57 protein-coding genes, 4 tRNA genes and 7 pseudogenes (1 of these 68 only partly in view) are annotated in these 56,607 nt (G+C 69.1%); 35 read left to right on the forward strand and 33 right to left on the reverse strand.

Annotation, left to right across the window (positions count from 1 at the left end):
* The first annotated feature begins 230 nt into the window (after positions 1-230).
* From AB0G01_RS32155 to AB0G01_RS32175, 5 genes and pseudogenes are all read left to right on the forward strand, one after another.
* Positions 231-398 (forward strand): hypothetical protein, encoded by a 168-nt coding sequence (locus tag AB0G01_RS32155; RefSeq protein WP_360953567.1) that lies wholly within the window; start codon positions 231-233, stop codon positions 396-398.
* Positions 399-781: 383 nt separating this feature from the next.
* Positions 782-1,152 (forward strand): annotated as a pseudogene (locus AB0G01_RS32160) (hypothetical protein).
* A 211-nt stretch (positions 1,153-1,363) separates the two neighbouring features.
* Positions 1,364-2,068, forward strand: a pseudogene (locus AB0G01_RS32165) (hypothetical protein).
* A 99-nt stretch (positions 2,069-2,167) separates the two neighbouring features.
* The gene (locus AB0G01_RS32170; protein ID WP_360953570.1) at positions 2,168-2,398 is read left to right on the forward strand and encodes a hypothetical protein; all 231 of its coding nucleotides are present in this window, start codon (positions 2,168-2,170) and stop codon (positions 2,396-2,398) included.
* 1,020 nt (positions 2,399-3,418) lie between these two features.
* A complete protein-coding gene (locus tag AB0G01_RS32175; protein WP_360953573.1) occupies positions 3,419-3,745 on the forward strand; it encodes a hypothetical protein in 327 nt (108 codons plus the stop codon).
* A 561-nt stretch (positions 3,746-4,306) separates the two neighbouring features.
* Here AB0G01_RS32175 and AB0G01_RS32180 read toward each other — a convergent pair.
* From AB0G01_RS32180 to AB0G01_RS32195, 4 genes are all read right to left on the reverse strand, one after another.
* Positions 4,307-4,381 (reverse strand) — tRNA-Val (locus AB0G01_RS32180).
* Position 4,382: 1 nt separating this feature from the next.
* Positions 4,383-4,454: transfer RNA gene (locus AB0G01_RS32185), tRNA-Cys, on the reverse strand.
* 58 nt (positions 4,455-4,512) lie between these two features.
* A tRNA-Gly gene (locus tag AB0G01_RS32190) sits at positions 4,513-4,585 on the reverse strand.
* A gap of 143 nt (positions 4,586-4,728) precedes the next feature.
* Complete coding sequence (locus AB0G01_RS32195) at positions 4,729-5,154, reverse strand: SsgA family sporulation/cell division regulator (protein WP_360953576.1); 426 nt, start codon at positions 5,152-5,154, stop codon at positions 4,729-4,731.
* Between the two features lie 244 nt (positions 5,155-5,398).
* Between AB0G01_RS32195 and AB0G01_RS32200 the strand changes: the two genes are divergently transcribed.
* The 4 genes from AB0G01_RS32200 (at position 5,399) to AB0G01_RS32215 (ending at position 7,412) form a co-directional block, all read left to right on the forward strand.
* The gene (locus tag AB0G01_RS32200; RefSeq protein ID WP_360953579.1) at positions 5,399-6,037 is read left to right on the forward strand and encodes a sigma-70 family RNA polymerase sigma factor; all 639 of its coding nucleotides are present in this window, start codon (positions 5,399-5,401) and stop codon (positions 6,035-6,037) included.
* A complete protein-coding gene (locus AB0G01_RS32205; RefSeq protein WP_360953582.1) occupies positions 6,034-6,852 on the forward strand; it encodes an anti-sigma factor in 819 nt (272 codons plus the stop codon). Before AB0G01_RS32200 ends, AB0G01_RS32205 begins: the two co-directional genes overlap by 4 nt.
* Positions 6,849-7,295, forward strand: coding sequence for a TIGR02611 family protein (locus AB0G01_RS32210; RefSeq protein ID WP_360953585.1), 447 nt, complete (start codon positions 6,849-6,851; stop codon positions 7,293-7,295). Before AB0G01_RS32205 ends, AB0G01_RS32210 begins: the two co-directional genes overlap by 4 nt.
* 45 nt (positions 7,296-7,340) lie before the next feature.
* A tRNA-Val gene (locus AB0G01_RS32215) sits at positions 7,341-7,412 on the forward strand.
* Between the two features lie 117 nt (positions 7,413-7,529).
* On the opposite strand, the gene AB0G01_RS32220 is transcribed toward AB0G01_RS32215, so the two are convergent.
* Both AB0G01_RS32220 and AB0G01_RS32225 read right to left on the reverse strand, forming a co-directional pair.
* Positions 7,530-8,645: a tyrosine-type recombinase/integrase gene (locus AB0G01_RS32220; RefSeq protein ID WP_360953588.1), complete on the reverse strand. Its 1,116-nt coding sequence runs from the start codon at positions 8,643-8,645 to the stop codon at positions 7,530-7,532.
* 97 nt (positions 8,646-8,742) lie between these two features.
* On the reverse strand, positions 8,743-8,967 hold the full coding sequence (locus tag AB0G01_RS32225) for a helix-turn-helix domain-containing protein (protein ID WP_360953591.1): 225 nt from the start codon (positions 8,965-8,967) through the stop codon (positions 8,743-8,745).
* 122 nt (positions 8,968-9,089) lie between these two features.
* Here AB0G01_RS32225 and AB0G01_RS32230 point away from each other — a divergent pair, with 122 nt between their 5' ends.
* From AB0G01_RS32230 to AB0G01_RS32255, 6 genes are all read left to right on the forward strand, one after another.
* Positions 9,090-10,184, forward strand: a complete 1,095-nt coding sequence (locus AB0G01_RS32230; protein WP_360953594.1) for a helix-turn-helix domain-containing protein — start codon at positions 9,090-9,092, stop codon at positions 10,182-10,184.
* An 89-nt stretch (positions 10,185-10,273) separates the two neighbouring features.
* Positions 10,274-10,579: a LuxR C-terminal-related transcriptional regulator gene (locus tag AB0G01_RS32235; RefSeq protein WP_360953597.1), complete on the forward strand. Its 306-nt coding sequence runs from the start codon at positions 10,274-10,276 to the stop codon at positions 10,577-10,579.
* A gap of 179 nt (positions 10,580-10,758) precedes the next feature.
* Complete coding sequence (locus AB0G01_RS32240) at positions 10,759-11,511, forward strand: ABC transporter ATP-binding protein (protein ID WP_360953600.1); 753 nt, start codon at positions 10,759-10,761, stop codon at positions 11,509-11,511.
* Positions 11,508-13,988, forward strand: a complete 2,481-nt coding sequence (locus AB0G01_RS32245) for an ABC transporter permease (RefSeq protein WP_360953603.1) — start codon at positions 11,508-11,510, stop codon at positions 13,986-13,988. Before AB0G01_RS32240 ends, AB0G01_RS32245 begins: the two co-directional genes overlap by 4 nt.
* A 4-nt stretch (positions 13,989-13,992) precedes the next feature.
* The gene (locus AB0G01_RS32250; protein WP_360953606.1) at positions 13,993-15,228 is read left to right on the forward strand and encodes a sensor domain-containing protein; all 1,236 of its coding nucleotides are present in this window, start codon (positions 13,993-13,995) and stop codon (positions 15,226-15,228) included.
* Positions 15,216-15,860 carry a response regulator transcription factor gene (locus AB0G01_RS32255; protein ID WP_360953609.1) on the forward strand — a complete coding sequence of 215 codons (645 nt, stop codon included), beginning with the start codon at positions 15,216-15,218 and terminating at the stop codon, positions 15,858-15,860. Before AB0G01_RS32250 ends, AB0G01_RS32255 begins: the two co-directional genes overlap by 13 nt.
* Here the strand turns inward: AB0G01_RS32255 and AB0G01_RS32260 are convergent, their stop codons facing one another.
* Positions 15,861-16,034, reverse strand: coding sequence for a hypothetical protein (locus AB0G01_RS32260; RefSeq protein WP_360953612.1), 174 nt, complete (start codon positions 16,032-16,034; stop codon positions 15,861-15,863). It abuts the gene before it with no gap.
* 150 nt (positions 16,035-16,184) lie between these two features.
* Between AB0G01_RS32260 and AB0G01_RS32265 the strand changes: the two genes are divergently transcribed.
* From AB0G01_RS32265 to AB0G01_RS32295, 7 genes are all read left to right on the forward strand, one after another.
* Positions 16,185-16,982: an AAA family ATPase gene (locus tag AB0G01_RS32265; RefSeq protein WP_360953615.1), complete on the forward strand. Its 798-nt coding sequence runs from the start codon at positions 16,185-16,187 to the stop codon at positions 16,980-16,982.
* Positions 16,983-17,033: 51 nt separating this feature from the next.
* Entirely contained in the window at positions 17,034-18,821 is a 1,788-nt protein-coding gene (locus tag AB0G01_RS32270; protein WP_360953618.1) for a VWA domain-containing protein, read from the forward strand.
* A gap of 77 nt (positions 18,822-18,898) precedes the next feature.
* On the forward strand, positions 18,899-19,156 hold the full coding sequence (locus AB0G01_RS32275; protein ID WP_360953621.1) for a hypothetical protein: 258 nt from the start codon (positions 18,899-18,901) through the stop codon (positions 19,154-19,156).
* Positions 19,153-19,650: a hypothetical protein gene (locus AB0G01_RS32280; RefSeq protein ID WP_360953624.1), complete on the forward strand. Its 498-nt coding sequence runs from the start codon at positions 19,153-19,155 to the stop codon at positions 19,648-19,650. Before AB0G01_RS32275 ends, AB0G01_RS32280 begins: the two co-directional genes overlap by 4 nt.
* Before the next feature lie 205 nt (positions 19,651-19,855).
* Positions 19,856-20,542 carry a DddA-like double-stranded DNA deaminase toxin gene (locus tag AB0G01_RS32285; protein WP_360953628.1) on the forward strand — a complete coding sequence of 229 codons (687 nt, stop codon included), beginning with the start codon at positions 19,856-19,858 and terminating at the stop codon, positions 20,540-20,542.
* A 59-nt stretch (positions 20,543-20,601) separates the two neighbouring features.
* Complete coding sequence (locus AB0G01_RS32290) at positions 20,602-21,018, forward strand: Imm1 family immunity protein (RefSeq protein ID WP_360953631.1); 417 nt, start codon at positions 20,602-20,604, stop codon at positions 21,016-21,018.
* 307 nt (positions 21,019-21,325) lie between these two features.
* Positions 21,326-21,748: an Imm1 family immunity protein gene (locus tag AB0G01_RS32295; RefSeq protein ID WP_360953634.1), complete on the forward strand. Its 423-nt coding sequence runs from the start codon at positions 21,326-21,328 to the stop codon at positions 21,746-21,748.
* A gap of 113 nt (positions 21,749-21,861) precedes the next feature.
* Here the strand turns inward: AB0G01_RS32295 and uppS are convergent, their stop codons facing one another.
* From uppS to AB0G01_RS32320, 5 genes are all read right to left on the reverse strand, one after another.
* A complete protein-coding gene (gene uppS, locus AB0G01_RS32300; RefSeq protein ID WP_360953637.1) occupies positions 21,862-23,784 on the reverse strand; it encodes a polyprenyl diphosphate synthase in 1,923 nt (640 codons plus the stop codon).
* 15 nt (positions 23,785-23,799) lie between these two features.
* Positions 23,800-24,672 (reverse strand): ABC transporter permease, encoded by an 873-nt coding sequence (locus AB0G01_RS32305; RefSeq protein WP_360953640.1) that lies wholly within the window; start codon positions 24,670-24,672, stop codon positions 23,800-23,802.
* On the reverse strand, positions 24,669-25,259 hold the full coding sequence (locus tag AB0G01_RS32310; RefSeq protein ID WP_360953642.1) for an ABC transporter ATP-binding protein: 591 nt from the start codon (positions 25,257-25,259) through the stop codon (positions 24,669-24,671). Before AB0G01_RS32310 ends, AB0G01_RS32305 begins: the two co-directional genes overlap by 4 nt.
* 783 nt (positions 25,260-26,042) lie before the next feature.
* Positions 26,043-26,294: a hypothetical protein gene (locus tag AB0G01_RS32315; RefSeq protein WP_360953645.1), complete on the reverse strand. Its 252-nt coding sequence runs from the start codon at positions 26,292-26,294 to the stop codon at positions 26,043-26,045.
* A 470-nt stretch (positions 26,295-26,764) separates the two neighbouring features.
* Positions 26,765-27,298, reverse strand: a complete 534-nt coding sequence (locus AB0G01_RS32320; protein WP_360953648.1) for a DUF4192 domain-containing protein — start codon at positions 27,296-27,298, stop codon at positions 26,765-26,767.
* 79 nt (positions 27,299-27,377) lie between these two features.
* Between AB0G01_RS32320 and AB0G01_RS32325 the strand changes: the two genes are divergently transcribed.
* The 6 genes from AB0G01_RS32325 to AB0G01_RS32350 all read left to right on the forward strand — a co-directional run bounded on the left by AB0G01_RS32325 (position 27,378) and on the right by AB0G01_RS32350 (position 30,885).
* Positions 27,378-27,626: a hypothetical protein gene (locus AB0G01_RS32325; RefSeq protein WP_360953651.1), complete on the forward strand. Its 249-nt coding sequence runs from the start codon at positions 27,378-27,380 to the stop codon at positions 27,624-27,626.
* Positions 27,623-28,180 carry an RHS repeat-associated core domain-containing protein gene (locus AB0G01_RS32330; protein ID WP_360953654.1) on the forward strand — a complete coding sequence of 186 codons (558 nt, stop codon included), beginning with the start codon at positions 27,623-27,625 and terminating at the stop codon, positions 28,178-28,180. The genes AB0G01_RS32325 and AB0G01_RS32330 overlap by 4 nt, the downstream gene beginning before the upstream one ends.
* Before the next feature lie 28 nt (positions 28,181-28,208).
* Complete coding sequence (locus AB0G01_RS32335; protein ID WP_360953657.1) at positions 28,209-28,394, forward strand: hypothetical protein; 186 nt, start codon at positions 28,209-28,211, stop codon at positions 28,392-28,394.
* Positions 28,395-28,848: 454 nt separating this feature from the next.
* Positions 28,849-29,475: a maleylpyruvate isomerase family mycothiol-dependent enzyme gene (locus tag AB0G01_RS32340; protein ID WP_360953660.1), complete on the forward strand. Its 627-nt coding sequence runs from the start codon at positions 28,849-28,851 to the stop codon at positions 29,473-29,475.
* Between the two features lie 88 nt (positions 29,476-29,563).
* On the forward strand, positions 29,564-30,532 hold the full coding sequence (locus tag AB0G01_RS32345) for an IS30 family transposase (protein ID WP_360953792.1): 969 nt from the start codon (positions 29,564-29,566) through the stop codon (positions 30,530-30,532).
* A gap of 101 nt (positions 30,533-30,633) precedes the next feature.
* The gene (locus AB0G01_RS32350; RefSeq protein ID WP_360953663.1) at positions 30,634-30,885 is read left to right on the forward strand and encodes a hypothetical protein; all 252 of its coding nucleotides are present in this window, start codon (positions 30,634-30,636) and stop codon (positions 30,883-30,885) included.
* Positions 30,886-31,227: 342 nt separating this feature from the next.
* Here AB0G01_RS32350 and AB0G01_RS32355 read toward each other — a convergent pair whose 3' ends face one another.
* On the reverse strand, positions 31,228-32,007 hold the full coding sequence (locus AB0G01_RS32355) for an NAD(P)H-dependent oxidoreductase (RefSeq protein ID WP_360953666.1): 780 nt from the start codon (positions 32,005-32,007) through the stop codon (positions 31,228-31,230).
* 138 nt (positions 32,008-32,145) lie between these two features.
* On the opposite strand from AB0G01_RS32355, the gene AB0G01_RS32360 reads away from it, so the two are divergent.
* Positions 32,146-32,994, forward strand: coding sequence for a helix-turn-helix transcriptional regulator (locus tag AB0G01_RS32360; RefSeq protein ID WP_360953669.1), 849 nt, complete (start codon positions 32,146-32,148; stop codon positions 32,992-32,994).
* 271 nt (positions 32,995-33,265) lie between these two features.
* A pseudogene (locus tag AB0G01_RS32365) lies at positions 33,266-34,772 on the forward strand (ISL3 family transposase).
* A 208-nt stretch (positions 34,773-34,980) separates the two neighbouring features.
* On the opposite strand, the pseudogene AB0G01_RS32370 reads toward AB0G01_RS32365, so the two are convergent.
* The 4 genes and pseudogenes from AB0G01_RS32370 to AB0G01_RS32385 form a co-directional block, all read right to left on the reverse strand.
* A pseudogene (locus AB0G01_RS32370) lies at positions 34,981-35,778 on the reverse strand (GNAT family N-acetyltransferase); the annotation flags it as partial.
* A 302-nt stretch (positions 35,779-36,080) separates the two neighbouring features.
* Complete coding sequence (locus tag AB0G01_RS32375) at positions 36,081-37,895, reverse strand: FG-GAP-like repeat-containing protein (RefSeq protein ID WP_360953672.1); 1,815 nt, start codon at positions 37,893-37,895, stop codon at positions 36,081-36,083.
* A 17-nt stretch (positions 37,896-37,912) separates the two neighbouring features.
* On the reverse strand, positions 37,913-38,941 hold the full coding sequence (locus tag AB0G01_RS32380) for a hypothetical protein (protein ID WP_360953675.1): 1,029 nt from the start codon (positions 38,939-38,941) through the stop codon (positions 37,913-37,915).
* 13 nt (positions 38,942-38,954) lie between these two features.
* On the reverse strand, positions 38,955-39,503 hold the full coding sequence (locus AB0G01_RS32385; RefSeq protein ID WP_360953678.1) for a WxL domain-containing protein: 549 nt from the start codon (positions 39,501-39,503) through the stop codon (positions 38,955-38,957).
* 413 nt (positions 39,504-39,916) lie between these two features.
* Here AB0G01_RS32385 and AB0G01_RS32390 point away from each other — a divergent pair, with 413 nt between their 5' ends.
* A complete protein-coding gene (locus AB0G01_RS32390; protein ID WP_360953681.1) occupies positions 39,917-40,705 on the forward strand; it encodes a hypothetical protein in 789 nt (262 codons plus the stop codon).
* On the opposite strand, the gene AB0G01_RS32395 is transcribed toward AB0G01_RS32390, so the two are convergent.
* The 9 genes from AB0G01_RS32395 to AB0G01_RS32435 form a co-directional block, all read right to left on the reverse strand.
* Positions 40,595-41,341, reverse strand: coding sequence for an integrase core domain-containing protein (locus tag AB0G01_RS32395; RefSeq protein WP_360953684.1), 747 nt, complete (start codon positions 41,339-41,341; stop codon positions 40,595-40,597). The genes AB0G01_RS32390 and AB0G01_RS32395 overlap by 111 nt on opposite strands.
* On the reverse strand, positions 41,329-41,691 hold the full coding sequence (locus AB0G01_RS32400; protein WP_360953687.1) for a hypothetical protein: 363 nt from the start codon (positions 41,689-41,691) through the stop codon (positions 41,329-41,331). Before AB0G01_RS32400 ends, AB0G01_RS32395 begins: the two co-directional genes overlap by 13 nt.
* A gap of 149 nt (positions 41,692-41,840) precedes the next feature.
* Entirely contained in the window at positions 41,841-42,866 is a 1,026-nt protein-coding gene (locus tag AB0G01_RS32405) for a GNAT family N-acetyltransferase (protein WP_360953690.1), read from the reverse strand.
* Entirely contained in the window at positions 42,863-44,017 is a 1,155-nt protein-coding gene (locus tag AB0G01_RS32410) for an integrase core domain-containing protein (RefSeq protein ID WP_360953693.1), read from the reverse strand. The genes AB0G01_RS32405 and AB0G01_RS32410 overlap by 4 nt, the downstream gene beginning before the upstream one ends.
* 287 nt (positions 44,018-44,304) lie before the next feature.
* Entirely contained in the window at positions 44,305-45,486 is a 1,182-nt protein-coding gene (locus tag AB0G01_RS32415; RefSeq protein WP_360953696.1) for a crosslink repair DNA glycosylase YcaQ family protein, read from the reverse strand.
* Between the two features lie 18 nt (positions 45,487-45,504).
* Complete coding sequence (locus AB0G01_RS32420) at positions 45,505-46,749, reverse strand: MFS transporter (RefSeq protein WP_360953699.1); 1,245 nt, start codon at positions 46,747-46,749, stop codon at positions 45,505-45,507.
* A gap of 144 nt (positions 46,750-46,893) precedes the next feature.
* Positions 46,894-47,556, reverse strand: coding sequence for a hypothetical protein (locus tag AB0G01_RS32425; protein WP_360953702.1), 663 nt, complete (start codon positions 47,554-47,556; stop codon positions 46,894-46,896).
* A 140-nt stretch (positions 47,557-47,696) separates the two neighbouring features.
* Positions 47,697-48,737, reverse strand: coding sequence for a beta-propeller fold lactonase family protein (locus AB0G01_RS32430; RefSeq protein ID WP_360953705.1), 1,041 nt, complete (start codon positions 48,735-48,737; stop codon positions 47,697-47,699).
* Positions 48,738-49,050: 313 nt separating this feature from the next.
* Positions 49,051-49,773, reverse strand: coding sequence for a putative 2OG-Fe(II) oxygenase (locus AB0G01_RS32435; protein ID WP_360953708.1), 723 nt, complete (start codon positions 49,771-49,773; stop codon positions 49,051-49,053).
* A gap of 434 nt (positions 49,774-50,207) precedes the next feature.
* Between AB0G01_RS32435 and AB0G01_RS32440 the strand changes: the two are divergent.
* A pseudogene (locus AB0G01_RS32440) lies at positions 50,208-51,504 on the forward strand (IS256 family transposase).
* Positions 51,505-51,601: 97 nt separating this feature from the next.
* On the opposite strand, the gene AB0G01_RS32445 reads toward AB0G01_RS32440, so the two are convergent.
* From AB0G01_RS32445 to AB0G01_RS32455, 3 genes are all read right to left on the reverse strand, one after another.
* Positions 51,602-52,129 (reverse strand): integrase core domain-containing protein, encoded by a 528-nt coding sequence (locus AB0G01_RS32445; RefSeq protein WP_360953711.1) that lies wholly within the window; start codon positions 52,127-52,129, stop codon positions 51,602-51,604.
* Entirely contained in the window at positions 52,126-52,698 is a 573-nt protein-coding gene (locus tag AB0G01_RS32450; protein ID WP_360953714.1) for a helix-turn-helix domain-containing protein, read from the reverse strand. Before AB0G01_RS32450 ends, AB0G01_RS32445 begins: the two co-directional genes overlap by 4 nt.
* Before the next feature lie 78 nt (positions 52,699-52,776).
* A complete protein-coding gene (locus tag AB0G01_RS32455; RefSeq protein ID WP_360953717.1) occupies positions 52,777-53,115 on the reverse strand; it encodes a hypothetical protein in 339 nt (112 codons plus the stop codon).
* A gap of 375 nt (positions 53,116-53,490) precedes the next feature.
* Here AB0G01_RS32455 and AB0G01_RS32460 point away from each other — a divergent pair, with 375 nt between their 5' ends.
* The gene (locus tag AB0G01_RS32460; RefSeq protein ID WP_360953720.1) at positions 53,491-53,802 is read left to right on the forward strand and encodes a hypothetical protein; all 312 of its coding nucleotides are present in this window, start codon (positions 53,491-53,493) and stop codon (positions 53,800-53,802) included.
* Between the two features lie 61 nt (positions 53,803-53,863).
* Positions 53,864-54,649 carry a hypothetical protein gene (locus AB0G01_RS32465; protein ID WP_360953723.1) on the forward strand — a complete coding sequence of 262 codons (786 nt, stop codon included), beginning with the start codon at positions 53,864-53,866 and terminating at the stop codon, positions 54,647-54,649.
* A 156-nt stretch (positions 54,650-54,805) separates the two neighbouring features.
* Here AB0G01_RS32465 and AB0G01_RS32470 read toward each other — a convergent pair whose 3' ends face one another.
* The 3 genes and pseudogenes from AB0G01_RS32470 to AB0G01_RS32480 form a co-directional block, all read right to left on the reverse strand.
* Positions 54,806-55,576, reverse strand: coding sequence for a hypothetical protein (locus AB0G01_RS32470; protein ID WP_360953726.1), 771 nt, complete (start codon positions 55,574-55,576; stop codon positions 54,806-54,808).
* 231 nt (positions 55,577-55,807) lie between these two features.
* Positions 55,808-55,963: pseudogene (locus tag AB0G01_RS32475) on the reverse strand (IS3 family transposase); the annotation flags it as partial.
* A 6-nt stretch (positions 55,964-55,969) separates the two neighbouring features.
* Positions 55,970-56,089 (reverse strand): annotated as a pseudogene (locus AB0G01_RS32480) (IS3 family transposase); the annotation flags it as partial.
* A 27-nt stretch (positions 56,090-56,116) separates the two neighbouring features.
* On the opposite strand from AB0G01_RS32480, the gene AB0G01_RS32485 reads away from it, so the two are divergent.
* Complete coding sequence (locus AB0G01_RS32485; protein ID WP_360953729.1) at positions 56,117-56,332, forward strand: hypothetical protein; 216 nt, start codon at positions 56,117-56,119, stop codon at positions 56,330-56,332.
* Between the two features lie 206 nt (positions 56,333-56,538).
* On the opposite strand, the gene AB0G01_RS32490 is transcribed toward AB0G01_RS32485, so the two are convergent.
* Positions 56,539-56,607: the 3' end of an LLM class flavin-dependent oxidoreductase gene (locus tag AB0G01_RS32490; RefSeq protein ID WP_360953732.1), read on the reverse strand. It continues 1,095 nt past the right edge of the window; 69 of the gene's 1,164 nt are visible here — the last part of the coding sequence; its start codon lies beyond the right edge, outside the window; the stop codon is at positions 56,539-56,541.

Genomic DNA, 56,607 nt, shown 5'->3' on the forward strand with positions numbered 1-56,607 from the left:
TCATCCACCCGGGGCTGCACCCGCACCCGGGGGGCGCGGGGTCGGGGCCCCCCCGCCGGGGCCCCCGCGGGGGGGGGGCCCCCCGGGGGGGGGGGGGGGGGGGCGGGCCCCCCCCCCGCCCCACCACCGTCGCAGGCTCCCCGCCGACCCCGGTGCCGGGGAGTGCCCCGCCGCCGCCGGTCGAGGACGCGCCCGCGTTGCGCGGCCAGGCAGGCGGGTACCGGACCGGCATGGACGACATCACCGGAGCCGGTCCCGAGGAAGAAGCGGTGCGTGCCGGAGAGGCGAAGCCCGCCACCGAGCGGGAGGAAGGTCTCAGCGAACCGGACTCGTCATCGCCCGGCGACCAGCGGGACGACGCCCCAGGGACACCCGAGAACGACAGCGGCGACGCCTGACCGCGACGGCGTCGCGCGCCGGTCGGAGTTCTTCCCCGGTTCGCACCGGATCGTCCGGCATTTGACCATCCCCTGATCCGGCGCGGTGGTGAGCTGGTGGAGACCGACTGGGACACCGCGACGGAACTCGTCGTGATGAAGGAGAGTTCCGGCTCCGACGGGCAGCCCGGCAGCGACATCAGCTCCCGCGACGCGATCTCCCCTCGGCGCACGGGAACAACTCTGGCGCTGTTCCAGGCGGTTGCCGGTGTGCGGAGTCGAGTAGCCGGTGTCCGCGTGGTCAACCGGGTCGGCGAGGGGAACCGACGTCCCGGCTGGGCGGGCACCATCGTGCCGGCCGTCCGACCGGGTGGAAGTGGCACGGCCGATGCCCCACCGTCGAGGTGCCGGCGGCGGCCTCGATCCTGTGCGACCGCGCGCTCGACCTGGCCGTCCGCGTGGTCAACGCGGTCGACCTCCTGTCTCTGACCCCCGCCGATCGCCACCCGCACGGTCTGTCCGATCAGGACTTCACCGCGTGCTTCCCCGACTGCGTGCCGGTGGTGCTCGGTTTCACGGCTACCCCTCGGCAGTGCACGAGACCCTGCACGGCAGGTCCGACACGCGGCGGTTCCACGTGCACGGCTATCGGGAGGAGGGCACCACGACCACGCCCTACGGCCTGCTGGCCAGCAACAGCATGAGCCGCCACGACCTCGCCGCCGACGCGCTGCGCCGCACCGGTCGTGACGACGACTCGGCCGAACCGTCCTGACCGTCAACGCCGGTTCGAACAGCCTCAAAGCGCACTTGGCCGACACCGGGAACGAGGAAGTCCTGGACTCTGTCGACGTGGACGGCGCGGACGACATCGCCGCCGTCGGGCATCGGCTCGTGCACGGTGGACCCGGCCTGCGCGCGTCGACCCCGGTGACGACGACGCCATCGCGGCGGCCCGCCGTGCCGAGGCGTTGGCACCGCTGCACGTGCCGCCCGCGTTGCGGCTGCTGGACGTGCTGCGCGAGCGACTGCCCGACGTGCCGCACGTGCTGTGCCCGGACACCGCATTCCCCGCCGATCTGCCCGAGGTCGCCGCCACCTATCCGCTGCCGGCCCAGTGGCGGGAGCGGCACGGCTTGCGCCGCTACGGCTTCCACGGTCTCTCGTACCGGTAGGCGCTGGACCGGACGGCGGCGGTGCTCGACCGACCCGTCGAAGGGCTCAGCGTGCTGATCACCCACCTGGGCGGTGGCTGCTCGGTGTGCGCGGTGCGCAACGGTCTCGACCTCGACGCCCTCGACCACGGCCTCAACCACGAATCCTGCCTGCTCGGGCTGTCCGGCGGCAGGTCGGGCGACACCCGAGACCTGGTCGCCGAGGCGGGACAGGACCCGGCGGCGGCACTGGCGCTGCGCGTGTTCGCCCACCGCGTGCGCCGCGAACTCGCCGCCGCGGCTACCTCGCTGGACCGGCTCGACGCGCTGGTGTTCACCGGCGAGATCGGTTGGGACCAACCCGAGGTCCGCGCCGGCGTCGTCGCCGGCCTGTCGCTGCTCGGCACCCCTCGCGACCTGACCGCCGAACCGGACGGCGACGGACCGGTCAGCCCGCCCGCCGCCACCGTCGCGGTGCCGGTCGTGCGGCCACGTGAAGAGCTCCAGCTCTGCCGCGACACCCCCGCCGCGCTGTGACCAGCCATCGGCCTTCGTCCGACACGACCGTGGCCGGAGGTGTCGACTGGTCCGGGACGGGTACCACGCCGGCAGGAACCCGGCAACGAGGAGGAGCGGATGTCCAGCAGCGAGACCGGCCAAGTCACGGGCACGCAGGACAAGGACTACAACATCATCTGGTTCGTCGAGGCGTGCCTGAGCAACGTGCTGCGGTTGGAGACCTACATCGCGGACGCGGAGCGCGCGGGAGACAGCGAGTTGACGGACTTCTTCCGCCGCGCCAAGGAAGCGAGCCGCAAGGGTGCCGATGAGGGCAAGGAACTGCTGGCCCGGCGGTTGAACCGCTGACGCCGGCACAAGCGGGTGCCCGCGATCCGGTCCACCGGATCGCGGGCACCGCCCGGAGAAGTCACATCATCGGCAGGACCAGCCGGTAACTCTCGCTGTAGTAGTCGCCGGCTCGTTGGTGGTAGCCCATTCCGGTCCATGTCATCCGGGTCATACCCGGGTGGCGTCCTTGATCTGCTCCTCGGCCGGCACCGGTGTCACCGCCGGGCAACCACGTCGAGTACGGACTATCTCCGATCACAGCACAGGACACGGGTTCGCGCAGCAGCACGATCACCTGGGCTGTGCGACGCGACCTCCCCTCGGCGCACGGCAACCACCCTGGCGCTGTTCCGCCACGTCGGCCTGGCCGATGTCCCCACCGGACGTACCGAGCACCACCACCCACCACTCGGAAATCACGGCGCGGCAGGATCGACAGCCGGATCGGGCACGGTTGCCGCAGAGCCCCTGGTCCTCAACCGAGCGGGTAGACATGGTCGGGACGGTCCTCGGAGCAAGAGCCTCCGAGTTCCCGCGAGCACAACGTTCATAGCGCTATTGCCGTGGCAGCCATCGGTGGTAGTGGTGTTGCCTCGGTCCGAGACGACTCGTGGCGGCGGGTGCTCGACGAGGTCACCGGTGCCCTGGAGTTCCTCACTGCCGCGCTGGGCACCGAAGACGACTCCGAGGCCCGTTGCACCGGGTGTGCGAGCAGGTCACCGCAGTCGTGCCCGGCGGGACGAAGCCACCATTGCGACCAAGGTGACGGACCATGCTTGGAAGTGGCCCGCATCGGGGAACTGGTGCGCGTGTCGATCGGCGATGTGGCCGAGCGGTGGTCGGAGTTCGCCCGCGACGCCGGTTCGGCAGCCTCCTGCCCGCGCCCTTGGCGATCAACGACGACCACGGCGGCGTCAACTGCCCTTCGATGGCGGCCGGGACGCCGTCACGCTGAAGGTCACCACCTCCGCCGGCATCCAGGCCGCCCGCCGCTTCGCCACCGAACACGCGAGTCGCCTCGGCCTGTCCCACGGCTGCATGGAGATCGAGAAGTGGCTGTCCACGTCGCACGACGAGTACGCCGAGCTGTCGATGGCGGCGCACTTCGCGACGTTGTGCACGATCATGAACGCGGCAGTCAGGGCGAAGGTGGCCCCGGCGAACCCGTGCTACGGGATTCGCGTCACGGCGGGGGAGTTCGAAAACGAACTCCTGGTCGCCTCGCCGGTGCAGGCGTTGCGGGCGGCGATGCACCTGTACGAGTCCGAGATGGGCTCGCAGGGTTCACGCTGTGCCTGGTCGGCTGCTACACCGATGGGCGGTAGAGCGAGCTACAGCAGGCGCTCGACACCCAACATCCCTTGAAAGAGGTCAACAAGGGAAGCGCGAGCGTACGAAGACGCCTGCTGGAACCCGGTCGCTACGGCTGCCGCCGAGCGTCGCTGTGATCTACGAGCCGCTGCTCGACGATCGCCATGAGTCGTGTGTGTCCACTTCCCCCGAGGGTGGGCCGCTGCATCGGGGAACTTCCGGCATCGGTTCTGGCGGCCGGCCCGACATGGGCGCAAGCCTGATCGTCCAAGCGCTGTGGATCACACGTCGCCAATCCCTCTCTGGCTCACCTTCGTGAAGCACGCCACACCCATGCGACGTGGACAGCCGAGGACGACATCCCTACCTACGGCCATGTGACAGAGGTCATACCGACGCAGATCGATGCGACACTCGAACGACGGTGGTCGGCCTCGCTGCCGGCCCTGCACACCGATGAACGGGCCGGATCATCGGACGGTTCACCCACCTGGCAGCCATAGTGGAGAAGACGCGATCGCTACCGCTTCGGGAGTCCATTGCCTTCGATCTTGTACCGCATGCAAAAACCCGGCCTCAGGATCGAGGGCCGGGCTTCTGAACTGCGTACTTCGTTGGTGGACGATACAGGGATTGAACCTGTGACCCCTACCGTGTCAAGGTAGTGCTCTCCCGCTGAGCTAATCGTCCGAGGCGGAGACGGGAATCGAACCCGTGTACAGGGCTTTGCAGGCCCTTGCCTAAGCCACTCGGCCACTCCGCCAAGACTCCCGAAGCCTAGCACCAGGAAGTCTGGCCTGAGCCCAAGGGGCCCTCTGCCGAGCGGATGACGAGACTCGAACTCGCGACCCTCACCTTGGCAAGGTGATGCGCTACCAACTGCGCTACATCCGCATACTCCGTGGTTTCGGGACTTCCGGCCCTTTTGAGGCTTTCCGTTCCGTGTTCCCCGGTGCGAGAGGAACTTTATTACATCCCCCTCGGTTGGATCAAATCGGGGGTCCCGCCGACCGTCGGCAGGGCTGTCACCAGCACTTTCAGGTCAGGTCGTTGGAGATGAGGTGGGTCAGGGCCTCGTCCACGTCGACCCACAGGTGCTCGTTGCCGGGCACCACGACGTCGTACGTGCGGTCCAGGAAGTCGGCCAGCTCCTGTGCCGACGCCTCGAACATGGCGTGGCCGGAGGGCGAGCTGAGTTCGATCACGACGACCTCGGGGTCGTCGGTGGCCGGGCGGATCCGGACGTCGCCGTCTCCCGCGTCGGCGATCAGGCCGTCGGCCAGGAGATCGCGGGCGTACACCCATTCGACCCAGCCGGCACGTCCTGTGCGGAACGCGGCCACCACTGCGTAGGGGTCTTTCGTGTCATAACGAAGCTCCACCTGAACCGGAACCGCAGGGGTCCTCGGTGCCAGCAGGTCGAAGACTGCTGTTGAGCGGAGCGTCACGTGGTCATTGCGCATCGTCGTTACCCTTTTCTCCCTTCCCGGTCCAGGAAACGACCGAGTGCTCCACTTGTGACGTGTATGTGGCGAGGAACGCTCGACATCGAGGTGGTTATCACCCGTTCGGGGTCATTGAACTCCTCTGGGCTACCATCCGGCTGCGCTCCGTGTCCAGCCAACCCGTGCCGCTCCACATCTTGCTGGGTTTAACCTGAACCCGGTACCGGCTGTTGCGCGAATGTTGGACGTGAGGACAACTCTGGTGGCTGACTCACCCGCTCCGGCGTCCAGACCCGAGCCCGACGGGCGCACTTCCGACGCGTCGCTGGTCGAACGGGTTTCCGCTGGTGAACGCGGTGCGTTCGAAGAACTGTACGACCGCTACGCCCGACCGGCCTACTCGCTCGCACGGAGGATCTGCGTCGATCCGGGCCTGTCGGAGGACGTGGTCCAGGAGGCGTTCCTGGCGCTGTGGCGCAACCCCGCCGGGTACGACCGGTCACGGGGTGGCTTCGGCACGTGGTTGATGACCGTCGTGCACCACCGGGCGGTCGACGCGGTGCGGCGGGAGAACACCCAGCGCCGGCGGAACGTGCCGTTGACCGACGAGGTGTCCGAGCGCAACCTCACGCCTGCGGACGGTGCCGACCACGCCGCCCTCAACGGCGTCGTGGGTGCCGAGGTCCGGGAAGCGCTCAAACGGCTGCCCGAGGACCAGCGGCAGGTGATCGCCTTGGCCTACCTCGACGGTTACACGCAGATAGAAGTCGCGGCCTTGACCGGGATACCCCTGGGGACGGTCAAGTCGCGCACGTTCGCCGCGATCCGCAGGCTGCGGATCTCGCTGCGATCGGCTTGGGCCGGGGAGACCGGCGGCGAGACGACGGGAGCACATCGGTGACCGGGGAGCGGAGGGGCGAGCGGTGCCCTCAGGAGGAGCTCGCGGTCGGTTGGGCGATGCACTCGCTCGAACCGGACGAGGAGGCGCGCGTGCGCGACCACCTGCCGGGCTGTGCGCAGTGCCGAGAAACGGTTCGGGCCACCGAAGAGGTGACCGCGGCGCTCGGCGGTTCGGTGCGGCAGTACGACCCGCCGACCGGCCTGAAGTCACGACTGATGGCAGAGGTCGAGCGCACGCCCCAAGAGCGCGTCGCTCCGACTCGCCCGGCGGCACCGATCCCGTCGGAGTCCGTGCCTGAGCCCGCGCCCGTCAGGCTCGACGAGCGGCGCAAGAACGGCATCGGTCGCCGTCTGCTCGCCGCTGCGGCCGTCGTGGTCGCGTTGGCCGCAGTCGGTGTCGCAGGGGTGCGGTTCAACCAGCTAGACGACCGGATCTCGGCGGAAGAGCAGCGGAACAGCAGGCTGAACAAGGCTCTGGAACTGGCCGCGAACCCGGAGACCAACCGGGCCGTGCTGCGCTCGCCGTCCGGTGACCCGGTCGCGATCATGCTGTCCAGCGACGCCGAAGCAGCCGTCATGGAGATGAAGCTCGCGCCCAACGCGGCCGACCAGACGTACGTGGTGTGGGGCAAGAGCACCCCGGAAGCAGTGCCGTTGACGATGTTCACGGTGCAGCCGGACTCCACGGTCCAGTTCGTGAACTGGTCGAACGCGGCGCACCAGCACCAGGTGTTCGCGATCTCCCTGGAGCCGGGCACGACCATGCCGGCCACGCCGTCCGACGTGGTGGCCTTCGGTCAGGTGGGCAACGCGTGAGCGATGATGTGGACATGACCGCCGAACAGCGCGACAAGAAGGGCGAGCAGAGCGGCGACCGCCCGTGGTTCCGCCGCAACGCCGCGATGAACCTGACCTATCGCATCGGTGTCGGCGTGGTCGGCGGTCTCGTGCTGGTGGGCGGGATCCTGATGATCCCGTATCCCGGTCCGGGCTGGCTGGTGGTGTTCGCCGGGTTGGCGATCCTGGCGACGGAGTTCGAGTGGGCGGGCCGCGTGCTGCGCTTCGCGAAGCGGTACTACGACGCGTGGGTCGCGTGGCTCAAGCGCCAGAACCTCCTCGTGAAGACCCTCGTCCTCGCCGCCACCGCCCTGGTGGTCGCCGTGACCTGCTGGCTACTCGGCGCGTTCGCGCTGGTCGGAGGCTGGTTCGGGCTCGACTGGCCGTGGTTGGACAGCCCGATTTTTGGATCCAAGGGATGATGTTGTAAGGTATCCACACACCGCGAGAGCGGGGGAACGGAATAAGGGCGATTAGCTCAGCGGGAGAGCGCTTCGTTCACACCGAAGAGGTCACAGGTTCGATCCCTGTATCGCCCACAGTGTGTTTTTGCAGGTCAACGGCTCGTAGACGATCTTCGTCTGCGGGCCGTTGATCGTTGCGGGGAGCAATGTGGGAGCGGATGATCTTGACCACCTCCGTATTTGCGAAGGTGGTCATGGGTTTGTGCTCCCCGTTTGCTCCCGTGTTTGCTCCCAGCGGTATTGGAGTCCGGCGAGCATGGCATCGATCATGGGTTGGGTGACGTGGGAGTAGACGCCCATGACGCCGTGGAACTTGTGACCGATTCTTTTGTGCTGGAGGACTTCGGGGACGCCGTCCTCGATGAGCCAGGTCTTGTGGGTGTGGCGCAGGTCGTGGAAGTGCATGTCGGGGTTGATCCGCGGTCGGCCGGTGGCGGTGTCGCCGCGGAGCGCGGGTAGCCAGACGCGGCGGCGGAAGTTGGAACGTCGGTGTAGTGCCCCGTCGCCTCCGGTGAAGACGAAGCGGGCGGTGGGGTGGCGGTCGTGGTGGTCGTCGAGCAGGTCGGCCAGGAACTGGGGTAGATGGACGGTGCGGACGCTGGCGGGGGTCTTGGGCGGTCCGAGGGTGAGTTTGCCGCCGACCTCGTGCAGGGCACCGTCTTTGCCGTCGATGCGGATCTCCCGGTTGGCCGTGTCGACCCGTGTCCATTGCAGGCCGGTCAGTTCACCCCAGCGCATGCCGGTGTAGGCGGCTGTGACGATCAGGGCGGCGTTGTCGGGGGACACGCGGGCGGCCAGGCCGGTGATCTGGGCGGTGGTGGCGTGGGGCCGTTCGGGTTGGTCACCGGTGGCGAGGCGGAGTTTGCGGCAGGGGTTGGCGCCGATCAGCTCCTCGTCGACGGCCTCGCCCATGATCCGCGACAGCAGGTTGACCACGTCGGAGACACTGCGTTCGCTGAGCTTGCGTCGTAGCTGCTTGGCCCAGACCTTGATCGTCATCCGGGTGATGTCGCCCAGTTCGGTGTCGGCGAAGCGGGGCAGGATGTGGTTGCGCAGGTGCGAGTCGTAGGTGGCCCAGGTGACGGCGCTGACGTCGTGGGCCTGGACCCATTCGCGCACCCAGTCGCCGAACCGGGTCTGCGCCAGCCGGGGGTCGACGAACTTTCCGCGTCGCTGGTCGGACTCCACGTCCCGGATCCGGTTCTCCGCTTCTTCGCGTGTGTCGAAGCCGTTCTCGGTGAACAGGGATCCGTCCGGCAACCGGTAGCGCACCCGGAACCCGTCACCGCGTTTCTCCACCCAGCCCATCACGTACTCCTCTTCCTCGGTGTGTCCGTCCGCCGTCGTGGACGACGGCGGACGGACAGTGACGCTCCATATCCGTTGGAGAGCAACCGAAATGTGTTCAGGCCACCCTGCGCCGTGGATGCGGGCCGCGGTTCTCGTGCCCGGTCGCGCGGTCCCCTCGGGCGGGTCGGGATCCCCGTTGGACGATGGAACGCAGGTCCGCGTCGGAGAACCGCAGGTGCTTGCCCACGAACGTGCACGCGATCTCGCGCCGTCCCGCCATCCGACGCAGCCACGACTCCCGCACCGCCAACAGCCGGGCGGCCTCGGCGGGGGTGTGCAACAGCCTGGCCGGGGCCGCGACGATGGCTCCGTGCGCTCGGTGTCGCCGCCGACGACCTGCCAGGCGAGGCGGCTGAACTGGTCGCGCTCTACCGGACGGTCACCTCGGACAAGGCGGTGGCCGTGCTGGTCGACAACGCCCGCTCCGCCGAGCAGGTGCAGCCCCTGGTACCCGCCACAGCGCGCGGCACGATCCTGGTCACCAGCCGTCACCAGCCGTCACCAGCCGTCACCAGCCGTCACCGCCTCGCCGGGCTGGCCGTCGTGGGATTCCGCCACCTCGACCTCGGCTGCTTCCCCGTGGCCACCGGCGCCGCGCTCCTGGCCGGCCTGCTCGACGAGGACCGGCAACCTCTGGGCGAGGACCTGCTCCACGCCCTGGCCGCCCGCTGCCACGGGCACCCACTGGCCCTGACCATCGCCGGAGCCCACCTCGCCGCGCATCCCCGGTGCGACCCGGCTCGCCTGATCACCCGCCTGACCCACCTCGCCGAGGCGTCCGCCGCCTCGGACCCGCACGAGCTGTCCGTCGAAGGAGTGCTGCAGATGAGCTACGAGGACCTTGACCCCACCACCGCCCGGCTCTACCGCGGCCTAGCCGAGCACCCCGACGCCGAGTTCACCGCTGAGCCGCTCGCCGCCGGGCTCGACGTGGCGGTCAGTGCGGTCGACCGCGGACTCGGGCGGCTGGTGGAGGCCAACCTCGTCACCGAGACCGGCGACGAGCGCTACCGGCTGCACGACGTCCTGCGCGAGCACCTGCAAGCCCTCGCTGACCAGGACGACCAGGGCGAGCGACTGGCGGTCCGTCGCCGGATGATCGAGTGGTACCTGCGGCGCACAGCAGCAGCCGACAAGGTCATCAACCCTTTCCCCCGCCGGTTCAGCGACGCCTACGCCGACCTCGACACCGGCATGTTCGACGACGCCAAGGCCGCCTTGGACTGGGCCGACACCGAACGTGCCAACCTCCTCGCCGCGCAGCAGGTCGCCGCCGACCAGGGCTGGACGGAGCCGGTGTACCAGTTCGGCGAGGTCCTGTGGAACCCGCTGCGCCCCAACTACACCGCCGGTGAGCTGGTGAGCTCGCAGTTCCTCGGGGCCAACGCCGCCGCCGACGCCGGGTACATCCTGGAGGTCGTCTGCCGCACCCGGCAGGGCTTCGGCGAGACCAACCTCGGCCATCACGAAGCCGCCGTCGCCATCTCCTCGCGCTGACCACGTTCGACCTGGACGACTATTTCTTCGGCGCGCTGGCCGCCGGTTTCCTGCTCAAGGAAAGCGATCCCGCCCTTGTCCTGGACGCGGTGCACAGCCTGCACGAGGGCCGGGGGCTGATCGACCCGAAGGTCACCGGACGGCTCATCGTCCGCTTCGCGCGGTTGTCACCACGGCCCGTGCCCAGCCACGTCGACCAGCTCACCCCGCGCGCGCACGAAGTGCTGGCGCACGTCGTCCGGGGTCTGAGCAACGGCGAGATCGCCACCGCGCTGACGATCGAGGAGGGCACCGTCAAAACGCATGTGGCGCGCATCCTCACCAAACTCGGCGTGCGCACCCGCGTGCACGCGGTGATCTACGCCTACGAGCAAGGCCTGGCCGCCGACCGGTGAGGAGCCTGGCCGTCGACCGGTGAGGAGCCTGGCCGTCGACCGGTGAGGCCCGGGTAAGGCCCGGGTGCGGCCCGGTTGGCGTTCGCGCTGGTCAGCGGTACAGGGTAGGGCCTGCCATACCTCGGAAATCACGGCACCCACGGTGGGTCCGCCGGTCCCGGCGAGGAAGAGTCCGCCCCATGGTTCTGGTGCGGGATTCGCGAGTGGTCGGGACGGACATCGTCTCGCTGACCGATGTGACGAAGGTGTACCCCGGTCAGACCGGGGTGCGGGCGCTCGACGGCGTGACGGTCGGGTTCGCCAAGGGGTCGTTCACCGCGGTCATGGGTCCGTCCGGATCCGGCAAGTCGACGCTGCTGCACTGCGCGGCCGGGTTGGACCGGCCGACCGCCGGCCGGGTGGTGCTGGCCGGGCAGGACGTCGGCGCGTTGCGGGAACCGAAGCTGACCACGGTGCGGCGTCGGCACGTCGGGTTCGTGTTCCAGTCGTTCAACCTGGTGGACGCGTTGTCGGTGTGGGACAACGTCCTGCTGCCGCAACGGTTCTCGGGCACCAAGCCGGACGAGGCGTGGGCACGCGAAGTGCTGACGCGGGTCGGTCTCGGCGGGCGGGAGAAGTCGCGGCCCGGTGAGTTGTCCGGCGGGCAGCAGCAGCGGGTGGCGTTGGCGCGGGCGCTGGCCGGACGACCGGAAGTGATCTTCGGTGACGAGCCGACGGGCGCGCTCGACCTGTCAACGGGACGCGAGGTGCTGGCGTTGCTGCGTCGTTTCGTGGACGAGTCGGCTGCGACGATCGTGATGGTGACCCACGATCCCGCCGCGGCGGCGTGGGCCGACCGCGTGGTGTTCCTCGCCGACGGCAAGCTCGCCGGCGATCTGGTCTCGCCGACTGCCGAACTGGTCGCCGCCCGGATGACGGAGCTGACCCGATGATGACTTTCAAGCTGGCCATCGCGAGCGTGCGGCGACGTCTCGGCGCGTTCGTCGGCACCTTCCTGACCGCGTTCCTGGCCGTCGCGCTGATCTCGGGCAGCGGCCTGCTCCTCTACTCCGTGCTCACCGCCGGACCTGGCGGTGACCGGTTCGCCGCGGTCGACGCGGTGGTCGCGGCGGACCGCGAGATCGAGTTGACGACCACCGAGGACAAGGGTGACAAGACCAAAACCAAGACCAAGACCGAGCGGCTGACCGGCGCGCAGCCGTTGCCCGCCGATCTCGTCGACACCGTCGCCGCGACACCGGGCGTCCAGACGGCGGTCGCGGACGCGGCGTTCCCGGTCGCGCTGGACTTCCAGGGCACGCCGGTCAGGGCACCGGAACGTGCGTCCGTCGTGGCCCACGGCTGGGTCTCGGCCCCGTTGACCCCTTACGTCCTGCGTGACGGCACCGCGCCCACGACCGGTGAAGTCGCGGTCGGCGCGGAACTCGGGCTGACGGTCGGGCAGAACGTCCGCCTCACCACCAAGACCGGCGCACGGGACGTCAAAATCTCGGGTGTCGTGACCGGCGGCGTGCCGGGACAGGCGGCGGTGTTCGTGGCCGATCGGCAGGTCGACGAGCTGTCCGGGCTGACCGGGCCCACGGCGGTCGCGGTCGTGCTCGCTGCGGGTGCGGATCGGGCACAGGTCGTCGCCGCGATCGAAAAGCAGCTCGAATCGGTACCGGTGCACACCGGCGCGGACAAGGTGAACGCCGACCTGCCGGGTGCGGTGCCGGACTACATCGGCGCGATCTCCATCTTCGGGTTCGTCCTCGGCATCACGGGGTTCGCGGCAGTGTTCGTGCTCACCGGCACGGTGTCGCTCGCGGTCCGCCAACGGCTGCGGGAGCTGGCCCTCCTCCGCACGGCCGGTGCAACCCCGCGTCAACTACGCCGACTGCTCGGCACGGAAATCGCCCTGGTCACCCTCGTGGCCACGGTGCCGGCGCTGCCGATCGGCGTGGTGGTGGCGCACCTGGTGGCCGGTCGGTTCCGCGAGCTGGGCGCGGTGCCCGCGCAGTTCACCGTGGCGATCAACCCGATGGTGCTGATCGCCGCCGCGGTGATCGGGCTGCTGGCGACGCTGCTGGCCACTTCGGTGGCGGCACGACGGGCGGTGCGGATCGCGCCGACGCAGGCGCTGCGGGAGACGGTCACCGCCGCACACGGCAGCCGGGTGCCGCGGATCGTGGCTGCGGCCGTGCTCACCGCCGGCGCTGCCGCGGTGCTCGGTCTGGTGCCGCTGGGCGGGAACCTGGGCATGGGCATGGGTTTCGTCTCGTCCGCCCTGCTGCTGTGCGCCGCCGCCGCGCTCGGCCCGATCCTGGTCGGCGGCCTGACGGCAGTCGTATCGCGGCTCGTCGGGCTGACCGGCGTGCTCGGCCGCATCGCCGGTGCCATGACCCGCGCCGAGAGCCGCCGGGTCGTCGGCGTGGCCATCCCGTTGACGCTGATGTTCGCGATCAACGCCACCATGCTGCTCAACGGCGACATCCTCACCGAGGTGACCGCCGACCAGCAGGCCGCGCGCACCGCGCGGGCGACCGTCCAGGTGGCCGCGACGAACGCGCCCGGCCTTCCGCTGGCCACCGCCGAACAGGTCGCCGCGCTGCCGTCGGTGACCGGATCGGCGCTCACCGTCGGCACCAGGATCGTGGTCGACGAGGAAGGCAAGCCGGAGGACTACCCGGCGCAAGGCCTGCGGTCGTCCGGCGAGTCCGCGCTGGACCTCGGCGTCACGGCGGGGAACCTGGACGACCTGGCCGCCGACTCGGTCGCGGTGAGCGGTCCGCTCGCCGAGCGGCGGAGCTGGAAGATCGGTGACCGGCCGACGTTCTGGCTGGCCGACGGCACCCGCACGACGTTGACCGTGGTGGCCGTGTACGAGCACTGGCGTGGTTTCGGTGACCTGGTGGTGGACGCGGAACTGGTCGCGGCGCACGATCCGCGTGGCCTGGTCGGCGCCGTCTACCTGCGTGGCGAGCCGGATCTGGCGGGTTTCCCGATGCTGGCCGCCGCCGGACCGGGCGCGGTGGAGGCGGAGAACCAGCAGGCCGCGTGGGAGCTGATGGTGGCCGTGTCTCTCGGCTTCACCGCGATCGCGGTGGTCAACACGTTCGCCATCGCCACCGGTTCGCGCCGGCGCGAGTTCGCCGAGCTGCGGCTGACCGGTGCGACGTCACGGCAGCTGCACCGGCTGCTCGACCGGGAGGCGTTGATCACCGTGGCGGTCGCGCTGGTGCTCGGCTGCCTGATCAGCGGGATCGTGGTGAGCGCGTTCAGCGTGGCCCAGGACGGGCAGTGGCGGCTGTTCGTCGACCCGCTGTGGTACCTCGGGATGATCGCGGGCGTCGGGGTGCTCGGTCTCGTGGCAGGCGCGGTGCCCGCCCGCGTCGTGGTCCGACTGCGGTCCCTGCCCCAGCTAGGTTGACCAGGTGTTCCCGCAAGCGGCCAGAGGACTGGCGCACCTGCTGGCCGGCCTGGTGATCGGACCCGCGTCCTTCCTGTGGGCGCTGGCCACCACGCTCGCCACCGCCCTGCTGTCGTTCACCTACCTCGGACCGCCGATGTTCCTGTCGGTGACGTGGGTGAGCAGGCGGATCGCCCGGCTGGAGCGGCGGCGCGCGGGGTGGGTGCTCGGCCGGGTGATCGGCGATCCGTACGAGCCGGTGACCGGGAGGAACCCGTGGACTCGCGGCCGCGCGGTCATCCGGGAACCGGCGACGTGGCGCGACCTGGCGTGGCTGCTGCTGTCGTTCCCGGTCGGCCTGGCGACCGGACTCGTCGGCGTGGTCGGCGGGGTGGTGGAGCTCGGCACGATCGTCGCACCGGTATGGCTGTGGGCCGTGCCGAACCCGCACCTGTACCCGGTGGCGGACTGGCTGTTCAACACCGTCGGAGGTCGGTTCGTGCTCACCGCGTTGGGGCTCGCCGCGCTGCGGCCGGTGTCGTGGCTGGTCGGCCGGATGTCGCGGCTTCAGGCGTCGATCGCGGCCCGGTTGCTGGAGGCCGGGCCACGGGCACGGCTGCGGCAGCAGGTCAGCACGCTGCGGGCGACCCGGCTGCGGGTGGTGGACGCGCAGGCCGCCGAACTGCAACGGATCGAACGCGATCTGCACGACGGCGCGCAGGCCCGGATCGTGGCGGCGGGCATGACCCTCGCGTTGGCCGATCGCAAGATGCGTGCCGCGGGACTGGCGGAGGACACCGCGCGTGCGGACCTGCTGACCGCGCGGAGGCAGTTGGACGAGGCGCTCGCCGAGCTGCGGCGGTTGGTGCGCGGGATCTACCCGCCGATCCTGACCGACCGTGGCCTGGCCGCCGCGTTGACGGCGTTGGCGGGTGACGCGCCGTTCAGCGTCGTGGTGGACGCCGACGAGCTGGGCGACCTGCCGGCGGCCGTGGAGTCGGCGGCGTACTTCGTGGTCGCGGAGGCGTTGGCGAACACGGTCAAGCACGCCGAGGCGGACGAGTGCGTGATCGAGCTGCGCCGGTCGGACGAGCTGTTGGCGCTGGTCGTGCGGGACGACGGGCGGGGCGGGGCAGACCCGTCCGGCTCGGGTTTGGACGGGTTGCGGCGTCGCGTCGAGGCCTTGGACGGCACGATGGGGGTCACCAGTCCACCGGGTGGACCCACCACCGTTCTCGCGGAGTTCCCATGCGCATCGTGATCGCCGAAGACCTGCTGCTGCTCAGGGACGGCCTGGTGCGGATGCTGACCGCCACCGGGCACACCGTGGTCGCGGCCGTTGACAACGCGCCGGACCTGGAGCGGGCCGTGCTCGAACACCGGCCTGATCTGTCCATTGTGGACGTCCGGTTGCCACCGGGTTTCCGGGACGAAGGGCTGCGCGCCGCGCTGTCGGTGCGCAGGCAGGACCCGAAGGCGCCGATCCTGATCCTGTCGCAGTACGTCGAGCGCACGTACGCCACCGAACTGCTGGCCGACGGCAACGGCGCGATCGGCTACCTGCTCAAGGATCGCGTGACCGCACTGGACGAGTTCCTGGACGCCCTGGAACGGGTGGCGGCCGGCGGCACGGCGATGGACCCGGAGGTGATCCGCCAGTTGTTCGCCCGCAACACCCGGGACCAGCGGATCACCGCCTTGACCGCCCGTGAACGCGAAGTGCTGGCGTTGGTGGCCCAAGGTCTGTCCAACTCGGCCATCTGCGCCGAACTCGTCCTCGCGCCGCCGTCGGTGGAGAAGCACATCAGCAACATCCTGACCAAGCTCGACCTGCCGCCGGCGGACAACTCCCACCGGCGCGTCCGAGCAGTCCTGGCCTACCTGAACCAGTGACTAGCCGGCGTTCACCGCGGTGACGGTGAGCTGGTTCCCGAACCGACTGACGTCGCCGGCGCAGCCGTACTGGTCGGACATCGGCAGGTCCAGCGCTTCGGTCTCGTCCGGCGGGTAGACGCGGAGGTTCGCCACGGCGGTCTTGCGGCACGTGTCCGGGTCGTAGTTGTCCACCTGGCCGAGGCCGACGTCCGCGGACGCCGCCGCGCATGCCCCGCTCGAAGTCCCCGAAACCGACCGCCGGCGCACCGACCGCGACCGCGCCCGCCCGGTCCGGTGCGCGGGGGTCCGCCGCCGGGTCGGGGGGGCGTGGTCACCGGTCCGGTGAAACGCCCCAACGGGATGGACTACCACCCCCGGTTGCTGTCCGGGATGCCGGACGTGACCGCGTTGCGGCGGTTGCGTGACGCCGGGGTCTCCGCCCTGTTGTACGGACCGCCCGGCACGGGCAAGACCAGCGTGGTGGAGGCGGCGTTCCCGGACTGCGTCACGGTGCAGGGCGACGGGGACACCGTGGTCGCCGACTTCGTGGGCGACTACACCAAGACCCCGGACGGCGAGTTCGTGTTCGTGCACGGTCCGCTGGTGCGCGCGATGCGCGAGGGGGTGCCGTTGTTCGTCGACGACGCGACCCTGACCCCGCCGACAGTGCTCGCGGTGGTCTATCCCGCGATGGACGGACGCCGCCAGATCATCATCAAGGCCAACGGCGGCGAGCTCGTCACCGCCGCGCCGGGGTTCTACGTGGTCGCCGGACACAACCCCGGCGTGCACGGGGCGGTGCTCACCGACGCCCTGTCGTCCCGGTTCTCCGTGCAGGTCCAGGTGTCCTCCGACTACGACCTGGCCGACCAGTTGGGCGTGGACAAGAAGGCGGTGCGGGTGGCGCGCAACCTCGCGACCCGGCAGGAACGGGGCGAGGTCGGGTGGGCACCGCAACTACGTGAGTTGTTGGCGTTCAAGAAGATCGCCGCCGTGTTGGGCGCGGACGCCGCCGCCGGGAACCTGGTGGGCATCGCGCCGGAAGAGGACCGCGCCACCGTCGCCGCCGTGGTGCGCGACGCGTTCGGCCGCACCGTCGCCCCACTCGCCCTCGGTGCCCGCATCACCCCGAAACCCTGACCCCGGACCACCCGTCAGACCGACCGCGACCGTCGCGAAAGGACCGAAACCGTGAGCACCCACTTCACCACCGACCCGACCGCCACCGGTGCCGCCGTGTTCCCCGCCCGCCCCGAATGGCTGACCCTGTCCGCCGCCTTCGCCGAGGAGGTCCCGGTCATCGCCGACCGCGACGACCTGCTGGTCACCGTCGCACCCGGCGCGGGCGGGGGCGCGCCGGCGTGTTTCTACCCCGCCCGCGCGCTGATCGAACTCGACGGCGACCACCTCGGCGTGGACCCCGCCACGGTGGACCCGGCGAACCTGTCCGACCGCCCCCGCTACGCCCCGGCGTGGGGTGCGCTGACCCACGAGTGCGGGCACGCCAAGCACACCGCGTGGGAACCCCCGGACGAGGCCCCGCCCGGCGTGGTCGCCGCCGCCGTGCTGCTGGAAGAGCCCCGCATGGAAGCCGCGCAGGTCCGCCGCCGCCCGGACGACCGGCACTGGTTGCGGGCGTGCGTGCGCGGCATCGTCGCCGCCGACCTGTTGGCGGACCCCGCCACCGCCCCGCAGATGACCCCGGCGCACGCCGCGCACACCGCCGCGCTGTTGCTGGGACGCGCGGACGGCGGGGTGCTCACCCGCGCCGAGGTCGCCCCGGTCGCCCGCGTGGTCGAGGACGTGCTCGGGGCCGAGGTGCTGGACAGGCTGCGGGCGGTGTGGCGCACGGCGTTGCGCACCGCCGACGACGACGGCGAGACCATGCTCGCCCTCGGGCGGCAATGGTGCGAGATCCTCGGCACCGACCCCGACCCCGACACCTTCGCCGACCCCGGCGCGGCACCGGACCCCTCCGGCACTCCCGACCCGTTCGGCGGCACCCCCGGCACCGGTACCCCCGTCGACCCGTCGCCGTTGGCGGACGCGATCTCCGCCGTACTGGACGGGGTGGCGGCGAGGGTGGCGCGGGAAGAGGCACCCGAGGACCCCGCCGCTGTCGCCGCCGTCGACAAGGCGAAAGCCGACGCCGCCGACAAGGCGGTGCGGAAGGCGGCACGGCGGGTGTTCACCGCCGGCGGTCCCCGTGACGGGACCACCCTGACGGCCGGCACCCGCCCGCCCACCCCGCAGGAGCGCACCGCCGCACGGGTGCTGGCGCGCGCGTTGGACACCGCCGGGGTCCGCGAACGGGTCGCGGTCAAGTCCGCCTCGGCGGTCCCGCCGGGGCGGCTGCGGATGCGCGGGGTGCGCGCCGCCGAAGCCCAACGCGCCGCCGGGGCGATGGTGACCGCGCAACCGTTCACCCGCACCAACCGCACCACCCGGACCCCGGTCACCGCCCCGCCGTTGCGGATCGGGGTGGCGTGCGACGTGTCCGGCTCGATGCGGTGGGCATGCGCGCACGTGACCTCGGCGGCCTGGATCCTGGCCGACGCCGCCCGCCACACCAGGGTGCCCACCGAGACCGCGAGCGTGATCTTCGGCCACCACGTGCGCCCCCTGACCCACCCCGGCAAACCGCCCGCCGAGATCACCGAGTTCGAGTCCAACGACAACTGGGAGGACATCCCGGTCGCGCTGGACGCCCTCGACGGCGCACTCGGGCTCTCCCGCCCCGGCGCGGCGCGGCTGCTGGTCGTCGTCTCCGACGGCGACTACCGCCACCAACCCCGCACCGACGGGCAACGCAGACTCGACCGGCTGCGCGCCTCCGGGTGCGCCGTGCTGTGGCTGACCACCGGCACCCACGACACCCCGCTCGCCGGGTCCACCGTCCACGTGCTGACCGACCCCGCCACCACCGTCCGCGCCATCGGACACGCCGCCACCGCCGCCCTGCGCGCCACCACCCGCTAGCCCCACCGGTCCGGGGCGGGACAAACCCCGCCCCGGACCACCCACCGAACCGACCCCATGACCACGAGGTGACCCGCATGTCCGACACCCGACCCGACACCGTGGGCGAGCTGACCGCCGCCCTGTCCGGCTACGACCCCGCCACCCCGCTGCGGATCGCCGCCCGACCCGGCTACCCGACGGAGCACCACCTCGCGCGGGTGGTGTGCACCCCCGACGACACCGAGGGCGACGGCACCCCGCCGACCGGCCCGTCCGTGGTGTGGCTCGGCGTGGGCGGGCAGGTCGGTCACTTCCCCGAGTCGGCCGCCGACGCCCTGGGGTGGTCGCGATGACCACCACGACACCCGGACTCGCCGAGCGGGCGGTGCGCGCCGCGCGCGCCCACCGTGCCGCCGACCCCGACGGGTTCCACCACCGCCACGACAACCCGGAGGCGTGGAACCGGTGGGCGCGTCGCGCCCGTGTCGCCCGCACCGTCGCCACCGCCCTGCAGGTGCCCGTCGACGCCGTGCTCGTCACCGACGACCCCCACCGCACCTACCCCACCCGCGCCGGAGAGGTCCCCGGTGACCTGATCACCGTCACCGACCCCGTCACCGGACGCTTGTGGCGGTTCGTCCCCGACCACAGCACCCCCGGCCAGGCATGGTTGCTGCTCGACCACTGCTCCGGCTGTTCCACCGAAGTCCCCGTCGCTCGTGTCGCCACCCTGGCCGACCTCGGTGACCACCTCGCCCCCGGCCACAACGCCCCGCCCCTCCGGGAGATCCGCGACATCGCCGACCACCGGCCCGGCTGCACCGCACTCCATCAGGCGGAGGGCTGAGGGCGGTTTCAGCCGGCGAGTCCCGGGATCACTGGGGCACCGCCGATCTCCACGGCGGGTTCGGTGAGGTGCGGCCGGACTCGCGCTGGGAACATGCCGAGCCCGACGTGAGGGCCGTTGCCGTCCGCTCTGACAGGTGACACGCCTGAAAGGCGGCCACCAGGGCGTGTCACGATCGCAACCGACCCGACAGCAGGGGGTTTGGTTGGCGAGTATCGGTGACGTCGTGGCCGCGCTGCGCCGGGTGGTCGAGGACCTTCCTTTCGCGCCGCTGGCTGAAGCCCTCGACCTGGTGGAAGACGCGAAAGCCTTCATCGAGCCGGCCGCTGCGGGCAGCGGGCAGGACGGGTTCGGGCAGGTCGTCGCCCGGTTCGAGGAGGTCGCCGACGGCATCGGCGCGCTTCAGGAGGTGCCGGCGGCCATCCAGCGGTCCGCCACGGCGGCGGCAAGCCACCTCGAAGGTCAAGGCGTGCCGCGAACCGTCACGCCGCCACCAAACCAACCCGGCACGAGCACGCCGTCGGGAGCGAGGTCGCCCCCGTCGCCCCCGTCGCCCGAGCGCATGGGCGAGCTGCTCAAGGCCCTCCCCGTGCGCGACGACCCCGGCGGCAAGACCTCGGGGTACTGGGTCGACCGGACCGGCGGGGTGCAGGGCCTTGTCGAGAGCGGTCGGGGCGAGCTGCGCGAACAGGCGGTGCAGAGTCTGCGTCGTCTGGGCCTGGCGCCCGCGCGGGGAACGCTCACCGTGGCCGACCACGTGGAGGTGCAGGTCGCGGTGCAGGTGCGAGAGGCCGGTGGCGCTGACGCTACGTTGGCGGTGAACAACCGGCCCTGTGACTTCGGCCCGCTGTCCTGCGACCGCGTCGTGCCCGGAGTACTTCGGCCGGGCTAAAGCCTGACGGTCTATTGGCCCGACGGCGTGAAGACCTACACCGGAAAGGAGCGTTAGCCGTGGGGTACGTGCTCGACGTGGCCTACCGACACGACCAGGAACCGAGGCACCTGCGCACACGTGACGACGTCGACGCCTTCGTCGACGAACTGCTCACACTCGGCCCGGCCTACCGCGCCGCCACGGCCTACGCCGTAGAGGAAGGCAGCGACGCACTGCCCGACCACGAGCTGCTGATCGGTGCCGGCGGGCAGACCGGCCTGGGTGCCGTGCGGTACAGCGGTGAACACGGCACCTGGTACCTCCAGGGCGAGCGGGTCAGCCCCGACGGGGTGCGATTTGCCTACTTCGGCACCGCCCAGGAGTTCCCGGCCGACGCCGAGGTACCGCTGGACCTGGTCCGCGAAGCCCTGTGGGGACTGCTGACCAGCCGCGGCGACCGTCCGGACGGGATGATCTGGGCCGAGACCGACTGAGACTGCCGCCGTTCCCGTCGCGCTTGCACGCCACACCCGACCGCAGCCGCCGAAAGCAAGCCGGCCAGGGTGACAGGCCTGCCACCGAGGTGTCCGCGAAGTCGTAGGCATTGCTGCGGATGCCGAACAGGGAACGGGGTTGACGGTCTTCGTAGGTGGGAGCGGCCTCGTTGGCTTCCGGGACTTCACAGCGGCTCCGCTTCGGACACGACGTGGACGTCGACAGCGCGGTGAGCCTCGGAGTTCGTCTCACGCCCGCCGTGCACGGCCCGGACGGCTACAAGAAGTTCACCGGAGGAAAACCGCCGTGGCGTCGTTGACGGCCTGGTACAAGCAGGGCGAGGAGCCGACCCCGATCACGAGCGCGGCCGATCTCGACGCGCTGCTGCAACGCATGGCCGCCGACTTCGCCGCCCAGGACGGCCCGGTCCCGCCGATGGTCGAACTGGCCCGCCCCGACCCGTGGGCCGAAGGCTGGGTGGCCGTCCGCCTCGGCATCGCCCCCGACCGCGGCTTCATCGCCCACGCCGACGCCACCGGCTCCTACATCACCACCAACGGCGGCGACCCGGACGGCGAACCGGTCCTCTACGACCACCAGGCCCATACCCGGGAATGGCCCTCCGACGCCGAGCTGCCGCCGGCCGACGTCATCAAGGCCGCCCACGACCTCGTCGCCACCGACGGTGAGCGGTCCACGATCGTCAACTGGCGGCCATGGGGTCCATAGGCGTCGAACAACCGGCCCTGTGACGTCGGCCCGCTGTCCTGCGACCGCGCCGTGCCGCGGCAGCACCGGGAAGTCTCGGCGGAGACGTCGGGTCCACTGCGGGACCGCTCACACTACGAACCACGATTCGCCAGGTCATCTGGCGTTCCGCGATACCGACCGCGGCCGGTGGCGAGAGCCCGGGCCGGGTGCGGGGATGGCCGGTGGTGGTCAGGGGGAAGTGAGGGGGCGGCACCGTGGCGGCGTTGGCGTCGGCCGTACTCGGTGATGGCCTGCCACAGGTCGCGTCGGTCGACGTCGGGCCAGAAGTCGGGGGTGAAGTAGAGCTCGGCGTAGGCGGCGTGCCAGGGCAGGAAGTTGGAGGTGCGCTGCTCGTCGCCGGTGCGCCACAGCAAGTCGACGTCGGGCATGTCGGGGTGGGGCAGGTGGCGGGCGACGTCGTCCGGGCCGATGAGATGGGGGTCGACGTCGCCGTCGCGGGCGGCCTGAACGAGTGCGGCGGCGATGCGGGCGATCTCGTCGCGGCCGCCGTAGTCGATGCACATGGTGAGGGTCAGTCCGGTGCGGTCACGTGTGCGGCGCTCTTCGCGCACGAGGGCTTCGACGAGGTCGTGGGGCAGCCTGTCCGGGCGGCCGGCCCAGCGCTTGCGGATGTCCAGATCACGCAGGGGGCCTTCGACGAGTTCGTGGTGGATCACTTCCAGGATTGTGGCGACCTCCTCCGGGTCGCGTTTCCAGTTCTCGGTCGAGAACGCGTAGAGGGTCAGGTGGCGCAGGCCGATCTCCAGGGCGCCGTGGATCACCTCGTGCGCGGCGGCGGCGCCGACGCGGTGGCCGTCCTGGCGGGGCAGGCCGCGCTGTTGGGCCCAGCGGCCGTTGCCGTCCATGATGACCGCCACGTGCTCGGGCATCTTGTCGGCGGCGATGCGCGGGGGTCGGGCGTCATCGCGGTGCGGTGGCGGAGGCCGGAGCGCGGTGTCGTCGGCCGTCGGGCCCGGTTCGGTCGTCTCCACCACCGCCGTGGCAGGTCGGGCTGCGGGCACGGTCAGGGGGGTCAGGTTCCAGGCCACGGCGGAGCGGAGGCGGGCGGGGAGCAGCACACGGGCGCGGGCCGCGACGGACGGGCGCGGCGGGCGTGCGAGCAGGGTGGGGCCGGCCGCGTCGACGGCGTCGAGTTGCAGGCGCATCAGAGCGGCCGCCGTGTCGAGCACGATGGCGGCGCCGGGGTGCATACCCCTGGTCAGGGCGGGCCTGATCACCCGGTGGCGGGCCAGGGCGGTCAGGTCGGCGATCAGGGCCGCCACGGCCGGGCTCCAGCAGCCTCGGGTCAGGTCCTCCTCCGCGCCGGGGAAGGGGTCCATGGCTTCCCGTGGCAGAAGCAGGTGGCCCTGGGCGAGGTCGGTGCCCAGGTCGGTGAGGGTGTCGGTGAGCTGGGCGCCGTCGATGAAGTGCCGGTAGTCGGCCTGCCGGTCCAACCGCAGGGTCATCGGCGCGCCGGCCTGGTCGAACAGGTGCCGCACCTGGTCGACCCAGGGCACCAATCCCCGGTTGCACCAGGCCTGCCACTGGGCCCAGTCGGCGAAGCGCAGACCGTGTGCGTCGTCCCGTGTCGTGGCCATCGCGCCCCGCAGGCCGGACAGGTCCAGCCGCCACCGCACCGCCGTGTCCACCAGGGCGTGCCGGATCGGATCGGCGCTCGTGCCCACCGACAGGTCGTGTTCCAGAGCCTTGGTCCACGCCTCGACGTCTGCCGCACGCCGGGCCGGTTCCACCCCTGGTCGGTCCGCCAGGTCGTCCAGGGCGCTGGCGGCCGCCCACAGCGCCCAGCACGCCGGGCGCAGCACGGCCGGCATGAGCTGGACGAGGGTGTGGATGGCGGGGTCGTGAGCTCGTGTGGTGCGGCGGCACAGCTGGTACGCCGCCCGTAAGAGGGGGTCCTCGCCCATCGGCGCGCGGCCTGCGGTCCTGCCGCGCCGCGCGGGCGTGACGTCGTCGAAGGGTGCCGGGGTGGGCTGGGGGTGTGGGTGTGTGCGCATCTGGGGACCGGGACCTCAGGGTGCTGTCGTGTCGGACGCCGGCCCCGACGCCGAGGGCGCGGGGGTTCGACGTGGCGGGGTGGGGAAGGAGTCGCTTCCCGGCTCGGGGGCGAGGGCCTGCGCGGTGGCGGGCAGCGTGCTGCGGGTGCTGCGGCGGAAACCCACCAGGGCGATCAGGGCCGCCACCGAGAACCAGGCCAACTGGATGACCAGGTGACCCGGCACCGCGCCGGCGGAGAACCCCGCCGCCGTGCCCGCCTGCATGGCCCCGTAGGACGGGAGGAAGCGCACGACCGGATTGTCGACCCCGGAGCTCAGGATCGGGTTCTGCAGCGCGAGGTCGATGATGCTGGTCATCACGATGGCGAACATCCCCTCGACCTCCCGGCGCAGCACCGAGCCGAAGCCGACCCCGAGAGCGCCGTAGGTGAGCCCGGCGCAGAACAGCGCGGCGGCGAGCAGCAGCGGCTGCCGGGGTGTCCACGCCAGGCAGGTGACCGCGGTGGCGTAGGCGGCGACCGCCGCCGAGACCAGGGCCAGCGCGGTGACCTTGGCCAGCACGAGGTGGGTGCGGGGATAGCCGGCCATCGCCAGCCGGCGGTCGAAGCGGCTGCCGGAGAAGGTGGCGGCGAACATCATGAAACCGGTGATCAGGGTGACCGCGTTGAGCGCCCCGCTGATCTCCGTCAGCTCGTTCCCGGGCGGTGCCAGCGTCTCCCCGGTGGCACGCAGCCGCAGGGGCGCCGGGGTGTCGGGAACCGACAGGTACGCCAGGGTCGTCCACAAGGGGATGAACACGACCACGAGAACCAGGGCGAACCGGTTGCGGCCGTGCTCGACCAGCGCGAACCGGGTGGCCGTGGCGAACCAGCTCAAGTGGGCCCTCACGCGGACACCGCCTCGTCGCGACGGAGCACCCCGTCGTCCAGACGCCACAACTCGTCCAGGCGCTCGGTGTCGTAGGCCAGGTGGGAGACCACCAGCACCGAACGCCCAGCGTCGCGCAACCGCGCGGCGAGATCCCAGAAACGCTGGTAGGTGTCCCAGTCGAACCCCTGGTACGGCTCGTCCAGCAACAGCACCCGGGGATCGTGCATCAGCGCCAGCGTCACGTTCAACTTCTGCCGCGTCCCACCGCTGAGCACCCCGACCCGCTCGTCGACGTACCCGGCGAAGTCCAACACGTCCACGATCTCTTCGGCATACCGCAGATCGGCCAGGCGATAGGCTTTGCGGAAGAACTCCAGGTGCTGCCGCACGGTCAGAGCCTCGTTGAGGACCACGTGCTGCGGGCAGTACCCGAACGGACCAGCGTGACGAACTGTCCCGTGAGTAGGCCGCAGCTCACCGGACAGGATCTTCAGCAAAGTCGATTTCCCCGCGCCGTTCTCCCCGACGACCCCGCACAACGCGCCCGGACGAAGCAGCAGGTCCACGCCCTGTAAGACGGCCCGCCGGCGGTAGGCATGACGCACACCTCTGACCTCCACGCTTATTTCCCCCATGCACCCGGATCTACCGTGACCGGATCACCCAACGATCATGGCGCGGGAGAGGGTACGGATCGTCACCTTAACGGGTCGCTTTCGGCGGGCGGCTGGTCCCGCAAGTCGTTGATCGCGCAATGAGGGACAGGTGCGAACGTCGGTGCGAGACCTGATGAAAGACGAGCATCCAAGGACGAAGACGACATCCGGCGTGAAGCACACAGACGACGCAATGCTCCAGACCTGCCCGACGGAATCGTCGACCGCCCCTCTGCGACAAGCCCGAAATGGCCGGTAACGCACGGGCGACTCGCGCAACGACACCCGCGCCAAGAGCGTAGTGATCGAACGGTCGACACATCCCGGTGGAGCATGGACTGACACCCTGCCCTGTCCCGGCGCCCTGGGGATCGGCGGGCAGGGTCCGGTGTGCCGGGACGGTGCAACCCGACCGCGCCGCCCTATTCCGAGCCCGACGCATCCGCCCGGCACGCACGGAGACGTGGGACCGAACTCGCCATGTTCCGATATCCGGGTCCGCCGGCACGGGGATGCCCCGACAACCATTCACACATTTCACTACCGCTTCAGTGTCAACTGAATGCAAATTGAGTTGAGTTCCGGATCAGGGTGGCATCACAGGCAAGGAACAGAACGGGCTCAAGTCGGATGACCAGGCCACGTGGGCGTGGTCGAGTAGGCATCCGAGGTGACCGACCTGCGTTAGTTGGTCCAGGTCTCCCTGCGGTTCATGCTGATCCGACTCGGGTGTCAGATCAGGTGAGGCTTCGGTGCGTCGGCGATCCGGGCCGCCGGTACCCACCGGTCGGCGTCGACGGTCACCGTGATCTCGGCCGGCGGTTCGCCGCTCAACTCGATGCCGTCAACCGGCTGCCGGATCGTCAACGTGGTGCCGCCGGGACGTAGTGGCACCAGCTTGTCTGCTGCCCGCAGTGCCATGACCTGCACCGGACCCCGTCCGTCGGCCGCGATGTCGTCGTCGGCGCGCAGGTCCGCGCGCACCCGGTCCCCGGCTCGGCGGCCACGCCCGCGGTTGTGAGGTGGGCGGCCACGGCCTGGCACAACGAGTCGGAGGCGGCGATCAGCCGGGCGCGTCACAGGATCGGCGCCGGCAGCTCACCGGGGGCGATGTCCGGTCGGCGGCCTTCGCTGTCCTGGCCGGTCCAGACCGCGGGCTCGGGCGATGCCCAGCGGGCACGCGCGTCGGCTTCCAACGTGACGGGAGCGGCGAACCCCGGTGGCATGAGCATTCCTCGCTTTGACGGCGGCCGGGAGTTCGTACGTGCCTGTCCCACCCGCCGACGCAGACGCGCGGCGGCCACGCCGGAAGGGGAGGCCGTCACCGCTGCAACCGCCTGACGGGGGCATCGTTCGGGGCCGTGTCACCGATCCGTGGGACGGAGAGGGCTGTCGGCGGCTCTGTCCGGGCCGCCGACGGCTGCCGGGAGTGGCACCCCCGATTTGGTGTCGGGTTACAGCTGGGCGATCAGTTCCCGGCTCTGTCGTGCCATCTCGGGGAGGGCTTCCGGTGCGATGTCGTTGCGCAGTGCGGTGCCGAGCAGTTCGCCGAGGCGGTGTCCCGGGCAGGTCCTCTCGGCGTGGCCGATCGCGGCGGCGGCGAGGTCGAGTTCGCCTCGCAGGTAGGCGTAGGCGGCCAGGAGCGCGGCGGGTTCGGCTCGTTCGGGTGCGGGGCTGGTCCTGACCAGTTCGGTCCACAGGGCCTCGGCGTGGTCGGCGTGCTCGCCGATGGCGAAGGACAGGCAGGCGTCGCGGACCAGAGGGTTGGTCAGCGCGAATGCCAGGTCGGCGATCTCGCGGTCGGTGAGCGGTCGCGTGCGGTCGCCGGCGCGGAGTACCTGTTCGTGCAGCAGGTCGAAGCGGCTGCGGCGGGGGCTGGGTTGTCCCGGGACGGCGGGGTGGTCCTCGGCGGCGGGCTCGGTTCGCCGGTGCAGGTCGTCGAGCAGTTCGACCCGTCGCGCGAGAACGTCCTCCGGGTCGGGAATCAAGGCTGTCGGGGTTATCGTGCCGACCGTGGCGCGGTCGGTGACGACCCAGACCCGGTGTCCGTCGAAGACGTAGACCCAGGTGCTCGCCCTCGCCTACGACACCAGCGACCAGACCCAACCCCGCACCATCACCGAAACCCCCACCGGCGGCACTGCGGTCACCCACGTGTTCACCCACACCGCACTCGGGGTAACAGAGACCGTGGACAACGGCCAGCGCTCCAGCTACACCCGAGACACCAAGGGCCTGCTGATCGGTCTCAAGGACAAGGCTGGCGCGCTACGGCACGGTCACCGACCACCAGGGCAGCGTCCTGGCCTTGGTTGACACCGACGGCAACCCTCGCCGCCGAATACACCTACGCGCCCTACGGCAGCGTCACCGCCACCGGCGCGGCGGCAGCGGGCAACCCGTTCCGCTACCTGGGGGCCTACCAACTCCAACGCGGGCAGCACCTGTTCGGCTACCGCATCTACGACAACGCCAACGCCCGCTTCCGCTCCCCCGACCCCACTGGCCAGGAACCCAACCCCTACAACTACGCCCAGGGCGACCCGATCAACTACAGCGACCCCACCGGTGCCTACAGCGGAGCGGACCTGGGCCAGGACATCGGCAGCGGCTTGGGCGGCGTCGCGGCCACCGCAGTCACCGGTGCCGCTTGTGTGATGACCGGGGGCGTCGGGTGCCTCGTCGGCGGAATCGTCGTCGGTGCCATCTTCGGTGCCACCGGTGGCGCAGCCGGAGCTTTGATCGGCGGTGGTGACAGCGCGAAGGTCGGCGACGCCGCCATCAGCGGCGCGATCGGCGGGGTGATCGGCGCGGTCGGCGGCGGCATCGCCGGCAAGGGCGCCCGCTGGCTGACCAGCCGCCGACGATAACCAGTCGAACGACGGAAAGAGCACTCCCGTGGTGCAGCGCGAAAAGATGAGCAAGGACGTACTTCTCGCCTACACGACGATGGGGGTGCTCTCCGCGATCGGGCTGGTCTTGATACTCAACGGCGGGTCCGTCGTGTTGGCCGTCGGCTTGTGGTTGGCCGGTGGCGCGTGCGGTGCCTACGTGGTCCGCCAAGCGGTCAAACGATTCCGATGATCTCTTCGGGTGGCCGTTCAGAGCCGTGGGCGGCCACCCGAAACCCTCTCGACGGTTTCGTAGTCACTGCGCCGGAATCCTCTCTCTTGAACTCCCTGCCCGCTCATGACCGGGCGGTCGCCAGATGGGACCTCCTCCGTCAAAGCTGCGGGCGGGTGGTGGCTCGGTCACATCGGCACCCGCACCCGGACCTTCGGCAACCCTGTTCCCTCGGTGAGGCCGGAGACCGGCTGGCGGACAGGGGGAGACGTCGTCGATGCGGTCCGGCACTCTCGGCGGCAGAGGCCGGTTCGCCCGCGCCGATGAAGATCGCCGGTTGTGAGCAGCGCCAGTGCAGCACACCCGTGGTCGGGTCGTAGTCCAGCCTGCGCCGAGGTCGGCGGGGACATGGGTGGGACGAAACCGGTCATTGCGCATACCGCGCCGCTGCTGGCAGGATCGCTATCGTCGCGGCATGACCGACTTGCCGGAGATCCAGCAGCGTGAGCTTACCGCGCTCGTCGATGACCTGAGCGCGCTCGACCCGCAACAGTGGCGCTCGACTACTTTGTGCGCTGACTGGGACGTCGAGGAAGTCGTGGCCCATCTCGGCGCGGCTGCGACGACCACTCGGTGGGGGTGGATCCGCAGTATGGTCGCAGCCCGGTTCAACCCGGATGTTCATAACCGGCGGCGTCTTGAGGAGTTCCGCGGCGCCACCCCGCAAGAGACGCTTGAACGGTTCCGTCACGTTAGGGCGATCACGCTGCCGGTCAAGTCCTCCCCGGCAGGGCTGGGCGAGGTGATCGTCCATGCTGAGGACATCCGTAAGCCCCTGGGACTGCAGCACAACCCCGAAGCCGCCGGTCTGCTCGCCGTCGCTCGCTTCTTCGCGACGAAGAACTTCGCGGTCAACAGCAAGACCTTGGTCAAGAGCCTGGCTTTGCGGGCAACCGATGCCGAGTTCCAGGAAGGCAGCGGCCCCGAGGTTCACGGTCCGTTGTTGTCTCTGGTCATGGTGATGGCGGGCCGTCGCGCGTTCCTGCCTGATCTCAGCGGTGCCGGAGTCCCCGATCTGAGCAGAAGACCGATCTCGTCCTGAACACCACACCTCAGCTCTGGGCAGGTTCAGGCGGTCGTAGCATGTGATCTTGGTGTTCGGTGGGGAAGGATTGCCCGCCGTGCGTCGGATGTTGTCCTTGGCCGATCGGGAGGAGATCTCCCGTGGCGTGGCCGAGTCGTTGGAGTACAAGGAGATTGCGGTTCGGATCGGCCGTAACGCCTCGGTGGTCTCGCGTGAGGTGATCCGGCACGGCGGTCGGGACGGGTATCGGGCTGTGATGGCCGAACAGGCGGCGGGCGCGGCCCGGTCGCGACCGAAGTCGTTGGCGGTGGACCGCGTCCCTGCCCTGCGGGCGCGGGTGGCGGGATTGTTGCGGGCGGGCTGGTCACCGGCGTCGATCGCGGGGTGGTTGGCGCGCCAGGAACCGGGCGAGGACGCTGGCCGGGTGAGTCACGAGGCCGTCTACCAGTGGGTCTACGCCCAACCTGTCGCCACGCTGAACCGGGAGTTGATGGCGCTGCGGACCGGCCGCACGGCCCGCCGTGGACCGCGTCCGGCGCCCGCGCCGCGCATCCGCGAGCCCCGCTACCTCGACGAACGCCCCGCCGAGGCCGACGACCGGGCCGTACCCGGCCACTGGGAAGGCGACCTCGTCATCGGCAAGGCGGGCAGGAGTGCGGTGGCGACGCTGGTCGAGCGCACCAGCCGCTTCCTGGTCCTGGTCCCGCTGCGCGGACGCGACTCCCTGACCGTCACCGACGCGATCATCGCCGCCGTCGGCGACCTTCCGTCGTCGGTCACACGTTCCCCGACCTGGGACTGCGGCTCCGAGATGGCCCTGCACAAGCAGGTGACCGCCACCGGGCTGCCGGTCTTCTTCGCCCACCCGCACTCACCGTGGGAACGCGGGAGCAACGAGAATCTCAACCGCATCGTGCGCGAGTTCCTGCCCAAGGGCGTCGACATCCCCTCCGATCCCCGCTACCTCGCCGCCATCGCCGCCGAGATCAACGACCGACCCCGTAAGATCCACGACCGGAGAAAACCCAGCGAGGTATTCACCGAACTCCTCGAAGCGGATGCTTCCACCGCCTGAACTCACCCTGCCGACCCTGGTGGGCTGCGTTTGCTTGGACGCTGCGTGCTCGCTGCCGCGATGTCCAGTGATCATTTTAGCGGCTTCTTCCTACGGCTTCCGTGGAAGTTGACCACTGCTGGTGGTGCTTCCTTCCGGGGCAGTCGATCGTTGGTCTTGGTGGCGACGGCGAGGTGTTGTCGGGCGTCGGGGTGATCAAGCGCGCAGAAGTGATCACCGTAGCGAACCGGCTGGGCGCTCTTTCCGCGGTACCTGATCAAAAGATCGGACAAGTATCATCTGCACGGGAAACTGTCATTCTTGCGCGGAAACTACAGCCGCTGTACTTTCCGCGTGAAGATGAGCAGATTTGACCGCACGACGTGGTGTTTCCGGGCGAGATGATCGCTCGGCAAGCGATCGGTGTCCGCCCTACTTGATCACTCGCTTGCCCTGGCAGTGTGGTCGACAGCGATGTGAGCGGGCGGTCATGGCTGGTGTCGGCGTAATGGTCTACGTGCAGAGGTGGGTACGAATATGCGTGTAGGCAGCCGTGGGTACGGCGTGGTGATCGGTGCCCGGCCGCTCGGGGCTGTTCGTCAGCTGTAGCCAGTCAGCCAGACGGCGACGTCGACGAGGTCGGCTGCATTCCGTTCGACCAAGACGCAGCGAACCTGTTCTTCCAGCTCGTCGCTCCTCGCTAACGAGGCTGGTGGTCAGCCGCGCACGTGCAGCCCGAAACCCGTGCGGCCCGGGGGCTCCAGTCCCTCCTTCAGGTGCAGCGAGGGGATCTCGTAGTCACCGAAGTTCTGCCGCCGGAACGCGATCGGCTCGGTCGACTCCAGGGTGAGCAGGCGCTGTTCCCATGCCTTGGCGACGTCCGTGTACTCCTCGCCGGTCATCCGGTCGGTGCCGTACAGCACGAACGGCGGCAGCGCCTCGATGCCCGGGTAGTAGAGGATGCCGTGGTGGATGGGGAACAGCAGATCGTCGATGGGACCGTTGATCCCGCGAGCGGCGTAATGCGACTCCGGGCCGCCGGCTGTCACCGACAACAGAGCCTTCCTGCCCGCGAGGGTGCCTTCGCCGAAGCGCTCGCCATATCTGGTGTCGCTGTGCTCGCCGACGCCGTACGCGAAGTGGTGGGTGAACACCCGGTCCACCCAGCCTTTGAGGATCGCGGGCATCGTGTACCACCACAGCGGGAACTGGAAGATGATCGTGTCGGCCCACAGCAGCTTCTCCTGCTCGGCGAGGACGTCCGAGGTGAGCGTCCCGGCGTCGAAGGCCCGGCCCGAGTCCAGGGCGACCTTCAGCGGGCTTGAGGTGTGGGGGCCGTAGTCCGCGGCGTCCACGACAGCCTTCCAGTTCATCGCGTACAGATCGCTCACCCGTACCTCGTGCCCGGCAGTCTCCAATGTGGACACCGCGAGGTCCTTCAGCGAGCTGTTGAGCGACTTCGGCTCCGGGTGGGCGTAGACGATCAGCGTCTTCATGGGAACTCCTTCGGATCGGGTGCCTTCGATCCTGGGCGCTGCGGCGCCCGGCGTTCAGGGGCGCCTCTTCCATCGGACGGGACTTCCTGGTAACGGCAGGACCACCTTCACGGGCACCACCGAGTTCATACTGGGGGTATGGACGATCTTGCGGGCTTCCTGCGGACCCGGCGTTCCCGGGTCGACCCAGCGGCCGTCGGCATCCCCACCGACAGGCACCGCCGGGTCGAAGGGCTGCGCCGCGAAGAGGTCGCGCACCTGTCCGGAGTCAGCGTCGACTACTACGTACGCCTGGAGCAAGGCCGCGCGACCCAGCCCTCCGAGCAGGTCCTCGATGCGCTTGCCCGCGTCCTCGGCCTTGACGAGACCGAACGCGGGCACCTCTACCGGCTCGCCCGGCAGCGCCGCCGCCGCGCGAAGGCGCCGGGCGGACGGGTCCGGCCGGAGCTGCTGCGCGTCCTCGACCTGGTCGTCGACGCACCCGCGCTGATCATGGACCACCGCTTGGACGTGCTCGCCGGGAACCGCCTCGCCGGGCTCCTCTACGGCGTGGCGATGCCGGGCCTGAACACCGCCCGGCACATCTTCCTCGAGGAGGCCGAGCGCGGCCTCTACGCGGACTGGGAGAAATGCACCCTCGACGTGGTCGGGCACCTGCGCCTGGCCGCCGGCAAATATCCCGAGGACCCCCGCCTGGCCTCGCTCATCGGTGAGCTGGCGATGGGCAGCGAGCGCTTCCGCCGTCTCTGGGCACGCGCGGACGTGCGCGCCCGCACCCATGGACGCAAGGCGTACCGGCATCCGCTGGTCGGACTGCTGGAACTGCACCAGGAGAACTTCGCACTACCGGACGAATCAGGCATGGAGCTGCTGGTGCTGTCCGCGGCCCCCGGCAGCCCCGCCGAGGACGGGCTGCGCCTGCTCGTGGGCCTGGGCGCGGACAGCGGCGACGCTCATCCCACAATGAACGCTCAGGTCCGCGAGTAACCCAAAGCGGTGTCAGACGTCGCGAGCCGACGCCAGCCGACCTGCCCGCGTTTCCACTGATCTTTAATCGATGAAAACCAGACGAAAAATCAATGAAAATATGAAATCAAACCTCGGAACCCACACGTGCAGGTTCTGAACATAGATGATCAGAGCAATACCTCTGGCGGGGTCTGTCCAGTGTTCGGCTCTGGCCCGTAGTCGGTGGTGACGTCGAGTAGCGAGCCATGATCACGATCTTGTGATGGATGTCGACTCCCTTGCGGGAACAGTGTTTTCCGGACTGTCGGCGCTGGTCGTCCAGGACGTGGCGGACAGCGGATGCATGGTGGTGATCACGGCCCGCACTCGGGACATGGCCGTGCCGTGTCCGGTCTGCGGAGCCACCACGGCGAAGGTGCACGGCTACCACCGCCGGACAGTGAAGGATGTGCCGGTCGACGGCCGCCAAACCATCGTCCAGCTGCGCGTACGCCGGCTGGTCTGCCCAGCCCCGGGCTGCCGGCGGCAGACCTTCCGGGAACAGGTTCCCGGACTGCCGGAGCGCCACCAACGCCGCACGGTGCGGCTTGTCCGGCAGGTATCCCAAGTGGCCCAGGAATCATGCGGCCGGGCGGCCGCACGCCTGACCAATCTCCTCGCCGTTCCCGTGTCCCGCAGCACCGCGTTGCGCCGTCTACTGCGCCTGCCGCTGCCCGAACCGACGGTCCCCCGGGTGATCGGCGTGGACGACTTCGCCCTGCGCCGCCGCCATCGCTACGCCATGATCGTCATCGACGCCGAGACCGGTCGACGTGTCGAGGTCCTGCCCGGCCGTGACGCGGCCACCCTGGAGTCGTGGCTGCGCGGGCATCCCGGTGTCGAGGTCGTGTGCCGGGACGGCCTCGGCCACCTACGCCGAGGCCGTCCGTCGCGCCCTGCCCGACGCGGTGCAGGTCAGTGATCGATGGCACCTGTGGCGCACTCTCTGCGACAAGGTACCGGTCGAGGTCCGCGCGCATGCCGGGTGCCGGGCCGGCGTCAACCCACCCCGCCCAGGCGGAGTTCTCGAGCAGACCGTCCGCGACCGCTGGAACAAGGTCCAGGATCTGCTCGGCCGGGGCGTCGGTCTGCTCGACTGCTCACCGCGCCTCGGCGTGACCCTCAATACGGTCAAACGGTATGCCCGCATGCCCGAACCCCAGGCCCTTCGCATCGCTCCCACCTACCCCCCGACCCTGGTCGACCCCTACCGCGACCATCTGCGCGCCCGCCGCGCGGCCGATCCCGCGGTCCCCGTCACCCACCTGCTCGCGGAGATCCGGGGAATGGGCTACACCGGCAGCGCCAACCTGCTGGTCCGTCACCTCGACCAGGGCCGCGCCCAAGGCGACCGTCCGGTCACGACCTCCCGTCACGCCAGCCGGCTCCTGCTCACCAAAACCGACAACCTGCGCGCGAAGGACACGGCGCTGCTGGAGAAGAACACCATGGCGTGCCCGGAGACGGCCGCACCCGCCGATCCGGTGCGCGGCTTCGCCGCCCTGCCGACACCGGCCGCGGGCAACGACGTGAAACCCACCGAGTGGATCGCGACGGCCCGCGCCGTCGACCTGCCGCACTTACGCAGTCTCACCAACGGTTTCGAGATCGACCGGTCCGCTGTGGACGCTGCCCTTACCTTGCCCTACCACAACGGCCGCACCGAAGGCGTCAACGCCCGCACCAAGAGGATCATGAGGCAGATACACGGGCGTGCCGGTTTCGACCTGCTCCACCACCGCATTCTCCTGCCTTGACAGATGCTCTGTGTCACCACCGACTATGGGCCAGAGCCGCTCGTTTTACAGTCCCGGTACGCTTCTATATATGAGCCGATGTTCGATACTCGGCTGATGTGGCCTTGGCTCGCAGTGCGAACGTGGGGACACCACTCGGCCCGCAGGGACGTCAGTGCGCTGATCGATTTCTCATGAGAGTGCGGTGGTCCTACGCGGTGCTCAGGTCCTATCGGACGGTCGAGCGGCGCTCGATGAGGACGGTGTCGTGCCAGACCCCGTCGAGTTGTGCGATGCGTTCGCGGATGCCCACGGTGCGGTAACCGGCCGAGTGGTGCAGGGCGATACTGGTGCGGTTCTCGATGAAGATCGAGGTTTGCAGTGTCCAGATTCCGTCGTCGTCGGCGGCGGTGACCTGCTTGTGCAGCAGGGCTTTGCCGACTCCTCGGCCACGGTAACCAGCGGCGACGTAGACGGAGGTTTCGGCGACGCCTGCACAGCACTCGCGGTTCGAGACCTGGCTGGCAGCGGTCCAACCGACAACTTCGCCGTCGATTTCGGCGACCCGTCGATGGCCGGGCAGCCATTTCGCATCGAGGGTGGCGCGGCTGGGGACGGTGGTTTCGAAGGTGGCGATGCCGGTAGCGATGCCTTCGCCGTAGATACGGCGCACGGCCGTCCAATCACGGGGTTCGAGGGCGCGCACGGTCACGTCGTCGGGTACGTCGTCGGGACAGCAGGGGCGGGGGGCGAGCAGTCCCATGACGGCGTCGGCGGCCTGCGGGAGTTCGGCGCAGCAGGCTTCGTTGACCGTGACGATCGTGGCGGTGCCCTCCTTGCGAAGGCGGACGAAACTGACGTCGGCAAGTTTGCGCACGTGGTGAGAGGTAGTCGACTGACTGGTGCCGAGGATCTCGGTGAGCGCGCCGACGGTGACGCCGGTCGGGCTGGTGGCCACAGCGTGCAGGAGGCGGACGCGGACGGGCTCGGCGAGGCAGGCGAACCAGTCGGAGTAGGTGGCCGCCTTGCCGGTGGGGCTGGCCGCTGCGCCTTCTCCGCGAGCTGCTGATCGCGGCGGCGGTCAGAACTTCACCGTCCCGACCGCCTGGTCGGCGCGTCCACGTCCGCGCGCACGGACCCGTCAAGACCTCGGCCTGGTCCGCTTCGTGGTCAGGGGAAGGCCGATGCGCGGCGTGGTCGCGATCCCGTCCGCCGTCGCCGCGGTCTCGGTTTTCGCCCGGGCGCGCGACGAACAGGGTGCCGCCACAGGATCGGAGGTGTGCGGAACGCCGGCAGTGGCGGGTCGAGCCCGCCTTCGTCGGTTCCGGGTCAGGCGACCGAGTGGGTGATCGTGGCGGTGTAGGTGCCCGCGGCCGCGGTGAGCGGAACGGACACGACCAGGGTCGGGTTCCACGTGGCCTTGTTCGTGCCGTTGCCACCAATCAGGCTGAAGACCGTGCGGGACGCCGTGAGGACCACCGCTGTGCCCGCCGTCGTCTGACCGGGGGTGAAGGTGCCGGTGCCGGTCGTGGTGGTGGCGGGCCCCGACCAGTACTTCACGTTGGCCAGTGCCACCGTGCCGCCCGTCTTGGTGAAGGCGGTGGACGAGACCGTTGCGACCCACGCCGCGCTGGCGTTGCCGCGGTTGTCGATCACTTGGACGGCACCCAGGCCGGCACTGGAGGTGGCGCCGATCGCGATCGTGCCCAGACCCGTCGAGGCCGAGGCGGTGATCGACAGGCTGCCCGCGATCACGGTGAGGGTGAAGGTCTGCGTGGCGTTCGTGCCGGAGGTGTTGGACGCCGTGATCGTCAGCGAGTAGACCCCGGAGGTGGTGGGGGTCCCGGCCAGCGTGGCGGTGCCGTTTGCGTTGCCCACGAAGGTCACGCCGGTGGGCAGAGTGCCGGTCTTGGTGATGGTGGGTGTGGGGAAACCGGTCGCCGTGACGGTGAAGGTGCCCGCGACACCGATCGTGAACGTCGTGTTGTTCGCACTGGTGATGGTCGGTGGCGACGCCGTCGTCGAGAGCAGGACGGCCACGCTGGGGCCGAACTGGTTGGTGGTGGACAGGTCGTTGCGGCCGTCGGCGTTGAAGTCCCCCACCGCCACGCCGTACGCCCCGCAGCAGCCCGACGCGAAGTCGATCTTCGTGTTGAACGTGCCGCCCGAGTTGCCCGTGAGCACCGACAGCGTGTTCGGGCTGTTGGCGGCCACCACCAGGTCCAGCACGGCGTCGTTGTTCACGTCGCGCGCCGCGACGCCGATCGGGTACGTGCCGGTGGCGTAGTCGACCTTGGTGTTGAAGGTGCCGTTGGCGTTGCCCGTCAAGATCGACACCGTGTCCAGACCGCTGCTGGTGACAGCCAGGTCGGGGCGACCGTCGCCGGTGAAGTCGGCCGTCTCGACCTCGAACGGACTGGCACCCACGGTGTAGTTCACCTTGGCGGCGAAGGTGCCGGTGCCGGAGTTGAGGAAGACCGAGACGTTGGACGCGGTGCTGTTGGTGACGACGATGTCGGGCCTGCCGTCACCGGTGAAGTCGGCGAGGGCGATCCCGTTCGGTGTCGCTCCCGCGCCGTCGGTGTAGTCGACCTTGGTGTTGAAGGAGGTGCCGGTGTTGAGCAGTACCGACACCGTGTTGGCGCTGCCGTTGGTGACGACGATGTCGGGTCGGGTGTCGTTGTTGAGATCGCTCATCGCCACGCCGTTCGGACTGCCGCCGGTGGTGTAGTCGACCTTGGCGTTGAAGGTGCCGTTGGCGTTGCCCGTGAGCACCGAGACGGTGTTCGAGCCGCTGTTGACCACGGCCAGGTCGGCACGGGTGTCGTTGTTAACGTCGGCCAGCGCGAGGTCGTTGGGGCTGGTGCCGGTGGTGTAGTCGACCTTGGCGTTGAAGGTGCCGTTGGCGTTGCCCGTGAGCACCGAGACGGTGTTCGAACCTCTGTTGGTGAATGCCAGGTCGAGCCTGCCGTCGGCGTTGAAGTCACGCGTCACGAGTCCGACCGGACCGGAACCGGAGCCGTAGAGGACCGCCGCGGCGAAGGTCGGGGTCGTGACGGCCCAGGCCGCGGAAGCCTGGACGACCATCGCCGCGCCGACCAGGACGGTGACGGCGGCCAGTCCGGTCCACCGCCGTCCTGACATCCGCCGGGCCGCCCCGGTCACGGTCCGCCGAGTGGCGTGAGCCCGGCCACTCGAGCAGGTCTGCGGTCTGCCCTGCGACGACGCGCGAACAAGTAAACCGCCAGCAGTGCGAGGAGCAGTAGGCTGGCCAAGGCAATGAGGAGCGCCAGGTTCCGGTCGAGCCAGGTGGGCGAATCCGGTACGGCCATCTCCCCGCGGGTGTCCACGGCGACGGGGAAGGTTATCGTCGCGGTGACGGTGCGCTCGAGCGCACCACTGCGCAGCGTGAGCCGCGCGCTCCAGGGCCCTTCGGGCAGTCGCTTGTCGAGCAGGATCTGCACGCTGGCGGTGCCACCGGGTGCCATGGTCGTGCCCAGCGTGGCGGGGAACGGACCCGCGGTCAACGATCCCGGCCCGTCGGACAACGACATGTCACCCGCCAGGTCCACTGCCCGGCCGCCGGTGTTGCGCACGGTCGCGAGCACCTGCGGTCGACCGTCCTCGGTCCGCGTCGGGGTGAGACCGCTGACGGCGAAGTCCGAGGCGGGTTCCCCGCCCGCGCCGACGTCGAGATAGGCGCGGATCCCGACCCTGCTGGCGAGGATGACGTCGTTGTCCCCGGCGACCGGGGCGCTGGTCTGCGCCCAGAGCACACCGAACCGCTCGCCCGGCGCGGCAAGGGGATCGACCTTGATGGTGACCAGCACGCGGGCGCTCCTTCCCGGATCGAGGTCGAGGAAATTCTGGTCGACCGAAATCCACTTGGTCAGTTCGTTGTCCGCCCGGCCGGGCAGCAACTCGAACGTGTTGTCGGTGATCCGCGCTGCGCCGGGGTAGATCTCGATCCGACGCGGCGTAGAGGAACTGTTGGTGATCTGCACCGCCCGCGTGATCACGGTGCCCGGAGCCAGGTGATCGACGATGTAGACCTGCGCGCGGGGATCGTCGCGACGGCTGATCGGCGCGTCGAGGAGTTTGATCCCAATGGCGTTGTCGGGCTCGTCGGCCTGGGCCGAGGTGCTCATGCCAGCGCTGCTGATCGCGGCCAACAGCAGTGGCACGAGCACTCGGGGGAAGAAACTATGCAACTTGATGACTGATAGTCCCGGTGTAGAGGGTGTTCGCCGTGGCGGTCAACGGGATCGCGACGGCGAGCGTCGGATTCCAGGAGACTGTGTTACCCCCGGCGGTGGTGTTGGCATAGGTGTAGGCGGTGAGCGGGGCCTGTGCGGTCGCACCAGGCGAACCGGGGGTTCCGGCGGTGATCACCGGAGTACCGGGCGCGGTGGTGGCCGTAGTGGCCCCTGGGGTGTAGGTGACGCCCGCGTTGGTGATGGCGACACTTCCCGTGCCGGTGAACCCGGTGGTGGAGTAGACACTCGCCAACCAGCCTGACGCCGTACCCCGCGAGTCGTTGACCGTCACCGTGCCGAGGGGACCGTTCACCGAACCGCCCGGCGTGGTCGTGCCGCCGGTCAACGTCGCCGTCGCGGCGGCGGTGATCGTCAGAGCGCCACCGCTGGTCGTGAAGGTCACGATCGTGTCGACCGCGTTCGCGGGGAGGGCTGTGGCCACCAGTCCCGCACTCGCACCGGCCAAGGCCAGTGCGACGAAGCTCTTTCGGTTCATGGTCCTCCTGAATCAGTGGGTGAAACCTCAACCTACCCCTTGAAATTGAATTTTTGAAGATTTTGCCGACCGTGATGTGCGGGTCGGACGCATTTCACCCGTTGTGACAAAATTTCATGATCTAAATTTTTGAAACGGTTGCAACCGTTTCGCTACCGTTTTCAGGTAACGATCACCACCGTCCGGAACGATGGCCTTGATCAGGTATTACCGGAACAGGCCGTCGAGTCGTGGGACGGTGAACGGGGGTCCGATCGACCGCGTCGCGCTGGGTGCCAGGAATGTGGGTCCGGTCTGCGACCAGACGCTGCGGGACGTTGTGGAAACGATTTTCCTCGTGCGGGCGGCAAATTCTCCACCGACCGGTCGACAGCACCGGTGCGGGTGCCCTCACGCGAAGTGGTCCACGACACGTGGCGGCGTCCTGGCCGTGCGGCATCAACGGCCGGCGCGTCCCGATCAAGGGTGGTGGTAAGAGCGGAGCGGTGGTGGCGGCCGGTGTGCTCGCGCTCGGCATGCCCGCCGGCACCGCGGGCGTGACCCTCGGGGGTGGATCCAGCATGGTTTCCGAGGTCGGAGCAGGCGCGCAGCACGCCGTGCAGGGCGTCGGCTCCGGATCGGGCTCGGGTGGCTCTACGCAGCTCAAGGCCCACAAGTCCGAGGGACAGAAGTCGGCGCGCAAAGGTGACAGCGAGGCCGCGTGGCAGCGACTCGGCGTCAAACAACTCCAGCGCACCGCGCGTCAGCAGGCCGAGTGTGTGGTGGTCTCGTTCGGGCAGATCCGCGACTTCTTCACCCACACCCGCTGCACCTCCCTGGACCGCGCCCTGTTCCTGGTCTGCGACGGCGCGGGCAACACCGCGGTGCTATCAGTGGCCTGGGTCGGCCTGGCCTCCACCCGCGACGCCGACAAGTTCGAGTCGGTGATGGAGATCCACGGCAGCGGCGACATCAGGCCTCTTGGCTCGGCGATGCTGGGCCTCGCGGACATTCGCTTCACCGGCGAGAACTACGGCAGCGATCGCAACGGCAAGACCGTCACCATCGCCGAAAGCGAACTCTGTGTTTGCCGAAAATGTCGTCCGTGCAGGTCAGGCGGCGTGGTGGTACTCGTTGAGGATGCCGTCCAGTCGTTGCCGACGGCGGATGTCGAGGCGGGTGAGGGTCGCCTGATCGGTGACTGGCTGTGGGAGTGGTTGTAGTGGTCGGGCGTTGGCGATGCCCTGGTGGGGCCGGTGGGTGTTGTAGGAGTGCTCGTACTCGTGCAGCGCGTGGAGCAGGTGCTGCTGGTTCCGGATCAGCGTTCGGTCGAGGAGTTCGCGGCGGCAGTTGTGGATCCGGCGTTCCGTGATCGCGTTCATGCGCGGGATGCGGACTCCGCTGAGGACGACCTGGATGCCGGCGTCGGCGAGGACGGCGTCGAACAGTGCCGGGTACTTCCCGTCCCGGTCGCGGATCAGGAACCGCACGGAGCTGCCCGCGTCGTCGAGGTCCATGACGAGGTTCCTGGCGGCTTGGGTGACCCAGGACGCGGTCGGGTGCGTGGTGGCGCCGAGGACGTGGATCCGGCGGCTGGCGTGTTCGATGATCGCGAGTACGTAGGGGCGGGTGCCGTTCAGGGTGGTGGTCTCGAAGAAGTCGCAGGACAGGAGTGCGTCGGCCTGGGAGTGGAGGAAGGTCGACCAGGTCGTCGTGGTGCGTCCGGGTGCCGGGTCGATTCCGGCGTCCTGGAGGATCTGCCATACCGTGGATGCGGCGATCTTGATGCCGAGGACGAGGAGTTCTCCGTGAATGCGACGGTAGCCCCATGTTGGGTTCTTTCGTGTCAGGCGCAGCACGAGGAGCCGGATGGAGCGGATGGTCCGTGGTCGGCCGGGCCGCTTGGGTGGGACTTGGCGGCGTGGCGGTGTGCGAGGAGGTCGCGGTGCCACCGCAGCACCGTCTCCGGACGTACCAGTAGTCGGAGTCGACGAAGCGCTCGCACCGGGAGTCGGTGCAGCAGCGCTGCGAGGAACGCGCGGTCTCCGGGGGAGAGCCGTGGGCGGGCGTCGCCGAGTTGGCGTTCCAGGACCACGATCTGGTGGCGCAGCGCAAGGGTTTCCGTGTTCTTGTCCCGGTCGCTCATGGGCAGCAGACGCAGCAACGCGAGGGCGTTGGTCATGCCCAGGTAGGCCAGTCGAAGCAGCACAGCCGGTCATCATGCCGCGCCAGACGCCGAGCCAGTCGAAGACGAGCACCCTCATGGGCCGTCCCGAGTCCTTGTCCCGACCGCGCTCTCACCTGCATGGATGGGATTATCGGCAGGCACAGGGTCGGATCGGGTTCCGGCACTCCTGCTCACAGGCGAGCCAGCGTCGCCTCCAGGTGGGCGATCCCGCTGTTGACCACGACCATCGTTCGCGCGGTGGTGAAGCCGAGTCCGTGGTTGATCCGGCTCATGTGGACGTTCGCCGCGCCGGTCGTGGTCTGGATGCGGCGGAAGTCCGGACGGTCCGCGAGCAGCCACCTGATCATCTCCGCCTTCACGCACCGGCCCAGGCCGTGCCCCCGGTGTGCGGCGGGCACGGCCGTCTCGCGTTGGTACCCCCAATGCGGGTCGTTGGCGTGCACCTCCAACTCGGTCAACCCGGCGACCGCCCCGGTCGCCTCGTGCACGGCCACGACCACCCGCTGATCCACGCCGGAGCTGCGCAACCCGGCTTCCCGCTCACGCACGGACCGCACGGTCCACTCCGGTTCCTGGTACTCCATGCCGCCCGACGGCGCGTCGTGGATCGCCTGGCGGGCATCGGCGTAGGACGCGACGAGGTCCTCCGGGGCGGCACCGGACCACCTGCGGGTGCGGTAACCGGCGGGCACCGGCACGTCCCAGAGGCCGCTGTCCACCTCCGGGACCTCCAACGTCTGCATGAGCACCGTGCCGACAGTCCGGAAACCGCGGGACCCGGCCCAGGCCGGCCCGTCTCCGCCGACGGTCAGCTGCCACCCCTCCACGACGTCCCGGCCGCGCGCGCGCAACTCGGGCAGCAGGGCCCGCAGCATGGCCGTGCCCACCCCGCGCCGACGTTCCCGCGGGTGCACGACGATCTCGGTCAACGCGATGTGGCCGCTCTTCCCCTCCAGGAAGTCGACGGTGGCCAACCCGACGACCTCGCCGCGGCGACGCGAGATCCACTGGACGGCCTCCCCGAACCCCGGGAACGGGTTCCGCAGCCGGCCGACGCAGTCCTCGTAGGCCAACGGCGGCAGGTCCGGCTTGTCCACCCGCCACCACGCCGCCATCACCTCGTGGCAACCGGCGAGATCGGCCTCGGCGGCAGAACGCGAGTCGAACACCTCGACAACGACATCTCCAGGATTCATGCGGCCATCCTCTCGTTCAGCCCTACGCGGGCGTTGTGCATGCCGAAAATGTCGTCCGTGCAGGTCAGGCGGCGTGGTGATATTCGTTGAGGATGCCGCCCAGTCTTGCCGCTGGCGGGTGTGGAGTCAGGTGAGGGCCGCTTGGTCGGTGACGGCTGGTGGCAGTGTGCGGGCGTTGGCGATGCCTTGGTGGGCCGGTGGGTGTTGTAGTACTTCTCGTACTCGCGCAGGGCGTGGAGGAGGTGCGGTCGGTTCCGTACGAGGGTGCGGTCGAGAAGTTCGCGGCGGCAGCTGCGGATCCAGCGTTCCGTGATGGCGTTCATGCGCGGTGTCTGGATGCCGCTGAGGACGACCTGGATGCCCGCGTCGGCGAGGACGGCGTCGAACAGGGCGGGAAACTTGCCGTCGTGGTCGCGGATCAGGAATCGCGCGTGTTGGCTCTCGTCTTCGAGGTCCATGACGAGGTTCCTGGCGGCTTGGGTGACCCAGGCTGTGGTTGGGTGCGTGGTGGCACCGAGGACCCTGATTCGGCGGCTGGTGTGCTCGATGACCGCGAGCACGTACAGGCGGGTGCCGCTTGAGGTGGAGGTCTCGAACAAGTCGTAGACCAGGAGAGCCTCGGCCGGTGAGCGGAGGAAGGTCGACCAAGTCGTCGTGGTGCGCTGGGGCACCGGGTCGATTCCGGCGTCTTTGAGGATCTGCCAGACGGTGGAGGCTGCGATCTTGACGCCGAGTACGAGGAGTTCGCCGTGGATCCGGCGGTAGCCCCAGGCGAAGTTCTCCCGTGCCAGGTGGAGCACCAGGAGTCGGATCGAGTGGATGGTCCGTGGTCGGCCGGGTCGCTTGGGACGGGAGCTGATCGCGTGGCGGTGTGTGATGAAGTCCTGGTGCCGCCGAAGCACTGTCTCCGGGGGCACCAGCAGCCGGAGCCGACGAAGCGCATCGACCGGAAGTGGGTGCAGCAGTGCAGCGAGGAACGCCCGGTCGCCCGGGGAGAACCGTGGACGGGCGTTGCCCAGTTGGCGTTCCAAGACGGTGATTTGGTGCCGTAACACTATGATTTCCGTGTCCTTGTCCCAGTCGCTCAGGGGCAGCAGGCGCAGCAAGGCGAACTCGTTGGTCACACCGAGGTAGGCCAGTTGGAGCAGCACAGGCGGTCATCATGCCGTGCTGGACGACAGCACGCGGATGGCAACCGAGGCCCGTGAGAGCTTCAGGCACTTGGGCTCCGTAGTCCTTCTACCTGCATGGGCGAGGTTCTCGGCAGGCACAAGCCTGACCGCACTTATCGACCCTTCCGTCAAAACGGCTCAACCCCACCCGGTAGGCACAAGGTTGTGTGCGTCGAGGGTGTGAGACCAGGCTCTTGAGGCGGGGGGCGATGCGAAATAAGGCCGCCTGCAGGTGCGCAGATAGCCCGGGAGTGCTGGTCTGGTTCTTACTGTGAGGGGCTGCTGTGGGTGTCCAGCGCTGCCTGTAGGGCGCGTCGGGTCCGGCTGTCCGTGGCGTCGGGTGTGACGGTGATGTCGTGACATCCGACTGTGTTTGCCATGTTGTGGCATGCGTCGGCGAACCCCGCCAGGTTGCGCTCGCTCGGCGTGTCGAGGCTTGTGCGGAGGATGGTGAGGGTGGTGCCGTGTCGGGCGAGGTCTGCCCTGCCGACGAGGCGGTCGTCCACGAGCAGCGGACAGGCGTAGTAGCCGTATACGCGTTGGGCGGCGGGTTTGTACGCCTCGAGGGTGTGGGTGAAGTCGAACAGTCGTTGGACTCGGGGCCGGTACCAGACGAGGTTGTCGAAGGGCCCGAGGAACAGTGCGCGGTCGGGTGGCGTGAGGTGGTGGAGCCGGCCGAGGGCATCGGGGTGTGCCCAGGCCGGTGTGGTCCAGGTGTCGACGGTGACCGGTGTCAGTGTCGTGTCGGGGAGCAGCGTGCGGGTGAGCGGTGTGGGAAGTCGGAGGTAGTCGGCGAGGTCGTCCGCGGTGGCCGCGCCCAGGACGCGTCCGGCGCGTTCGAGCAGGCGCAGGTGGCACTCCCGGTCGTCGAGGTGGTCGGTGAGGTGCCGGTCCGGGATGACCCGGTTCGGGAGGTCGAACAGGCGTTGCCAGCCGGTGCGGCGGGTGCACGCCAGTTCGCCGGCCCAGACGAGGAATTCGACGGCGGTCTTGGTGGGTCCCCAGTCCCAGCCGCCGCCTTTCTCCTCGTCACCGCGCAGCTGTCTCATCGTCAGCGGGCCGTCTCGCTCGATGCGGTCGAGCAGGGTGCGAGCGGTCTCGGTGTCGGGGTAGTCGGGGCGGCGGCGGGTGGCCCGGCGACGGAATGCCCACAGCGGCCAGTCGTGCAGCGGGACGAGCGACAGGGCGTGGGCGGGGTGGTCGAACGCCACCGGCTCCGGGTTGTTCCACAGTATGTCGTCGGCCGCCGCCGCGGTCAGGTGTGTCGCGCGGCCGGTCAGGGTGAGCTGGTGGGCTCGGGCCACCGCGTTGATCGAGTCCAGTTGGACCACGCCCAGTTCGGCGAGGACACCGACGGGGTCCGCCGTGGTGGCGGTCAGTCCCGCGCCGGTGATCGCGAGGACCCGGGCCTGGTCCAGGTTCAGGCCGGTGGTGGCCGTGGAGGTCATGAGGTCGACGGTGCTTTCTCACGAGGTCGAAGCGGGGGACTGCTGTGCAGTCTCGGGTGAGGGTGCGGAGCGGTGATCGGGGCGGTGGCGTGTGGTGCGGCTCAGTGTGAGCACGACGACGAGTCCGGCGAGGGCGCAGCCGCTGAGCACTGCCAGGGCGGTGTTCCAGGCGGCGTTGGTCACGAGTGCACCGATGACGATGGCGATGATGCCGTTGGCCACGTCGGTGCTCGCGCCGACCCAGATGTTGGCCTCATGTCGTAGGCGTTCGTCGATGGTGTGGTCTACCAGCAGGAAGGCGTTGATGAAGACCGGGGTGACGAACAGGCCCGACAGCACCAGCAGTAGCGCGAGCAGCCAAAGCGGGCCGGCGAGGATCAGCGCGCAGGCGGGGATGGCGAACCCTGCGGCGAGGATGCGGTACTTGCGCCACAGGCCGGCTTTCCAGGGCAGCAGACCGTAGGCGATGCCGCCGATGACCCCACCGACGCTGATCATGGCCAGCAGGGGGCCGACCCATTCCAGGGCTGACAGGTGTTGGGTGTAGGCGGGGACGAAGATGCCGATGCCACCGAATACGCAGCCCATCACCAGAAGCGGTGCGATGATCATCGGCATGGACGGTTCCGCCAGCGGTCCGAGCCAGCGGTGGACGCGCCGCAACGGCGGTGGTGCCGAGTCGGTTTCCCCGGCGGGCTGCGAGGGTGGCCGTCCGAGACCGTGACGCTTGGCGATGATCAGATAGGCGATGGTGACCAGGACATACACCGCGACGCACAACTCGTAGGCGTGGCGGGGTTGCAACAGAATCAGCGCCAGTCCCGCGGCCAGGGGAGCGAGGACGAAGCCGATCTCCTCGAGCACCGAGTCCGCAGAGTGCACCGCCTTCAACGCCCGCTCGCCGTCGACGACGCGCCGCCAAGAAGTCCGCAGAGCGGCGTTGAGCGGTGGGCTGGTGAGCGCGGCACCGACCACGAGCAGCAGCGACACCCACCACGGCCAGTTGAACGCGACGCTGGCCGCGACCAGCGACATCAGGGTCATCGCCGTGACACCCATGACGAGCAGCGCCCGTTGTTGACCGACCCGGTCGAGGACACGACCCCGTAGTGGGCCGAAGACCGCGAGCACCAGGGTCATCGTGCCGTTGACCACGGCGGCGATGCTGTAGCCGTAGGGCTGGGCGAGGCTGACCAACAACGTGATCGGCAGCACCGCGACGACGGTGCGGCCGACCAGGGCGATGGCGAGCAGGTTGAGCACGCGGGGACGGAGCAGAACTCTCGCCGCGGTGGTGTCGGCCTGCATGAAGATCGTTTGCCTCCACGGATGGGTGACGTCGGCGTGGTGCGGCGGTGGTCAGCATGCCGGCGCACGCGACACGTCGGACAGCGGGGTGCCGCCTAGCTAGTCGGTTCGGGCGCGCGCCTGGAGTGACTCGGGGTGCAGCAATACGATTCTGGCGAGGGTGTCACCCCGGCGCACCATTGTGGGCTCGGTCGGTTCGACGGCGATGCTGAACCCGCCACGTCCGGCCATGCCGTTGACCACTTTGGCCGACAGGACGCCGAGCGGTATCCGCAATCCGGGATGGCCGGCGTCCATGACGAGCAACAGGTACCGGTCTGGGATCCGTACACCCCAGCCCAGCCGCCACTCGACGGTGCCCGAGCCGTTGGGAACGAACATTCCCTCCCACCCGTGTTCACCGCGGAAATCGAAGGCACGCAACCACGAGGCGTTGCGTGTGGCGATCCAGGCGTCGCCGCGCTTCCACAGTTCGGAGGTACCGAGCCGGCGGGCGACGTCGGCGGCCTGTTCGTCCTCCGGTACAGCCAGTTCGTTGTCCTCCAACGGTTCCGGGTGAAAGGTGATGGGCGACCGCACCAGCCAGCCCAGCTCTTGGCCCATCACCCATGGCGGGCAGTCCGCCGGCAGCCGGGTGACCCGTTGGTAGCGGAAGTGCTCGGCATACAGGTCGCGTTCCCCTCGCGCGGCCCGGCGGTCGACGTGCGGCGCGTCGGGCACCACCGCCCAGGGCTGCAAGGTCGTGAAGACAACCTCGGTCACTGCGTGTCCGCTCCTCACCCGGCGTGGTGCGCCCGCTCTGTCGACATGCGGGCGCACCACGTGGTCGTGTCGTGGTGTGCTCCGCCCTCACCGGTCATCGACGTGTCGACGTGGAGGTGACCCTTGAGAGCAGAGCTCTGCTATTCGGCGTCGACGAACTCCACCCGACGTGCCCGCTCGTCGGCCGGGAGCGTGTCGAGGTCGAACATCACCACACTGCACGGGCCGAATCCGACGGTGACCTCTTCGTACCGGAACGCACCTTCCTGCCGGTCCAGCGGTGCGGAGTTCAGGTCGACCATGGTCAGCGAGTTCGGGCTGAACTGTGGTCCCCCTTCCATCCAGGCCCCCGTGGCGCGGTTGAAGTTCGTGACGTAGAGGGTGTTGTCCGCCTTGTCCAGGACCAGGCCGCGCGGTCCCGCGCCGACCGGGAAGTGTCGCAGCACCTCAAGCGTTTCCACGTCCACCACGTACACCCGGGATTCCGCCTCCACGGTGACCAGGGCGGAGGCACCGTCGGAGGTGAAGGTGACCGCGCGTCCCCCTACCCCGCCGAGTTCGATGTTGTGCACCGCAAGGGTGTCCACGTCGATCACCGTGAGGTAGGTGGCCTGGGTATTGGCCACGAACACCCGCCGGCCGTCCGGCGAGATGTTGAGGCTGTAGGGGTGCGCCTCCCGGTCGATTTCGACGCGGGCCGTCTCGACTACACCCTCGACGTCGCCGTCGGCCAGGGACGAGATGTCGAACTTTCCGACATACCCTGAGCCCCACACGCAGATGTAGGCCCACCTGCCATCCGCCGAGATGCCCATGTGCCGGGGGTCGCGGCCGGTCGGGATCTGCCGGAGCTCGACCGACAACTCCAAGTCCACGATGGACACCGTGTCTGAACCGGAGTTGCTCACTAACAGGTACTTCTCGCCCGGCACGATGGCCAGGCCACGCGGTCCGTGACCGACCTCGATCCGGCGCACCTCGGTCAACGCCACCGCGTCGATCTCCGACAGGGTGTTCTGACTCGTGTTGCAGACGAATCCACGCCCGGAGGCGGTGAACTTCACTCCTCCGCGCGGGGCGTTGCCCACGGGGATCTGCTTGATCAGCCGGTGCTCATCCGGACCGGTCTTGGCTACGACCGACACCACGCCGTCGTCGGTGTCCGTCGAGAACAACTGCACGTTGCGCACTGTGCCTACCCTTCTGTTGATCGCTTCCGCGACTGCAACCAGGCGGCGTAGTCCACCCAACGAATCGATCGGCTGACAGGCCGACTTTCGGGGGAGTACCGCCAGGACATTTCTTGACCAGGACCGGACCGTTCCCCGGCCGGCGGGCGGCGGGAGCCGGTGAGGCAACGGGCCTAAGCGGCTCGCCCCAGGCGCACGACGTCACGCGAAGTCACACCACAAGTCATGCGGTCCCGCGTCCGTGCGAGAGAGGCTGGCTCCGGAGGCCAGGAGTCATCCGGCACCGGCCACGCAGTCCCGATGGTCAGCCGGTTTGCGGGGACCGAAGCGAGTAGACGAGGTTCCACGACAGGGAGATCCGCACACCATCACCGTCGAACCGGGGCACGGAGTGCTTCAGCCAGCCTGGGAACAACACCAACTCGCCGGGAACACATCGCAGCCGGATGTTCTGTCCTTCGCCGGCGAACAGGATGCCGGGATCGAAGTAGTCCACATTGGAGCGTGGGTCGATCAAGTCGAGTTCGCAGGAACCCGGTCCGTGCACGTAGTAGATCGCCGCGATCGCGGTGTTGGGATGGAAGTGCGCCGGATGCTGGTCTCCCCGCCGGTAGACGCTGGCCCAGCTCCGACTTGCCGCCACCGTCACCTCTTCCGACGAGAGGTCGACCCTGTCGCTGGCGGCGGTGTTGAACGTGTTCGCGTCCCTTGCGCGAGACGCGGTGAAGACCGCAGAAAGTGGGTGCCCGCCGACCGTCTCCACGAACTCGCGTGCCGTCTGCAGGACCCATCCCGTCAGACTGTCCACAACGGGCTCACACCACGATGCCATATCCGCCGATGTCTCGGACTTGTAGCTGAACTTGTTTTCCACCAGCCCAAGTCGCCTCAGCACCAAGTCGGTCAACGGCCCGTTGAGCTGATCACCGAACGGGCAACCGATCCGGGCCACAGGCGTCGCGAAAGCCCTCGTGATCGTCCCCGGCCTCGCCTCGTCGGACGCGCGCTCATCACTAACCGCAGTCACAACGTTCCCCCTCCGGTTCCGGCGGGCCGACCCTCCCCAGGTCGTGAGCCCCGCCGCAACGCTGTGCGATCGATGTCCGACTGTAGCGATCACACCGCGCACTGTCACCACCGACAGGGCTGCTGCAGGACGGCCCCACTGGCCACGCACGCGCAAAGTTGCGATACCCACCTGCACGGATATGGCTGCCGAGAGCGTACGAGGACCACCCCGCACACTGGGAAATCACCCGAACAGACGCCCCACAGCACCTGTCTCCCAGTCCGAGCTTCATGAAGCGTTCCACTCGACCATGCAGTGGTACTGAACAGTTACTATCGTTCTCGCGGAACAGGTTTCGCACGTCAATGCGGTGGAGGCGGGACTGTTTCAAGATCGGTGTGTCCGGTCCGACACGTCGGGACCGGGGTCCGGCGGGATGGGCACTATGAGTGATGACATCTGAACTTGTGAGCGCACGGAAGAGCGAGACGGGGACCGGGCGGCAGCTGTCGCCGGAGCAGGCCGCCGCGGCGGCGATGGTGGCCGAGGCCAAGGCGCGCGGGCTGGCGCTGACCGGCCCGGACGGCCTGCTCAAGCTGTTCACCAAGAATGTATTGGAGACCGCGCTGGCCGAGGAGATGACCGAGGACCTCGGGCACGAGAAGAACCGCGCGGAGCCGGGGCGCGAGTCGAGCAACGTGCGCAACGGCAGCCGGCCCAAGACGGTGATCTCGGATGCGGCCGGCGAGGTCGGGATCGAGGTGCTCAGGGACCGGGAGGGCACCTTCGAGCCGCAGATCGTCAAGAAGCGGCAACGTCGGCTGACCGACGTCGACGAGATCGTGTTGTCGTTGTATGCCAAGGGATTGACCACCGGGGAGATCTCGGCGCACTTCGCCGAGATCTACGGCGCGTCGGTGTCGCGGGAGACGGTCTCGCGGATCACCGACAAGGTGGTCGCGGAGATGAACGACTGGGCCGCCCGCCCGCTCGACGCGGTGTACGCGGCGGTGTTCCTCGACGCCATCGTGGTCAAGGTCCGCGACGGCCAGGTCGCCAACCGTCCGGTCTACGCCGCGATCGGCGTCACGGTGGACGGGCGCAAGGACGTGCTCGGTCTGTGGATGGGCACCGGCGGCGAGGGCGCCAAGTTCTGGATGAGCGTGCTGGTCGACCTGAAGAACCGCGGCGTGCACGACGTGTTCTTCCTGGTCTGCGACGGTCTCAAGGGCCTGCCCGACGCATTGGCGAACGTGTGGCCGCACACCGGTCGTGCAGACCTGCGTGGTGCACTTGATCTGCAACACCTTCCGGCTGGTGGCTCGCCAGGACTGGGAAGCGGTGAAACGGTGCGGCACCCCGATCTACACCGCACCCACCCCCGACGCCGCAGCAGCCGCGCTGGAGGACCTGGCCGAGCAATGGGGCCGCAAGTACGGGGCGGTGATCCGGTTGCGGCGCAACGCCTGGGACGAGTTCGTGCCCTTTCTCGACTACGACGTCGAGATCCGGCGGATGATCTGCTCCACCAACGCGATCGAGTCGCTCAACGCCCGCTACCGCCGGGCGATCCGCGCCCGCGGGCACTTCCCGACCGAACAGTCGGCGATGAAGTGTCTGTGCCTTGTCACCCCCAGCCTCGACCCGACCGGGACGGGCCGCACCAGGTGGACCATGCGCTGGAAGCCCGTATTGAACGCCTTCGCCATTACGTTCGGTGACCGCTGGCCGGGAGCCGAGACCTGCTGATCAACAACGCCGGACACACCGATCACGAGATAGACCCGCCGGTGTTGTGAACGAGTATTGGAGTGGCTGTGCTTGCCGAAAATGTCGTCCGTGCAGGTCAGACGGCGTGGTGGTACTCGTTGAGGATGCCGCCCAGTCGTTGCCGTCGGTGGATGTCGAGTCGGGTGGCGGTTGCTTGGTCGGTGGTTGGTGATGGCAGCGGTTGTAGTGGTCGGTTGTTGGCGATGCCTTGGTGGGGCCGATGGTTGTTGTAGAAGTGCTCGTACTGGCATAGCGCGTGGAGTAGGTGCTGTTGGTTCCAGATGAGGGTGCGGTCGAGGAGTTCGCGGCGGCAGTTGTGGATCCGGCGTTCCGTGATCGCGTTCATGCGCGGGATGCGGACTCCGCTGAGGACGACCTGGATGCCGGCGTCGGCGAGGACGGCGTCGAACAGTGCCGGGTACTTCCCGTCCCGGTCGCGGATCAGGAACCGCGCGTGTGGGTCCTGGTCTTCGAGGTCCATGGCGAGGTTTCTGGCGGCTTGGGTGACCCAGGGTGTGGTGGGGTGCGCTGTAACGCCGAGGAGGCGGATCCGGCGGCTGGCGTGTTCGATGACCGCGAGCACGTACAGGCGGGTGCCGCTCAACGTGGAGGTCTCGAAGAAGTCCAGGCCAGGAGTGCGTCGGCCTGGGAGTGGAGGAAGGTCGACCAGGTCGTCGTGCTGCGTTCGGGTGCAGGGTCGATTCCGGCGTCTTTGAGGATCTGCCAGACGGTGGAGGCTGCGACCTTGATGCCGGGCACGAGGGGTTCGCCGTGGATGCGTCGGTAGCCCCAGGCGGTGTTTTCCCGTGCCAGGCGCAGCACCAGGAGTCGGATGGAGCGGATGGTTCGCGGTCGGCCGGGCCGCTTGGGGCGGGATCTGGCTGCGTGGCGGCGGGCGTGGAGGTCTCGGTGCCACCGCAGGACAGTCTCCGGGCGCACCAGTAGTCGGAGTCGACGAAGCGTGGCGGCCGGGAGTCGGTGCAGTAGCGCCGCGAGGAACGCCCGGTCGCCGGGGGAGAACCGAGGGCGGTCCTTACCCAGTTGGCGTTCCAGGACCATGATCTGGTGGCGCAGCGACAGGATCTCCGTGTCCTTGTCCCGGTCGCTCATGGGCAGCAGGCGCAGCAACGCGAACGCGTTGGTCACACCGAGGTAGGCCAGTCGGAGCAGCACAGCCGGTCATCATGCCCGTCAGTTGACGAGACTGTGGATCATCAGCACTCTACGGGCTATCCGAACCTGTTGGCCTGCTCACGCTTTCACCTGCATGGATGAGGTTATCGGCATACACAGCGCTGTGGCGCCGAGGACGTGGATCCGGCGGCTGGCGTGCTCGATCACCGCGAGTACGTAGGGGCGGGTGCCGTTCAGGGTGGTGGTCTCGAAGAAGTCGCAGGACAGGAGTGCGTCGGCCTGGGGGCGGAGGAAGGCCGACCAGGTCGTCGTGGTGCGTCCGGGTGCCGGGTCGATTCCGGCGTCCTGGAGGATCTGCCATACCGTGGATGCGGCGATCTTGATGCCGAGGACGAGGAGTTCTCCGTGAATGCGACGGTAGCCCCATGTTGGGTTCTTTCGTGTCAGGCGCAGCACGAGGAGCCGGATGGAGCGGATGGTCCGTGGTCGGCCGGGCCGCTTGGGTGGGACTTGGCGGCGTGGCGGTGTGCGAGGAGGTCGCGGTGCCACCGCAGCACCGTGTCCGGACGTACCAGTAGTCGGAGCCGATGAAGCATGGCGGTCGGGAGTCGGTGCAGCAGTGCCGCGGGGAACGCGCGGTCTCCGGGGGAGAACTGCGGACGCGCGTTGCCCAGTTGGCGTTTCAGGATCATGATCTGATGCCGCAGTGCCTGTGGGGTGCCAGAACTCTGCACAAGGCGTTGAGCTGCGATGATCCAGCCCCCTGGGAATGCGGGGCCTGATCGTGAGGTGTGACGTTGCGACCGCTGAATCTGATCTTCGTTCGACTCGGTGGTTTGCTGGTTCTCTGCGGTCAAGGACGTCGAACTGCCAGTGCTGGGACACGGGGTCGCCGTGCTGCGCCGGATCAATCCCCGCCTGCGGCTGAAGTGGGCCGATCGCGCGCTGCTCACCGCGTTGATACGGTGCCTGCCACGGCTGCTGCGCGAGCACCGATTGGTGACACCGGGCATCCTCCCGCGCTGGCACCGGCGCCTGGTCGCGCCGAAGTGGACCTACCCGAACCGGACCGGGCGACCACCGATCGACGATGCCGTGGTGGCAGGCGCGCCCTTCGAGAGGAATCGAACATCACCACGTTAGATCAGCCGACCATGACAAAAGCGCGTGGAAGCCGGCGTTCGTCGTCGGGCAGGATGGTCCCGTGGAGAGACTGAACGTGCGCCCCGAGGACCTGCGGTGGCTGGCGGACGATCCGGACGGCTACATCACCGGCTACGACAAGTCGGGCTGGGACGCCTCGACCTGGGTCCTTCACGCGATGTGGGAGCAGCCTTCCTTCGGTCCGGTGACGTACGACGAACTGCGTCGGCAACAGGTCGCGGACGGCACTGTTGAACGCGAGGCCTTTGGTGGCATCGACCTGGACGACGGTCGGTTCGTCGCCACGGGCGTGCCGCTCGGCTACGTCGAGGCTCCCGGGGAAGGATGGCGTCGGCTGCGATGGCGTGCTTTGGCTGACCGGCTGGGCTTCGGCTTGGGCGTCGATCAGCCGGTTCCGCCGTGTTTCCGCTGGTTTCCGATGAACAGCTGGCCGGTTGACATCCTTCCGCCATCCGAGGGTTCCCTCGACGGGACGAGCCTCCGCGCTCTGCTGCAGGTGCTCAGCCAACACTCGCCCGCCGGGGATGAGACGCAGTGCTTCGCCTTCTACGGCAGCTCACCCACCGGTGACTACGACAATCCAACTGTCTACAGTGGATCGATAGGCGCGGTCGCTGCCTTCTCGGCCTCGGAGGACGTAACGGGAAGCCCGTCCAACTTCTGGCCCGATGACAGGTCGTGGTTCGTCTACACCGACTGGGACTGCATGGCCACGAAAGTGAGCGGGTCACACGATTTGGTCGAAGCGATGAGGGCTGCAGCAGACCTCGAGACCTTTCCGATCAAGGCGGAATTGACTCCCGCGGGACACGACCGAACCCGTTGATGCACACAGGTGAAACTGTCGTCACGACCTTCACCCACGACCGTCGTGTGATCCGCACGTGAGAGTTCGGCTGACGCGCCCGACGACTCCGGCAAGGTCGGCGCATCGGGGAAAGCACGTCAGGCGCGGGAACGGGGACCGCTCAACCGTCGGCGCTCACTCCCACACGGTCCAGCGGGAGTGCACCCAGGCGACCTCGCCGCCCCTCAACTCGGCGTTGCGGATGGCGAGGAAACCGTGGTGGCCCTTGTCGGTCCGCACGCAGAACGTGCCGCCTTCGCGGAACTCGTCCAACGCCAGGGAACTGCGCCACTGTGGCGCGGGGATCACGGCGCATTCGGCCAGCGTCGGGTCGCCGGCCTTGGGCGGCGCGGGCACGAACTGGGTTCCGTTGAGACCGTCGACGGACCAATCGGTCACATCGATGTCGTGGTCGCCCGCCTCGTCGAGGTCGATGGGACCGCCCACCTCGGCCAGCGAGTCGCTGCCGGAGGTCAGGACGCGCGACGTGGTGGGAGCGGCGGGCGCGGAGGCAACCGGACTGCTGCCGCGCGCTGCGCTGGCCGCAGTGGTGGTCGTGGTGGTGGTCAGCCGGGTGGACTTGGCGTTCTCGCTCATGGGTGTGTCGTCGGGTGTCTGCCCGGAGGCCACCGGGACCTCGGTGGGTCGCGCCTGTCCGATGGCGAAGCCCACCACGCCGGCGCCCAGCAACGTGGTCACGATCGCGGTGCCGACCACCAGGTTGATCGGCTGCCCCCACTTGCGGATCAGGACGACCAATCCCACTGCGGTCCCCGCCACGGCGAGCGCCCACACCAGGTTGCGTCCGCCGACGATCAGCAACACGGAGACCGCCGCGGCGTCCGCCGCGAGCCCGATGGCTGCCAGCACGGCCTTGCCGCGATCCCGGTTCTGCTCGTCCTCCATCACGCCTCCAAGCGCTGTTCGACCCGTGAAGGTAGCGCATCGCAACGGACCCTCGTTGCCGGTCCGCAGCCGACCATCGGCGTGACATCCTGTCAATCTATGACCGTGTCTCATGTGGCGTCGGTTGCATGGCATGATTCCTGGTCGTGGTGGATCGGTTGTCGTTGCGGTTGGTGCCCGACGGGTTGTGGGCGTTGACGGTGAGCTTCCCCCGATAATCCGAGGTGGTTGTTACGTGGATGCGGTCGGTGCCGCCGGGATGGTAGCCGGCTGGGTCTGGGCGGTGTGCCAGGCGGTTTCGTACTCGTCGGGGCTGAGCCGGCCGAGGTCCTTCTGGATGCGTTCGGTGTTGTAGAACCCGTCGATATAGCGGAACAGGTCGTTCTCCGCCTCGTCGCGTACGGCCGCGAGCCAGAAGGTGCCCTCGCCGGTGGGGGTCCGGGTGGCGTCGGCGACCCACAACCGGTCCGGCGCGGGCGCGGTGAAGTCCCGGTTCACCCGATCCGGTGCCGGTGCGCCGCGTCCGCGCCAAGGGGTTTCGTGGTCACCGTCGAGGCTGGCGACGCGCTGACGATCAGCGTGGTCGACGACGGGGTCAGGGTGCCCGCCCAGGTGGCCCGCAGCGGTATGCGCAACCTGAAGCAGCGCGCGGTGGAACTGGGCGGGACGTGCACAGTCACCGGCGAACCGGGCGGCGGAACGCTGTGCTTGCCGAAAATGTCCGTGCAGGTCAGACGGCGTGGTGATACTCGTTGAGGATGCCGCCCGGTCGTTGCCGTCGGCGGATGTCGAGTCGTGTGACCGCTGTGTACAGCAAGGACACGATCACTCTGACATGCTCTCAACACGGTGATGCCCCGCGCTCTACCAGCGACGATGACTTTTCGAGCGGTACACGGTCACGGGAACGGCGAGTTGCTGGAACCGCAGTGCCAGGTTGAGTCCGGAGATGCCGATGCTCGTCATTTCGGCACACTTTCCGTCGCGGTCCTGGTGTGGAGTCGCGCGCGCAGCCATGGCAGTGTCTCGGC

The organism is Actinosynnema sp. NPDC023587 (assembly GCF_040640215.1).
Classification (GTDB): Bacteria; Actinomycetota; Actinomycetes; order Mycobacteriales; family Pseudonocardiaceae; genus Actinosynnema.

What these genes read in the sequence shown, in the direction of transcription:
- AB0G01_RS32220 (WP_360953588.1), bottom strand. Translation starts at nt 8,645, where the DNA reads ATGGGCTGGGTGGAGAAACGCGGTGACGGGTTCCGGGTGCGCTACCGG.
- AB0G01_RS32360 (WP_360953669.1), top strand. Translation starts at nt 32,146, where the DNA reads ATGGACGATCTTGCGGGCTTCCTGCGGACCCGGCGTTCCCGGGTCGAC.
- AB0G01_RS32245 (WP_360953603.1), top strand. Translation starts at nt 11,508, where the DNA reads ATGATGACTTTCAAGCTGGCCATCGCGAGCGTGCGGCGACGTCTCGGC.
- AB0G01_RS32280 (WP_360953624.1), top strand. Translation starts at nt 19,153, where the DNA reads ATGACCACCACGACACCCGGACTCGCCGAGCGGGCGGTGCGCGCCGCG.
- AB0G01_RS32415 (WP_360953696.1), bottom strand. Translation starts at nt 45,486, where the DNA reads ATGACCTCCACGGCCACCACCGGCCTGAACCTGGACCAGGCCCGGGTC.
- AB0G01_RS32355 (WP_360953666.1), bottom strand. Translation starts at nt 32,007, where the DNA reads ATGAAGACGCTGATCGTCTACGCCCACCCGGAGCCGAAGTCGCTCAAC.
- AB0G01_RS32240 (WP_360953600.1), top strand. Translation starts at nt 10,759, where the DNA reads ATGGTTCTGGTGCGGGATTCGCGAGTGGTCGGGACGGACATCGTCTCG.
- AB0G01_RS32470 (WP_360953726.1), bottom strand. Translation starts at nt 55,576, where the DNA reads ATGGAGGACGAGCAGAACCGGGATCGCGGCAAGGCCGTGCTGGCAGCC.
- AB0G01_RS32340 (WP_360953660.1), top strand. Translation starts at nt 28,849, where the DNA reads ATGACCGACTTGCCGGAGATCCAGCAGCGTGAGCTTACCGCGCTCGTC.
- AB0G01_RS32385 (WP_360953678.1), bottom strand. Translation starts at nt 39,503, where the DNA reads ATGAACCGAAAGAGCTTCGTCGCACTGGCCTTGGCCGGTGCGAGTGCG.
- AB0G01_RS32375 (WP_360953672.1), bottom strand. Translation starts at nt 37,895, where the DNA reads ATGTCAGGACGGCGGTGGACCGGACTGGCCGCCGTCACCGTCCTGGTC.
- AB0G01_RS32155 (WP_360953567.1), top strand. Translation starts at nt 231, where the DNA reads ATGGACGACATCACCGGAGCCGGTCCCGAGGAAGAAGCGGTGCGTGCC.
- AB0G01_RS32175 (WP_360953573.1), top strand. Translation starts at nt 3,419, where the DNA reads ATGGAGATCGAGAAGTGGCTGTCCACGTCGCACGACGAGTACGCCGAG.
- AB0G01_RS32195 (WP_360953576.1), bottom strand. Translation starts at nt 5,154, where the DNA reads ATGCGCAATGACCACGTGACGCTCCGCTCAACAGCAGTCTTCGACCTG.
- uppS (WP_360953637.1), bottom strand. Translation starts at nt 23,784, where the DNA reads ATGCGCACACACCCACACCCCCAGCCCACCCCGGCACCCTTCGACGAC.
- AB0G01_RS32170 (WP_360953570.1), top strand. Translation starts at nt 2,168, where the DNA reads ATGTCCAGCAGCGAGACCGGCCAAGTCACGGGCACGCAGGACAAGGAC.
- AB0G01_RS32405 (WP_360953690.1), bottom strand. Translation starts at nt 42,866, where the DNA reads ATGAATCCTGGAGATGTCGTTGTCGAGGTGTTCGACTCGCGTTCTGCC.
- AB0G01_RS32345 (WP_360953792.1), top strand. Translation starts at nt 29,564, where the DNA reads ATGTTGTCCTTGGCCGATCGGGAGGAGATCTCCCGTGGCGTGGCCGAG.
- AB0G01_RS32275 (WP_360953621.1), top strand. Translation starts at nt 18,899, where the DNA reads ATGTCCGACACCCGACCCGACACCGTGGGCGAGCTGACCGCCGCCCTG.
- AB0G01_RS32255 (WP_360953609.1), top strand. Translation starts at nt 15,216, where the DNA reads ATGCGCATCGTGATCGCCGAAGACCTGCTGCTGCTCAGGGACGGCCTG.